Below are 57,671 nucleotides of genomic sequence, written 5' to 3'. Positions count from 1 at the left end.
CTTGCACTCTTCGGCGATTTCCGCCATCTCCGGATCGTCGCTGCCGGAGCGCAGCAGGTTCAACATATGCTGGGTGCCGGTCAGGTGCAGCGCTTCATCGCGGGCGATCAGGCGGATAATTTTGGCGTTACCTTCCATCAGCTTGCGCTCGGCGAAAGCGAAGGAGCAGGCGAAGCTAACGTAGAAGCGGATCGCTTCCAGCGCGTTGACGCTCATCAGGCACAGATAGAGTTTCTTTTTCAGCTCGCGCAGATTCACGGTCACGGTTTTGCCGTTGACGGTGTGGGTGCCTTCGCCCAGCAGGTGCCAGTAGCTGGTCATTTCGATCAGCGAATCGTAATAGTGAGAGATGCCTTCCGCACGTTTCTGGATCTGCTCGTTGGTCACGATATCGTCGAACACGGTCGCCGGATCGTTGACGATGTTGCGGATGATATGGGTGTAGGAGCGTGAGTGGATGGTCTCGGAGAAGGCCCAGGTTTCCACCCAGGTTTCCAGCTCCGGGATGGAGATCAGCGGCAGCAGCGCGACGTTCGGGCTGCGGCCCTGGATGGAGTCGAGCAGCGTCTGGTACTTCAGGTTGCTGATGAAAATATGTTTTTCATGTTCCGGCAGCGCCTGGTAGTCGATGCGATCGCGCGAAACGTCAACCTCTTCCGGACGCCAGAAGAAGGAGAGCTGCTTTTCAATCAGCTTTTCAAAGATGTCATATTTTTGCTGATCGTAGCGGGCCACGTTAACCGGCTGGCCAAAAAACATCGGTTCCAGCAGCTGATCGTTTTTCGTCTGTGAAAAAGTGGTGTATGCCATTGAAGTGAGTCCTGTTGAAATGTATTGCCCGGCGGTACTACGTTGGCCGGGCCTACACAATCGTAGGCCGGGTAAGCATCGCGCCACCCGGCAAAAATAACTTAGATCTTACAAGCGCCGCTTTCGCAGCCGTCGTCCTGGATGGACGGGGCCAGGTCATCCTGAGCGTCTTCTGCGCCATCACGGGTGTTGTGATAGTACAGCGTTTTGACACCGAATTTATAGGCGTTGAGCAGGTCTTTGAGCAACTGCTGCATCGGCACTTTTCCGGACGGGAAGCGCGTCGGATCGTAGTTGGTGTTGGCAGAGATCGACTGGTCGATAAACTTCTGCATGATACCCACCAGCTGCAGATAACCGTCGTTGTTCGGCATTTCCCACAGCAGCTCATAGGCGTTCTGCAGATTTTCGTAATCCGGCACCACCTGGCGCAGGATACCGTCCTTGGACGCTTTGATACTGACGTGGCCGCGCGGCGGCTCAATGCCGTTGGTGGCGTTGGAGATCTGCGACGAGGTCTCGGACGGCATCAGTGCGGAGAGCGTGGAGTTACGCAGACCGTGGGTTTTAATGGATTCGCGCAATGCTTCCCAGTCGAAGTGCAGAGATTCGCTGACGATGCCGTCCAGGTCTTTCTTATAGGTATCGATCGGCAGGATACCCTGCGCATAGGTGGTTTCATTGAACCACGGGCAGGCGCCCTGCTCGATAGCCAGCTCGTTGGAGGCCTTCAGCAGGTAGTACTGAATCGCTTCGAAGGTTTTGTGCGTCAGGTTGTTGGCGCTGCCGTCGGAGTAGCGTTTGCCATGCTTCGCCAGATAGTAAGCGAAGTTGATCACGCCGATGCCCAGCGTACGACGCCCCATTGCGCCGCGTTTGGCGGCCGGGATCGGGTAATCCTGATAGTCCAGCAGCGCATCCAGGGCACGCACCGCCAGCACCGCCAGCTCTTCCAGCTCGTCTAGGCTGTCAATCGCGCCGAGGTTGAAGGCCGACAGGGTGCACAGCGCGATTTCGCCGTTTTCGTCGTTGACGTCTTCCAGCGGTTTGGTCGGCAGGGCAATCTCCAGGCACAGGTTAGACTGACGCACCGGGGCGACTACCGGATCGAACGGGCTGTGGGTGTTGCAGTGGTCGACGTTCTGGATGTAGATGCGGCCGGTAGAGGCGCGTTCCTGCATCATCAGCGAGAACAGCTCAACGGCTTTAATACGCTGCTTGCGAATGCTGTCGTCCTGCTCGTACTGGGTGTACAGGCGCTCAAACTCGTCCTGATCGGCAAAGAAGGCGTCATACAGGCCCGGGACATCGGAAGGGCTGAACAGGGTAATGTCGCCGCCCTTCAGCAGACGGGTGTACATCAGCTTGTTGATCTGTACGCCGTAGTCCATATGACGAACGCGGTTGGCGTCGGTACCGCGGTTGTTTTTCAGCACCAGCAGGCTTTCCACTTCCAGATGCCACATTGGGTAGAAGAGGGTCGCCGCGCCGCCGCGAACGCCGCCCTGCGAGCAGGATTTCACCGCGGTCTGGAAATGTTTGTAGAACGGAATGCAACCGGTGTGGAAGGCTTCGCCGCCGCGGATCGGGCTGCCCAGCGCGCGAATGCGCCCGGCGTTGATGCCGATCCCGGCGCGCTGGGAAACGTATTTCACAATCGCGCTGGAGGTGGCGTTGATGGAATCCAGGCTGTCGCCGCACTCGATCAGCACGCAGGAGCTGAACTGACGGGTTGGGGTGCGCACGCCGGACATGATTGGCGTCGGCAGCGAGATTTTAAAGGTCGATACCGCGTCGTAGAAACGCTTAATGTAGTCCAGACGGGTTTCGCGCGGGTAGTTCGAGAACAGACACGCGGCGACCAGAATATAGAGGAACTGTGCGCTCTCATAAATTTCGCCGGTAACGCGGTTTTGTACCAGATACTTGCCTTCCAGCTGCTTAACGGCTGCGTAGGAGAAGTTCATGTCGCGCCAGTGGTCGAGGAAACCGTCCATCTGCTGGAACTCTTCTTCCGTGTAGTCTTCCAGCAGATGATGATCGTATTTACCCTTCTCGACCATCTTCACCACGTGATCGTAGAGCGCCGGCGGCTCAAACTGGCCGAAGGCTTTTTTACGCAAATGGAAAATCGCCAGACGCGCGGCGAGGTACTGGTAATCCGGCGCGTCGCGGGAGATCAGATCCGCAGCGGCTTTAATAATGGTTTCGTGGATGTCCGCGGTTTTGATGCCGTCATAGAACTGGATATGAGAGCGCAGCTCTACCTGGGAAATCGAAACGTTATTCAGTCCTTCTGCCGCCCAATCCAGTACGCGATGGATTTTGTCGAGATTGATGCGCTCGGTGGTCCCGTCGCGCTTTGTCACCAGCAGACTCTGATTCATGTGGATTTTACCTGTCCGTGAAAGAAAATATCCCCCGTTTATCCACAGAAGGCCGTTGTGACTAACTCTGTGGATAAATACTATATGTAGGGGGTTGTCGATAAAAGAAACGCTATATGGTGAGTATTTTAGTAAGGAATCTTTTGAGTACAAGGGTTGATTTTGACGTTAAATTGAGGTTGCGGAAGGGTAATAATCCGCAAGTCCACGTCGCATAAGGCCTGGAGAAGAAGTCAATAAAACAGAAAAAAAAATGAAAATTTGATCGAGTGCTGATTTCTTCATCGGAAGAAATAATCACGCGGCTTGATGCCGCGCAATCATCATAAGCGCAGGTGCTGACCTCAGTCCTGTTTGGCGGTGGTATGCAACATATAGTTAACATCAACCCCCGGCGCTAACTTGAAGGTGTTGGTCAGCGGATTGTAATGCAGACCGATGATATGCTGCTCTTTCAGAGTTGTCTGATCTACCCAGCTCAGCAGCTCGGCCGGTTTGATAAACTTCTTCACATCATGAGTGCCCTTAGGCACCATCTTCATGACATATTCCGCACCGACCACCGCCATCAGCCAGGCCTTGCCGTTGCGGTTGATGGTGGAGAAGAAGACCTGGCCGCCGGGCTTCACCAGCCGCGCGCAGGCATGCACCACCGACTGCGGGTCGGGCACGTGCTCCAGCATCTCCATACAGGTCACGACGTCATACTGCTGCGGATGCTTCGCGGCATGTTCCTCAACCGTTTCCTGAACATAGTCCACCTGAATACCGCTCTCCAGGGCGTGCAGCTTCGCGACCTGCAGCGGTTCGGCACCCATGTCCAGTCCGGTGACCGTCGCACCTTCGCGCGCCATGCTCTCGGCGAGAATGCCGCCGCCGCAGCCGACATCGAGGACTTTTTTACCGAACAGGCCGCCGGAGCGTTCGGCGATATAACCCAGCCGCAGCGGGTTGATGCGGTGGAGCGGTTTGAACTCGCCCTCCAGATCCCACCAGCGCGAGGCGACGGCTTCGAATTTGGCGATTTCAGCATGATCGACGTTAGGGGCTACCGACGTTTTTTCGGCATTCATGGGCGCTTTTACTCCTTTTCTGTTCAGACCTGCGAGTATATCAGCAGCGCGCCATGAATAAACCGTATTGCTTTACCTCTATTAGCGCGGCTGTGTTATAATTTGCGACCTTTGAATCCGGGATACAGTAGAGGGATAGCGGTTAGATGAGCGACCTTGCGAGAGAAATTACACCGGTCAACATTGAGGAAGAGCTTAAGAACTCTTATCTGGATTATGCGATGTCGGTCATTGTTGGCCGTGCGCTGCCGGATGTCCGAGATGGCCTGAAGCCGGTACACCGTCGCGTACTTTACGCCATGAACGTATTGGGCAATGACTGGAACAAAGCCTATAAAAAATCAGCCCGTGTCGTTGGTGACGTAATCGGTAAATACCACCCGCACGGCGACTCCGCGGTATACGACACCATCGTTCGTATGGCGCAGCCGTTCTCGCTGCGTTACATGCTGGTGGACGGCCAGGGTAACTTCGGTTCCATCGACGGCGACTCCGCCGCGGCGATGCGTTATACCGAAATTCGTCTGGCGAAAATCGCTCATGAGCTGATGGCCGATCTTGAAAAAGAGACGGTCGATTTCGTCGACAACTATGACGGTACGGAGCGTATTCCGGACGTCATGCCGACCAAAATTCCTAACCTGCTGGTGAACGGCGCCTCCGGGATCGCCGTAGGGATGGCGACCAATATACCGCCGCATAACCTGACGGAAGTGATCAACGGCTGTCTGGCGTATGTTGACGATGAAGACATCAGCATTGAAGGGCTGATGGCGCATATTCCAGGCCCTGATTTCCCGACCGCCGCCATTATCAATGGCCGTCGTGGCATTGAAGAGGCCTACCGCACTGGTCGCGGTAAAGTGTACATCCGCGCGCGCGCGGAAGTGGAAGTGGACGCGAAATCCGGCCGCGAAACCATCATCGTGCACGAAATTCCGTATCAGGTGAACAAAGCGCGCCTGATTGAGAAAATCGCCGAGCTGGTCAAAGAAAAACGCGTGGAAGGCATCAGCGCGCTGCGTGACGAGTCTGATAAAGACGGGATGCGCATCGTGATTGAAGTGAAGCGCGATGCGGTAGGGGAAGTGGTGCTCAACAACCTCTATTCCCAGACTCAGCTGCAGGTCTCCTTCGGCATCAACATGGTTGCTCTGCACCATGGTCAGCCGAAGATCATGAACCTGAAGGACATCATCGCCGCGTTTGTACGCCACCGCCGCGAAGTGGTGACCCGTCGTACGATTTTCGAACTGCGCAAAGCGCGCGACCGGGCGCATATCCTCGAAGCGCTGGCCGTTGCGCTGGCCAACATCGACCCGATTATCGAACTGATCCGTCGCGCGCCGACCCCGGCAGAAGCGAAAACGGCGCTGGTTGCCCAGGCGTGGGATCTCGGTAACGTTGCGGCGATGCTGGAGCGCGCCGGTGATGACGCCGCGCGTCCGGAATGGCTGGAGCCAGAGTTCGGCGTGCGCGACGGTAAATACTATCTGACCGAGCAGCAGGCTCAGGCGATTCTGGATCTGCGTCTGCAGAAACTGACCGGCCTTGAGCATGAAAAACTGCTCGACGAATATAAAGAGCTGCTGGAGCAGATCGCGGAACTGCTGCACATTCTCGGCAGCGCCGATCGTCTGATGGAAGTGATTCGCGAAGAGCTGGAACTGATCCGCGACCAGTTCGGCGACGAACGTCGTACCGAAATCACTGCCAACAGCGCTGATATTAACATCGAAGATCTGATCAACCAGGAAGACGTGGTGGTCACCCTGTCGCATCAGGGCTATGTGAAGTATCAGCCGCTGACCGACTACGAAGCACAGCGTCGTGGCGGTAAAGGCAAGTCAGCAGCGCGCATTAAAGAAGAAGACTTTATCGACCGCCTGCTGGTGGCTAACACCCATGACACCATCCTCTGCTTCTCGAGCCGTGGCCGTCTGTACTGGATGAAGGTCTATCAGCTGCCGGAAGCCAGTCGCGGCGCGCGCGGTCGTCCGATCGTCAACCTGCTGCCGCTGGAAGCCGATGAGCGTATCACCGCCATCCTGCCGGTCCGCGAGTACGAAGAGGGCGTCAACGTCTTTATGGCGACCGCCAGCGGTACCGTGAAGAAAACCGCGCTGACCGAGTTCAGCCGTCCGCGTTCCGCCGGTATCATCGCGGTCAATCTGAACGAAGGCGATGAGCTGATCGGCGTCGATCTGACCTCTGGTCAGGACGAAGTGATGCTGTTCTCCGCGGCCGGTAAGGTTGTGCGCTTCAAAGAAGACGCCGTTCGCGCCATGGGCCGTACCGCCACCGGCGTACGCGGCATCAAGCTGGCGGAAAACGACAGCGTCGTCTCGCTGATTATTCCGCGCGGCGAAGGCGCGATCCTGACGGTAACGCAAAACGGTTACGGTAAACGTACCGCAGCGGCGGAGTATCCGACCAAATCGCGTGCCACTCAGGGCGTTATCTCGATCAAAGTCACCGAGCGTAACGGCTCCGTCGTGGGCGCCGTGCAGGTGGATGACTGCGATCAGATCATGATGATCACCGACGCCGGGACGCTGGTTCGTACCCGCGTTTCCGAAGTGAGCATCGTGGGCCGTAACACCCAGGGCGTGATCCTCATCCGCACCGCGGAAGATGAAAACGTGGTGGGTCTGCAGCGCGTGGCAGAGCCGGTGGACGACGAAGAACTGGATGCCATCGACGGTAGCGTAGCGGAAGGCGATGACGATATCGCCCCGGAAGCGGATACCGATGACGACATCGCCGAAGACGAAGAGTAATCGTCCCAGGTAAATGTTCTGAAAGGGCCGGGTATTCTCCCGGCCCTTTTTGCATTAAGATTGCGGCAAAGCCGGTTTACCGCTACTTTAACCCCATTCTGTTGAGTCCCTGACGGCCGAGCATCGCCACATTGAAATATCTTGCCTCGTTTCATACAACCCTGAAGGTTTCACGTTATCTGTTCAGAGCGCTGGCGGTATTACTGTGGCTGCTGATTGCGTTTGTCTCTGTGTTCTATATCGTCAATGCCCTGCACGAGCGGGAAGCCGAGATCCATCAGGAGCTCAATCTCAACGCCGACCAGGCCCAGCGCTATATTCAGCGTACGGCGGACGTGATTAAAGAGCTGAAGTACGTCGCCGGTAACCGCTTGTCGGCAGGGGACGCGGTAGCGCAAGGGCAAAACGGCGATATCGCGGTGCCCAACTTTGAACCCCTGTACCCAGATTCCGACTGCAGCGCGATGAGCAGCACCTGGCGTAATTCGCTGCAATCACTGGCGTGGTTTATGCGCTACTGGCGGGATAATTTTACCGCTGCCTACGACCTTAACCGCATCTTTCTCATTGGCAGCGATAACCTCTGCATGGCCAACTTTGGCCTACGGGACGTGCCGATTGAGCGCGATCAGGCGCTGAAAGTCCTGCATCAGCGCATTGAGCAATATCGCAACGCGCCGCAAAACGAGCGCGGCAACAACCTGTTCTGGATAAGCCAGGGCATGCGCCCCGGCGTGGGCTACTTTTATGCCCTGACCCCGGTCTATATGGCCAACCGTCTGCAGGCGATGCTCGGCGTGGAGCAGACCATCCGTATGGAGAGCTTCTTCACGCCAGGCAGTTTGCCGATGAGCGTGACGATTTTTGACGATAACGGCCAGCCGCTGATCTCGTTGGCCGGCGCGGAAGGCAAAATCCAGAGCGAAGCGAAGTGGATGCAGGAGCGGATGTGGTTTGGCTACAGCGCAGGTTTTCGCGAGCTGGTGCTGAAAAAAAGCCTGGCGCCGTCCTCCTTAAGTATCGTCTATTCCGTTTCGGTGGACCAGGTGCTGGAGCGGATCCGCATGCTCATCATCAACGCCATCATTCTCAATATTCTGACCGGAGCAATGCTGTTTGCGCTGGCGCGAATGTATGAGCGGCGCATTTTTATCCCGGCGGAAAATGATGCGCAGCGACTGGAAGAGCATGAACAGTTCAACCGCAAAATCGTGGCCTCAGCCCCGGTGGGGATCTGTATTCTGCGCACCGTCGACGGGACCAATATTCTCAGTAACGAGCTGGCGCACAACTACCTGAATATGCTGACCCATGAGGATCGCCAGCGGCTGACGCAGATCATCTGCGGCCAGCAGGTCAACTTTGTCGATGTGCTGACCAGCAACCATACCAACCTGCAGATTAGCTTTGTCCATTCGCGTTATCGCAATGAAAACGTCGCCATTTGCGTGCTGGTGGACGTTTCCGCCCGCGTGAAAATGGAGGAGTCGCTGCAGGAGATGGCCCAGGCGGCTGAACAGGCCAGCCAGTCGAAATCGATGTTCCTTGCGACCGTCAGCCATGAGCTGCGTACCCCGCTATACGGCATCATCGGTAACCTCGATCTGCTGCAGACTAAGGCCCTGCCGAAGGGCGTTGATCGCCTGGTGACGGCGATGAACAACTCTTCCAGCCTGCTGCTGAAAATCATCAGCGATATTCTCGATTTCTCGAAAATCGAGTCTGAGCAGTTGAAGATCGAGCCGCGGGAGTTTTCCCCGCGCGAAGTGATGAACCATATCTCTGCTAACTATCTGCCGCTGGTGGTACGCAAGCAGCTGGGTCTGTACTGTTTTATCGAGCCGGATGTCCCGGAGCAGATGTCCGGCGACCCGATGCGCCTGCAGCAGGTGATCTCTAACCTGCTGAGCAATGCGATCAAGTTCACCGACACCGGCTGTATTATCCTGCACGTCCAGTGTGCGGGGGATTATCTGCAGATCAGCGTCCGCGATACCGGGGAGGGGATCCCGGCGAAAGAGGTGTTGCGCCTGTTCGATCCCTTCTTCCAGGTGGGGACCGGCGTGCAGCGAAACTTCCAGGGCACCGGCCTTGGCCTGGCGATCTGTGAAAAGCTGATCAGCATGATGGATGGCGATATCGCCGTGGAAACGGAGCCGGGGATGGGCAGCCGTTTTACCATCCGTATCCCGCTGTATGGCGTGCAGAACACACCGCAGGTGACGGCGGACGGTTTCGCAGGCAAGACCTGCTGGCTGGCAATTCATAATACCTCGCTGGCGATGTTCGTCACGTCGCTGCTCAGCTATCACGGCCTGACGGTACGCCGCCATGCCGGAGAAACGCCGGACGCCGACGATGTCTTGCTGACTGACGATGAAGCGCAGAGGGGCTGGCAGGGGAGTGCGATGGTCATCTTCTGCCGCCGCCATATCGGCATCCCGCAGGAGCGAGCGGCCGGAGAGTGGCTGCACAGCGTGACGACGCCGCATGAACTGCTGCCGCTGCTGGGGCGTATTTTCCACGTCGCCCTCGCCAGCGCGGAGAATAGCCGGGCGCTGATGGCGCCGGACGCGCAGATCGGTAATAACGACGACATGATGATCCTCGTGGTCGACGATCACCCGATTAACCGCCGTCTGCTGGCGGATCAGCTGGGATCGCTCGGCTACCAGTGCGTGACCGCTAACGACGGGGTCGACGCGCTCAACGTACTTAGCAAACAGCATATCGATATCGTGCTCAGCGACGTCAACATGCCCAATATGGATGGTTATCGTCTGACGCAGCGCATTCGTCAGCTTGGCCTGACGCTGCCGGTGATCGGCGTCACCGCCAATGCCCTGGCGGAAGAGAAGCAGCGCTGTCTTGAATCGGGGATGGACAGCTGCCTGTCCAAGCCGGTCACCCTCGACGTGCTGAAGCAAACGCTGACGGTGTATGCGGCGCGGGTACGTAACGGGCGGGAATAACGGGGAGCTCCGTCTCGCCGGGGCGAGACGGAGAAAACACAGGGATTACTCTTTATCCGTTGAACTCAGCGAGACGGAGGAGAGGTAGTTCAGCAGCGCAATGTCGTTTTCCACGCCCAGCTTCATCATTGCCGACTTCTTCTGGCTACTGATGGTTTTGATGCTGCGGTTGAGCTTTTTGGCGATCTCGGTCACCAGGAAGCCTTCAGCGAACAGACGCAGCACTTCGCTCTCTTTCGGCGACAGGCGTTTATCGCCATAGCCGCTGGCGCTGATTTTTTCCAGCAGACGAGAGACGCTTTCCGGTGTGAATTTCTTCCCTTTCTGCAGCGCGGCCAGCGCTTTTGGCAGGTCGGTCGGCGCTCCTTGCTTGAGAACGATCCCTTCGATATCCAAATCCAGCACCGCGCTGAGGATCGCCGGGTTGTTGTTCATGGTCAGAACAATGATCGACAGATCCGGGAAGTGGCGCTTGATGTATTTAATCAGCGTGATCCCGTCGCCGTATTTATCACCGGGCATGGACAGATCGGTGATCAGCACATGGGCGTCCAGCTTCGGAAGATTGTTGATAAGGGCCGTGGAGTCTTCAAACTCGCCAACGACGTTCACCCACTCAATTTGCTCAAGTGACTTACGAATACCGAACAGTACGATCGGATGGTCATCGGCAATAATTACGTTCATAGTGTTCATGTATAAGGCTACCTTCTACAGCAAGCTCTTGACGTAAGCGTCAATGTCGCTGATATATTTTTCTATGCCTTGCGCATCCTTTTCGCGAATCAGATGCTCAAGCGTTTCACATAACTGCTTGCCGGGTATCAGATTAAGCATAGCAAATGCCCCTTTGAGGCGGTGGGCGGTTTGCGCCAGAGCAGCAAAATCGCCCGCTTCGATTTCAGTATACAATCTCTGAACATCATCCGGTACCGTATCGGCAAACAGTGCGTAATAGCCGCTGGCATGGAGTTCGGCGTTACTCTCGTTTCCTGAGGTGGCGGGCTGAACCGCCTCCTCCGCCAGCTGCTGCTCAATAAGCTGCAGGATAGCCTCCTGCATCGCCGTGCTAATATTAAAGTTGACCCGCAGTTGTCCCGGGCCGATCTTGCGTATCCCGACCTCATCATCGCTTAAAAGCAAGCCCGAAGCAGTAAGATTAGACGGATTATCCGTTAAATACAGATCGAACGCTTGACTTGTCGCCCGATCGTCCGGCGTGATGCACGACGCCCCCCAGCTCTCCAGCTGGCGGGTGACAATCCGCCGCACTTCACTGGAAGTCACATCCAGCAGGACGATAACGTCATCCAGCAGATGTTCGCCCGCCTCTGGCGCCTCTTCGCTGGCCGGCATTTTCAGGTGCAGGGTATAACGCGTTCCCAGCGACTCCCGCGCTTTGATGGTCAACTGCCCACCCAGTTTGCGCGTCATGCGGTCGCACAGCCAGAAGGTGAGGGCGTTCGCCTTGCCGTACAGATCGCTCTGGGTCTCGTTGAGATACGGGAAGTGCAAATTGTCGATCTCGTTTGCCGAGACGCCGTTGCCAGTATCCAGAATGCGGAAGGTCAAACGATCGCTGGCCGACTCGTCCTGGCAAACGTCGAGGGTGATCTTGCCGATAGGCGTGGTGGTGATGGAATACTGGATTAACAGCACCAGTGTGCGTCGCAGGGCTTCACGGTCACCGTAGCGCTGCTCACCGGCAGGAAGTGCGTTATTGATCAGCAGCTGCAGACCTTTGCGCTTCATCGCCGGCAGAACTTCCGGTACAACGTCATCGATCAGTTCCTGAACCGAGAACAGCGCCTGGCTGGTTTTCCAGGTGTCGCTTTCCAGCAGATTGGCGAGCTGAATGTCATCGATCAGTTTGACCAGCTCATCGGCATGCTGCGCCAGCGTCCGGTTCTCTGCGCTGTCGAGCGCCGCCGCCTCTGCCGCCAGGTTCAGCGCGGGCTGCTTCAGGGCGCTGCCAATATGCTGCATAAAGGCCGCCCGCCCCTGCTGGTTTTTCTCATACAAGCGCTGGGCCTGCTTGAGCTTTTTATTGACCAGCACTTCGCGGTCCTGGTCTCGGATAATCAGGATCTGCGTGCGTGGTGCTACCTGGCTGCGATACTGGCGGATTTCATACTGCTCATTATTGACGGTTGCCTGAATCACCCCCTGATGCTGGTCCGCCATATTGGTGATGTTCTGCAGATTCAGGTGCGGAAGCAGATGGTCGGCAATAGGGTTGCTGATAAGGGTTCGGTTGGCTTCCTGATCGTGAACCAGTAGCCCCAGCGGCAGCAAAGAAACAATTTCTTCATTTATAGCGCGTAGCAGACGCAGTTCGCTGTTGGCGGCGGAAGGGAGCCCGGCGCCAGACGGACTGCTGCGTCCTTTAAAGTGACGAAAGGTGGTAAAACCAAACAGCGCCAGCGCCAGCAGGCCAATGTTGAGCAGCAGCGGCAGAAGAATATTCTGCAGGGCGGCCAGCAGCATGCTGCTCAGCGGTACCGTCCAGAGCAACTGCATACCGGTAGTGCTGATATCGGTGGCGATGTCGATCTGCATGCCGTTAAAGGTGATCCCGATATGGTCGGTCGTCTCTTTGTCAGGATTGGTGGCAAGGTTTTGCGACGGGTCTGGCTCGATACGGAAGCTGTCCAACGCCATGCCCGGCGGGATCAGATCGTTAATCGGCAGGTCGAAAGCGACCACCGTGGCCAGATGTCCAGGCTGGTTGAAGGTGGTGCGTAACGTAAAGTAGTGCGCGTTCTGCCAGGCGAGATGGCGCAGCGGCGAGAAGGTCTCGCGCTCATCAAGGGTATTGGCCTGCAGCAGCATCTCCGCGCGCCGGGATTCCACGACGCTACTGATCGTTGACTCTTTAAAGCTTGAGGAGAGGTCCTTCAACGGGAGGGTTGAGACCAGAATCAGGCTATTATCCAGACCATTGAGATAGTACATCGACCATGGGATGGTTTCCGCACCCCACAAAATATCGAGATAATCGGACATTTTCTGCGTCATCTCGAGGGTCGAGCTATCGTGGGAGCCAAAAATCAGCGCTTCGGTTTTACGCCGGGGCTTCTCAAGGTAGTAGACGTCCTGTTTTAAACGCGTCTCCTGCAAGCCACCGCTCGCAGCGTTAGCCGAGGTCGCGGCGATATTGTCGTAGATCTGCCAGGTGGCATAGCGCCAGGTGTCAATGCGCTGGTGCAAGGCGTGGGAGACATCAACCACCTGATAGCTCTTCTCTTTCAGCCAGGCATTGACGGCACTTTGAATCATCACCCCCATCGTCGCCAGCAGGACAATAACCATCAAAATGAAGAAGCGGCTGATGTTGCCGGGGATCAGGGAGAATTTTTTCGGGGTCATCTTGTGGCTGAACGACTCATCATTGTTTGTAAACAGGATGTAGCGCCAGAGTAACTGGCAACAAAGCAGATGCTGCAGGCAGTATAAAGGCTAATGGCGTAAATCCATACTACAGAATGGTGCCAGCGGCGCGATACTCTCCAGGAATTATCTTAGAATCGAAGCGGAAATGAAACCGCGCCAACAACGCTGACCAGTCGCGATATTGACAAAGTACAGGCGGAAGAATCGCACGAAATAACAAGACATTGGCTGAATAAGGGCAATTGACAGGCTAATTGATTGATTAATAGTCGTTAGGGAATTTTTTGCCGTAGCACAGATAAATTAAAGTTGTGTAAAGAAGGGTAAAAAAAACCGGATGCGAGGCATCCGGTTGAAATAGGGGTAAACAGACATTCAGAACTGAATGACGGTAATAAATAAAGTTAATGATGATAGCGACTGTTATTTTAGTCACCAATGATAGTTTTGTTTTACCATTCAGTGCTATAGAGTTATTTGTGTGTATGTGATTGATTGTGAACCAATAAATATTTTTTTTGATTATTAGTGCGTATTTCCCAGACCATTTTGTGGTGCAAAAAGTTCCGCCATTTTTACAAATTGAAACATCTTGTGGGCATTTTGAAACATCTTAGAAGTTTTAGTATCATATTCTTGTTGGATTATTCTGCATTTTGCAGCACAATGAAATAGCCGACTGATTAGAAGGGTAATCAGTAAGCAGTGGCATAATAAAAGGCATATAACAAACAGAGGGTTAATAACATGAAAGTTAAAGTACTGTCCCTCCTGGTACCGGCTCTGCTGGTAGCAGGCGCAGCAAATGCGGCTGAAATTTATAACAAAGATGGCAACAAATTAGACCTGTACGGTAAAATCGATGGTCTGCACTACTTCTCTGACGACAAGAGCGTAGACGGCGACCAGACCTACATGCGTGTAGGCGTTAAAGGCGAAACTCAGATCAACGACCAGCTGACCGGTTACGGCCAGTGGGAATACAACGTTCAGGCGAACAACACTGAAAGCTCCAGCGATCAGGCATGGACTCGTCTGGCATTCGCCGGTCTGAAATTTGGTGACGCGGGTTCTTTCGACTACGGTCGTAACTACGGCGTGGTATACGACGTAACGTCCTGGACCGACGTTCTGCCGGAATTCGGCGGCGACACCTACGGTTCTGACAACTTCCTGCAGTCCCGTGCTAACGGCGTTGCAACCTACCGTAACTCTGACTTCTTCGGTCTGGTTGACGGCCTGAACTTTGCTCTGCAGTACCAGGGTAAAAACGGCAGCGTCAGCGGCGAAGGCGCGACCAACAACGGTCGTGGCGCGCAGAAACAGAACGGCGACGGCTACGGTACTTCTGTAACTTATGACATCTTTGATGGCATCAGCGCTGGTTTCGCATACTCTCACTCTAAACGTACCGACGATCAGAACAACCTGGTTCTGGGTAACGGCGACAACGCTGAAACCTACACCGGTGGTCTGAAATACGACGCGAACAACATCTACCTGGCCACTCAGTACACCCAGACCTACAACGCGACCCGCGCCGGTTCCCTGGGCTTTGCTAACAAAGCACAGAACTTCGAAGTGGTTGCTCAGTACCAGTTCGACTTCGGTCTGCGTCCGTCCGTGGCTTACCTGCAGTCTAAAGGTAAGGATCTGGAAGGCTACGGCGACCAGGACCTCCTGAAATATGTTGATGTTGGCGCGACCTACTACTTCAACAAAAACATGTCCACCTATGTTGACTACAAAATCAACCTGCTGGACGACAACAGCTTCACCCGTAACGCCGGTGTTTCTACCGACGACGTGGTTGCACTGGGCCTGGTTTACCAGTTCTAAGTCGCAAGCTGCACAAGAAAAAGGCGCCTCTGGCGCCTTTTTTTATGTCTGGTTTAACCTCGCTGGTATACTCTTGTCGCCCTGGTAAGAGGAGCCTCGACTAATGGACATGACTTTCTTTCGCGCCGCACTGCTGGGCGCCTGCGTACTGCTCTCTGGCTGCGATTCAGCTACCACCCCTGCGATCCCTGCTTCGACGCCCACCGTGCTGGATGGCAAAACCATGGGCACCTTCTGGCGGGTCAGCGTCATTGGCGTGGATGAGGCAAAGGCCGAGGCGTTGCGCGCCAAGGTTCAGGCCCAGCTGGATGCCGACGATCGCCTGCTCTCGACCTGGAAAAACGACTCGGCGCTGATGCGTTTCAACCACGCGGCGGATACCCGGCCCTGGCCAGTGAGCGAAGCGATGGCGGACATCGTGACGCTGTCGTTGCGGATTGGCGCCAAAACGCACGGCGCGATGGATATTACCGTGGGGCCGCTGGTCAATCTGTGGGGCTTTGGCCCGGATAAACAGCCGGTCACCACCCCGGATGCCCAGGCGATAGCCGCGGCGAAGGCGCGCACCGGCCTGCAGCATCTGCAGGTTATCAATCAGAGCGGCAGGCAATTCCTGCAAAAAGATATCCCCGATCTGTTTGTCGATCTCTCCACGGTGGGGGAGGGCTATGCTGCCGATCACCTCGCGCGATTGATGGAGCAGGAGGGGATCTCCCGCTATCTGGTGTCGGTAGGCGGGGCGCTGGTGAGCCGCGGGATGAACGGCGAAGGCAAGCCCTGGCGGGTGGCGATCCAGAAACCGACTGACCGGGAAAACGCCGTCCAGGCGATTGTCGACATCAATGGTCACGGCATCAGCACCTCCGGCAGCTATCGCAACTACTATGAACTCGATGGCAAACGTATCTCGCACGTCATCGATCCGCAGACCGGGCAGCCGATAAGCCATAAGCTGGTCTCCGTGACCGTCATTGCGCCAACGGCGCTGGAGGCGGATGGCTGGGATACCGGACTGATGGTGCTCGGGCCGGAAAAAGCGCAGCAGGTGGTGCGCGAGCAGGGGCTGGCAGTCTATATGATCGTCAAAGAGGGCGAGGGGTTTAAAACCTGGATGTCGCCACAGTTCCGCACCTTCCTCGTCGGCGAGAAAAATTAAAAAGCAAGATTGCGGGTTTTTTGCTGCGGGCGTCGCCGCAGACTGAGGATACACTTACAGCAGGAGCCTCGTCATGAAACCGATAGTTGCCGATACCGATGACCGCCGCTGGCAGGCGGTCTGCGAACGTGATACCCGGGCCGATGGTCAGTTTGTCTTTGCGGTACTGACCACCGGCATCTGCTGCCGCCCTTCCTGCCGCTCGCGTCGTGCGCGGCGGGAAAACGTGCGCTTTTTTGCCGACGTCGCCGCTGCCGTGGCGGCGGGGTTCCGCCCCTGCAAACGCTGCCAGCCGGATAAAGACGATCCGCAGCAGCAAAGGGTCGACAAAGTGGCGCAGGCCTGCCGGTTGCTGGAGCAGGACGCGCCCCTGACCCTTGAGGCGCTGGCTCGTGAGCTGGCGGTCAGCCCGTTTCATTTCCACCGTTTGTTTAAATCCGTCACCGGTATGACCCCCAAAGCGTGGCAACAGGCGTGGCGCGCCCGACGTCTGCGGGAAGCGCTGGAGCAGGGGAACACGGTGACCCGCGCCGCGCTGGCGGCCGGTTTTCCCGACAGCAGCAGCTATTATCGTCAGGCCGATGCGGCATTAGGTATGACCGCCCGTCAGTTTCGCCGCGGCGGCGCCGCCACCGTGGTGACCTGGACCACGGGCGACTGCGCGCTGGGCCGCTGTCTGGTGGCGCAGAGTGAGCGTGGCGTTTGCGCCGTTCTGCCGGGCGATAACGATACGGCATTGCTCGACGACCTGCGCCAGCGCTTTCCCAACGCCGAGTTGCGCCAGGGCACCCCTGAGTTCCGTCGCCAAATGGCCGAGGTTTTCGCCCACCTCGACGACAGCCGGCGGCCGGTATCGCTGCCGCTGGATCTGCAGGGCACCGCCTTTCAGTTGCAGGTCTGGCAAGCGCTGCGGCAGATCCCGGCGGGCGAGACCCGCAGCTACCGCCAGGTGGCAGAGCATATTGGTCTGCCACGAGCAGCAAGAGCGGTGGCTGGCGCCTGCGCGGCGAATTCGCTGGCGGTGATCGTTCCCTGCCATCGGGTGGTACGGGAGGGCGGCGCGCTGTCCGGTTATCGCTGGGGAACGGCGCGGAAAGCGCAGCTGCTGGCACGCGAGGCCCAACACGAGGAGGAATAATGCTCGATCTGTTTAGCGATACGCCACCGTGGCAGGAGCCGCTGGCACCCGGTGCGGTGGTGCTCCGACGCTTCGCCCGCGAGCGCGCCCCGGCGCTGCTGCAGGCGATTGCCGATGTCGCTCGCCAGTCGCCATTTCGCCAGATGGTCACGCCGGGCGGATACACCATGTCAGTCGCCATGACCAACTGCGGTGCGCTGGGCTGGACCACCGATCGCTACGGCTACCTGTACGACCCGGTCGACCCGTTAACCGATCAAACCTGGCCGCCGATGCCTGCCGTATTCCGCGAACTGGCCCTGGCGGCAGCCGCCGCCGGCGGCTATCCGAACTTTTCCCCCGACGCCTGTCTGATTAACCGCTATCAGCCGGGCGCAAAACTGTCGTTGCATCAGGATAAAGATGAACAGGATCTGCGGGCGCCGATCGTCTCGGTCTCGCTGGGTCTGCCGGCCATCTTTCAGTTTGGCGGGTTGCAACGCAGCGACCCGCTACAGCGGCTGCTGCTGGAGCATGGCGATGTGGTGGTCTGGGGCGGCGAGTCGCGTCTGTTTTATCATGGTATTCAGCCGCTGAAAGCGGGTCATCACCCTGAAACGGGCGACTGTCGTTACAACCTCACTTTTCGGCAGGCGGGCAGTCGCCAGTATTAAAATAAGAATTATTCTTGATGTCATCGGCGAGCCGTTTAAACTGCTGGCTGTTTTGCTTTTCCGGATAGCCTGTTATGGAACTTCTCTCTCTCGTCTGGCGTCAGTATCGCTGGCCGTTTCTCGGCGTGATTGCCCTCAGTCTGCTCAGCGCCGCGCTGGGTATCGGCTTAATCGCCTTCATTAACCTGCGCCTGATTACCACTGTCGATACCTCGCTGCGGGTCCTGCCGGAGTTTCTTGGCCTGCTGGGGCTGCTGATGGCGGTGACGCTGGGCTCCCAGCTGGCGCTGACCACCCTCGGCCACCATTTTGTTTATCGCCTGCGGGGCGAATTTGTTAAACGTATCCTCGATACTCAGATTGAACAGGTGGAGAAGATCGGCAGCGCGTCGCTGCTTGCCGGGCTGACCAGCGATATCCGTAACATCACCATCGCCTTTGTGCGCCTGCCGGAGCTGGTGCAGGGGATCATTCTGACCTTCGGCTCTGCCGGCTATCTGGCCTGGCTGTCAGGCAAAATGATGCTGGTGACGGCGCTGTGGATGGCGCTCACCATCTGGGGCGGTTTTGTGCTGGTGTCGCGGGTGTACAAACATATGGCCAGCCTGCGCGAAACGGAAGATAAACTGTATCACGACTACCAGACGGTGCTGGAGGGGCGCAAAGAGCTGACCCTCAATCGCGAGCGCGCGGAGTATGTGTTTAATCAGCTCTACCTCCCGGACGCCCGGGAGTATCGGCACCATATCGTTCGCGCCGATACCTTCCATCTCAGCGCGGTTAACTGGTCGAATATTATGATGCTTGGCGCCATCGGGCTGGTGTTCTGGATGGCCAACAGCCTCGGCTGGGCCGATACCGCCGTGGCGGCGACCTATTCCCTGACGCTGCTGTTTCTGCGCACGCCGCTGCTCTCCGCCGTCGGCGCGCTGCCCACCTTGCTCAGCGCCCAGGTGGCGTTTAACAAGCTGCGCCAGTTCTCTCTCGCCCCATATCAAGCCGAATTTCCCCGGCCGCAGGCGCATCCTGACTGGCAGACGCTGGAGTTGCGCGATGTCACTTTCCATTATCCGGACCAGCGCTTTGCGGTAGGGCCGCTTAACCTGACGCTGAAACGCGGCGAGCTGGTGTTTCTGATCGGCGGCAACGGCAGCGGCAAGTCAACCCTGGCGATGCTCCTGACCGGCCTGTATCAGCCGGTTTCCGGTCAGATCCTCGTGGACGGCCAGCCGCTGGCGGCGGATAAACCGGAGGAGTATCGCAAACTGTTCTCCGCGGTGTTTACCGACGTCTGGCTGTTTGACCGCCTGCTCGGGCCGCAGGGAGAGGAGGCCGATCCGGCGCTGGTGGCAACGTGGCTGGAGCGCCTGCAAATGGCCCACAAGCTGCAGCTGGAGAACGGGAAAATCGCCGACCTCCGGCTGTCGAAAGGGCAGAAGAAGCGCGTGGCGCTCCTGCTGGCGCTGGCCGAGTCCCGGGACATCATTCTGCTGGATGAATGGGCGGCGGATCAGGATCCGCATTTCCGCCGCGAGTTCTATCAGGTGCTGCTGCCGCTGATGCAGCAGATGGGGAAAACCGTGTTCGCCATCAGCCATGACGATCACTATTTCCAGCACGCCGATCGCCTGCTGGAGATGCGTGCCGGCCAGCTGTCCGAGCTCACCGGGGAGGAGCGGGCGCAGGCTTCCCGCGATGCGGTGGCCCGTACGGCCTGATGCTCGCCGCGAGCCCGGGGGAAAAGCCGGGTGCCGCGCCGCTGAAATTTTCAGCGACTACATTGCTGGCGGTTATTATTTCCCCCTCCTCGCGCTATGCTTAAGGCTTCCGGCCCGCAGGCCGGCTCACTATTCTCAAAAGGATTGCCCGATCGATGTCCGTTTTGCATAAAAAAAGCGCCCGCTTACGTGACGAAGAGCGCGCCCGTCTGATTTGGCTCTTGAGCACCGATAAAGCAGTGACCTCTGCGCTGCTGGGCAAACTGACGCTGGCCGAACGCTATGATGAAGGCACGCTGGCCGATGACCTGGCGGAAGTCGAGATCCTGGTCTCGCATCTGCCGCCGCCGGATCTCGCCGATGCGCTGGAAGCGCTCCCCTATGACGCCCGCACCGCGCTGTGGTGCCTGGTGCCTGACGATAAACGTGGCGAAGTGCTGCTGGAAGCCTCAGAAAACGTCTGGGGCGACCTGATCGACAAGATGAGCGACCCCGAGCTGCTGCAGGCGATGCAGCCGCTGGATATCGATGAACAGGTTTACCTGCTGCAGCATCTGCCGCGCAACCTGACCGGACGGCTGCTGGCGACCCTGCCTGCCGAGAAGCGTGCCCGTATTCGCCAGATTATGCGCTACGCCGACAACAGCGTCGGGTCGATCATGGAGTTTGAGGTCATTACGGTGCGACCGGAGGCCACGCTGGCAGCGGTGCAGCGCTATCTGCGGCGTCTGGGTAAAATGCCGGAAAACACCGATAAGCTGTTCGTCACCACCCGTAACAAGCTGCTGCTCGGCGAGCTGGAGCTGCAGACCATTCTGCTCAACGATGCGCAGAAGCGGGTAGGGGAGGTGATGGAGGGCGATCCGGTCACCTTTCAGCCGCACGAAGAGGCGGAGAAGGTGGCGCGCACCTTCGAACGTGATGACTTACTCAGCGCCGCCGTCATTGATGCCGACGGCAAGCTGATCGGGCGACTGACCATCGATGAGATCGTCGATGTGGTCTATGAAGAAACCGACAACGATCTGCGCCGGATGGGGGGCCTGAGCGATGAAGAGGATGTCTTCGCCCCGGTCAGCAAGGCGGTGAAAACGCGCTGGGCGTGGCTGGCGGTCAACCTGTGTACGGCGTTTATCGCTTCCAGGGTCATCGACGGCTTCGAACACACCATTTCACAGCTGGTGGCGCTGGCCTCGCTGATGCCGATCGTCGCCGGGATCGGCGGCAATACCGGCAACCAGACGATCACCATGATCGTCCGGGCGATGGCGCTACAGCAGATCCAGCCCGGCAGCTTTACCTTCCTGATCCTGCGTGAAATGGGGGTCGCCCTGATTAACGGCCTGGTATGGGGCGGGATTATGGGGGCCATTACCTGGTGGCTGTATGACGATCCGCAGCTCGGTGGGGTGATGACGCTGGCCATGATGCTCAACCTGCTGATGGCGGCGATGATGGGCGTGATAATCCCGATGGTTATGGTGAAGCTGGGGCGCGACCCGGCGGTCGGCTCCAGCGTGATGATCACCGCTATCACCGACACCGGCGGCTTCTTTATTTTCCTTGGTCTGGCGACGCTGTTTCTGATGTAGCCTGCGCCTTCGTGCGCAGGCGGCGGGGGATGAGCGCCATGGCGACGATCCCCGCCAGCACGCCGATCGCCAGATTGCTGGTTCCCACCGTTGCGGCGACGGTCACCAGCATCACCAGCGTTTCCGGCCACGGATTACGCGCCAGTTCGCCCGGGCGAATACTATGCCAGCTAAAGGTTTTCACCGCCACAATCACCATCACCCCTGCCAGCACCGCCATCGGGATCTGCGCCATCACCTGGCTGAGCGCTGTCACCAGCAGGAGCAGCACCAGACCGGCGATCACCGTTGAGAGACGGCTGCGGGCTCTGCCCATCTCCACGTTAACGATGGTCTGGCCGATCATCGCGCAGCCGGCGATACCGCCATAACAGCCGGCAAGGATATTAGCGATACCCAGCCCGGCGCTTTCCCGCGATTTGTTCGACGGGGTATGGGTGAGATCGTCCACCAGCTTAGCCGTCAGCAGGGACTCCATCAGACCGACAAAGGCGATACTGAGGGCGCACGGCCAGATAATCTGCAGTGTCGCCAGGTTCAGGGGGACGGTCAGGGCAGTGAATCCCGGCAGGCCGCCGCTCATCGAGCCTTCATCGCCGACGGTGGGCAACTGCTGGCCAGTGGTGACGGTATAGAGAGTGAGCGCGACAATGGCGATCAGTGGCGCCGGGACGGCCTTAATGAAGCGCGGCGCCCAGAGGACGATAAGCAGCGTCAGGACGAACAGGCCGACGATCAGCGGCTGGCGACTCCAGAAGTGCGGTACCTGAGCAAAGAAAATCAGGATCCCGAGGGCATTGACGAACCCGGTCATCACTGCCGGGGGAATAAAACGCATCAGGCGCGCCATGCCGCACAGACCAAACAAAATTTGAATCATACCCGCCAGAATGACCGCCGGCAGAATGTAGCCCACGCCGTACTGATGCACCATTGGGCCAATGACCAGCGCCACCGACCCGGCAGCAGCCGTCACCATTGCCGGGCGCCCGCCGAGGACCGACATCGCCAGGCAAAGCACCACCGAGGCAACCAGGCTGACCTGCGGGTCAACGCCGGCAATGACCGAAAACGAAATAACTTCAGGGATTAACGCCAGGGCGGTAAGCACGCCGGCCAGCACTTCGCGCGTCAGTAACGACGGGGAGCGGAGGATGGGGCGCAGATTGCCGGAAGCGGCGGGGTCAGAAACTGGGGGCATAAAAAAAGTTCGCAGCTTATAAAAAAGAGGGAGCGGTGGCAGGCCCTGCTTCCGTGCGGTCTGTCACAAAACCGAGGATGATAGCGCGGAATCCCCAAGGCTACCAGTACAAAAAGTGATTTGGTGTATACATTTATTAAACATTTTTATAACGGATCTCAAAACAGAACTTAAAATTTAAACAATATTTAAATTTTTGAGCTTCGGTGGTAACGTGAGTGGTGAGAATCGTATCACCTGCGCTAAATAAAAACAGCGAGTAAAGTAAGGCTCAAATCCGATGAATAAAAAGATGGCCGTACCACGCTCACAGGCGGTTGGTCCCAACAGCACTCGGACCAACACCCGCCATGAGCAAGAGACGGATGTATTGTTGATTGGCGGCGGCATTATGAGCGCCACACTGGGAACCTGGCTGCAGGAGCTTGAGCCAGACTGGTCTATTACCATGGTTGAGCAGATGTCCAGCGTGGCGGAAGAGAGCTCAAACGGGTGGAACAATGCGGGTACCGGCCACGCGGCGCTAATGGAGCTGAACTACACGCCGCAGACCGCCAACGGCATCAATATCGACAAAGCGGTCGACATCAACGAAGCCTTCCATATCTCGCGTCAGTTCTGGGCGCATCAGGTGACGCGCGGCGTCCTGAACAAACCAAAATCTTTCATTAACAGCGTGCCGCACATGAGCTTTGTGTGGGGCGAAGATAACGTCAACTTCCTGCGCGCGCGCTATGCGGCGCTGCAGCAGAGCGAACTGTTCCGCGGTATTCGCTATTCTGAAGACCATCAGCAGATCAAAGCCTGGGCGCCGCTGGTAATGGAAGGCCGCGATCCGCAGCAAAAGGTGGCCGCCACCCGTACTGAAGTGGGAACCGACGTCAACTATGGCGAAATTACCCGCCAGCTGATCGCCGGCCTGCAAAAGCATGATAATTTCTCCCTGCAGCTGGGTACCGTGGTGCGTCGCTTCAAGCGCAACGCCGACAAGAGCTGGACGGTCACTCTCGCGGATGCCGACAACCGTCGTCAGAAGCGGGTCATTAAAGCGAAATTCATCTTTATCGGCGCCGGCGGCGCGGCGTTGACGCTGCTGCAGGAAACCGGCATTCCACAGGCCAAAGAGTATGCGGGCTTCCCGGTCGGCGGCCAGTTCCTGGTCTGCGAAAATCCGGAGGTGGTGAACCACCATCTGGCGAAGGTTTACGGCCAGGCCGAAGTGGGCGCGCCGCCGATGTCGGTGCCGCACATTGATACCCGTATTATCGACGGTAAACGCGTGGTGCTGTTCGGGCCGTTCGCCACCTTCTCGACCCGCTTCCTGAAGAACGGTTCATTGTGGGATCTGCTGGCCTCGACGAATACCTCGAATATTCTGCCGATGCTCAACGTCGGTCTGGACAACTTCGATCTGGTGAAATACCTGATTAGCCAGGTGATGCAGAAAGATAAAGATCGCCTGGCGGCGCTGTGCGAGTACTATCCGGAAGCGCGGAAAGAGGACTGGCGGTTGTGGCAGGCCGGTCAGCGCGTGCAGATTATCAAGCGCGATGCGAAGAAGGGCGGGGTACTGCGCCTCGGTACTGAAGTGGTGAGCGATGACGAAGGCACTGTCGCGGCGCTGCTCGGCGCATCGCCAGGCGCCTCCACCGCGGCGCCTATCATGCTGCAGCTAATGGAAAAAGTGTTTAAAGACAAAGTCAATTCGCCGGAATGGCAGGCCAGGCTGAAGGCCATCATCCCGACCTACGGTATTCGCCTTGACGGCAACCCGGCGGAGATTGAGAAAGCGCTGGCGTGGACCAGTGAAGTGCTGGAGCTGAAATATGAGCCGGCCGCGGCGGCGGATGAAGCCCCGCAGGCGGAGCTGAAGCCGCTGAGCGGTGGTAAGCCGATGGCGGATATCGCGCTCTGACAAACGCTCTGACAAAAACGGCAGCCTGCGGGCTGCCGTTTTTTTGTCGGTTTGATGGGTCGACTTAGCGGACGACGGCGTTACCGATGGTTTCGTCGGCGCGCCAGATGCGATATTTCACATCGACATTGGTCGGCGCGTACACGACAATCGGCAGCTTGCTGTTGTAGCGCAGCATGGCATCATCGCCGAGACCGGCAGTGACAAATTTCTTCTCTTTCTTGCCATCCGGGCAGGCCATCATGGTAGAGACCGGGCCGCTCAGCTTATCAAAGACATAGTAGTCATAGCCCCAGCCTTCCAGGGTTTTGCTTTCCAGCTTCCCGCCTAAACGATGGTGGTTGCAGTCAACTTCCAGCGTCTGGCCGATTATCAACTCAACCTTCAGCGCCGATTCATCCTGCTGCTGCGGCAGTTGAATAACCTGACGCTTCATGCCTTTTTCCGCTTTCGGGAACGGCGCGACTTTTTCCAGCGGCTGGTCTGCGGCCAGGGCGCCAGCGGACATGCAGGCGGCGGTCAGCAGAGAAACGGCTAGCGTAGTGATTTTTTTCACGGTTGATCATCCTTTATTTTCGTTCCTGACTGATACAGCCTATCATTGCTTTGCTGAATGTTAAGTTTTATTTACTAATTTTTTCAAAATGAATGGTGTTATGTACTGGTGTGATGCCGTGTCGCACCTTGCGCCACGGCGGCCCATGAAGCTTATTCGTTGCGGCTATTTTTCGCTTCCTCAATGAATTCTTCATCTATTTCATCGGTATTACCGGCATGCTCTCGTCCCGACAGCAGGTTCCAGCAAGCGATAAACAAGGCGGCAATCAGCGGCCCGATAACGAATCCGTTGATACCGTAGATCTCCATGCCGCCCAGCGTGGCGATAAGGATCAGGTAGTCCGGCATTTTGGTATCCTTGCCCACCAGCAGCGGACGCAGAATGTTATCCACCAGGCCAATCACAATCACAAAGAAGCCGACGATAAAGGCGCCCTGCCACAGCTGCCCGGTGGCGAAGAGGTAAATCGCCGCCGGCACCCAGATAATGGCCGAGCCTACCGCCGGGATAAGCGACAGGAACGCCATCAGCGCACCCCACAGAATGCTGCCGTCCAGACCGGCAACCCAGAAGGCAAAGCCGCCCAGCGCCCCCTGCGCCAGCGCCACGGCCACGGTGCCTTTTACCGTGGCGCGGGCGACCGCGGCGAATTTAGCGAACAGGTGCTGCTTCACATAGCTCGATAACGGCAGAGATTCGAGAGTCAACAGCACCAGGTAAGGCCCATCCTTTAGCAGGAAGAACAGCAGGTACAGCATAATGCCGAAGCTGACGGTAAAGCCAAAGGTGCCTTTACCAATCAGAAACGCGCTGCCGGCCAGATACTGGCCGCTTTTCAGCGCAACATCGGAGAGCTGCTGCTGGATCTGCTGCGCGCTATCGAGGTTGTGCTCGGCAAGGAAACTTCTCGCCCAGCCGGGGAGGTGGGCAAACAGACTGGCGACCACCGTCGGGAACTGAGTGTCGTTATGCTGAAGTTTGCTATACACCACGTTCAGCTCGTAGGCCAGCGACGAGAGGATGATCGCCAGCGGCGTAAAAACGATAAGGCAGATAATGACGATGGTCAGCAGCGCCGCGAGGCCATTGCGCTCGCCGAGGCGGGTACGAATCTTGTTTTTGACCGGATTAAAAATCACCGCAAGGATCGCGGCCCAGAGGATGGCGGAATAATAGGGTGAGAGAACATCAAAAAAGGCCAGGGTTACAATAAAGACGATAAGGATGAAAAATCCTTTGGTAAGTCCATTAACTCTCATGTCATCCGCTCCTGCTTATGAGTCATACAGTCGAATGATAGATGCTACGACGTAATTTACCATCTGGATAGTCGTACTCTATAACAGAGGGGAAAAAGTGGATAAAAGCCCTGGCAGAAAACCCTGCGGACGCTATTGAGTAAAACAGACAACTTCTGCTTTCAATGCCTGTCCGGTACGCATGATGAAAGCAGTGTTATCTGCAAAATGTGCTGTCAGGAAGCAACGAGGTGTAGAAGCGTAGTATATCGATACGGCAAAAGCGGAGGTTATGGCGGATAATCCATGGTCAAACGGGCAGAAAAAAAGCGCGCAGCGGATATTTCCACGCGCGCCTTATGCAGTGTCTTACTGAAGATTGCCTGCGGTCAGGCTATCTTTATCAAAGGCATGGCTGACATCAATATGATTCTGATGCATCGATGTATCGATATTTGAACCCGCCTCCGGATGCGTCTGGCTCTTCTCTGCGGCCATCACGCCGGACGAAAGTGTAGCGGCCAACAGCAGTGCGGTGACTACGCCGATATTTTTCATATTCTGTTCCTTATTTCATCGTGTTGTCGCTGTCGCCTGTTTCTTCCGGCGGCCCGGCAATGTGGCGATTTTATTTCGTCAGCTCAGCGGTCATATGTACGCGGTTATTGAATTGAGCGCTGGTGATTTTGTAAGACGCGCCTTGCTCTGCGGCCTGCGCGGCAATTTTGGCTTCTGCGCGGTCCAGGGTGGAAGCGCTGGCGCTGATGCTCTGAGCAAAAGTACCGAAAGAGATCATAGAGAGTGCGGCAACTGCAACGAAAGTTTTGATGGATTTCATGGTCGTATTCCTTAAGTGTTTTGTCAGTGTTGGAGCGTTGTTGCCCCGATGTGATAAATGATAGGCTGACGGTTGGATGATTAAAATCGAAACAATTTGCTTTCATTGTTCAGTAAATTTGAATAATCATTGTCAAGTATTGCCATCCAGTTTTGTTAAGAAAGCTAAATTACAATTCAGCCTCATTGTCATAACAAATATATAAAAAGTTATTTTTTAACTTTCGATAGATGATTTTCTTGTTTGCTATCATCTGAACTGCAGCAATATAGTTTTTAGGCAGCAATAAGCGCCGGCGTGCGGCAAATAAAAATTATCCACGAATATTTAATTATGATAACTATTAATAAGATCAGTAAAAGCTTCTCCGGTGAAAGAGTGCTAAAAGAGGTCTCGCTCAGTATTCATTCCGGCGAGATTATTTGCATTATTGGCCCCAGCGGCTCAGGGAAAACCACGCTATTACGTACGCTTAATTTCCTGGAGCCTGCCGATAGCGGGCAAATAAGAATAGATGATGTGGCGCTGGATTGCGCAAAAGCGGGCAAAAAGGAGATTGAAAAGCTACGGGCGAAAACCGCCATGGTTTTTCAATCGTGGAATCTCTTTCATAATCTGACCGCACTGCAGAATATTACCGAAGGCCTGATTTACGCTCAAAAGCGCCCGCGTCAGGAGGCGCAGGATATTGCTGAACAACTCTTAAAGCAGGTGGGGTTATTGCATAAAAAAGACAGCTATCCGCACAGTCTCTCCGGCGGCCAAAAGCAGCGTATCGGGATTGCGCGGGCGCTGGCAATTAACCCCGCCGTTCTGCTGCTGGATGAGCCGACTTCCGCGCTGGATCCGGAAAAAGTTGGTGAAGTGCTGGAGCTTATTCAGACGATTGCCGCTGCGGGTCAGACGATGATTATCGTGACCCATGAAATGGCGTTCGCCCGCCAGGTCGCTTCCCGGGTGGTATTTATGGAAAACGGCGAAATCGTTGAGCAGGGCCCGGCGGAACAGATATTTGGCGCAGCACAGCAGGGGCGAACCCGGGCGTTTCTGGCGCAACTGCACTATCATGCCTGAGGCTAATGATGAACAATAACCCGCTCTTTAACTGGCAGGATATCGCCGGAATATTGCCGAAACTGCTGGAAAATTTACCCGTGACCCTCGGGATAACGCTGGCATCGCTGCTGCTTGGTTTGACGATCGCGCTGCTGATTGTGCTGCTGCAGTTTAGTCGCTTTAAGCCGCTCAGCGCGGTGGCAAACGGGTATACCGACATTCTGCGTGGCGCCCCCCTGGCGCTGCTGATCCTGCTGTTTTTCTTCGGCGGAAAATTAATTTTGACTGCGCTGGCGCTGCCGCCGCTATGGATTAGCGATACCACCTTTGCGGTGTTGTCTATTTCGGTCAGCATCAGTCCCTATTTTGCAGAAATGATGCGCTCCGCGTGGCGTGCGGTGGATACCGGCCAGAAAGAGGCCATCATCAGCCTCAATATTCCCTGGCATAAGGGAATGCTGCGGATTATTTTTCCACAGGGGCTCATTATTGCCATTCCCGTTTTTGGTAATCTTTTAATTAACCTCGTGAAGATGACCTCACTGGTCAATATTATTGGTATTGTAGATATTTTTGGCCGTGCACAAAAGATTTCGCAAAATAGCTATGGGTCTAAACAGGTTGCGGCGTTTATTAGTGTTATTATCGTTTACTGGGTGCTGAATAGTATTATTCTCTATTTTACCACTCGTATTGAAAAGAAGTATCAGTTCCTGCTGGAGTGATAGATTAACATGTTTAGCCTGGCGTTCATTCGGGACAATTTTACGTTTATTTTAAGCGCGCTGCCGGTTACCCTGGTGATAACGTTATTGTCCTTACTCTTTTCCACTCTGCTGGGCGCGGCGCTGGCGTGGGTGATTATTCGTCAGGTTCCCGGGGTTCAATGGGGGGCGAAGGTATTTCTCTCCTTTAGCCGTTCGGTCCCGGTACTGGTGATGCTGTATTTCTTTTTTTACGTCTGGCCATGGATAGCCGCCGGGCTGTTTGGCGGCCCGCAGGACAATATGTACCACTATAAACTCTCGCCACTGGTGGCGGCGGTCACCGCGCTATCGCTGATTTTCAGCGCGTATTTCGCCGAAACCTTTCGCGCAGGCTGGAACGCGGTTGATAAGGGGCAGCGCGAGGCCGCATGGTCAATTGGGCTAAGCGGGTTCACGCAGTTCCGACGCATTATTTTTCCGCAGGCGGCAGTATCCGCACTGCCGAACTTCACCAGCGTGCTGATCGATCTGATTAAAGACACCTCGCTGGTTTACACCATCACCGTTATTGATCTGATGGCGAAAGCCAATATCGCCGCCGCGCGCGGGTTTCATTTTGTCGAAGCCTATTGCGTCGTGCTGGTGATTTATATCGTGCTGTGCCTGGCAATTGCCAGAGCATTGCGCAGTGTAGAACGGTTTCTGAGCGCCCGCTGGCAAGGAAACGTAAAAAAGAGTGTTCCACGGTTATCATTTTGGGGAAGGTATTTTGAAAAATAAAATTTTACTGGTGAGTGCGCTGACGTTGGCAATGGGAATTAACGCCGCACAGGCGGTTGAAAAAAGTCCGCACGCGAAGACGATTGAGGTTGTCGTTAACGCTAACGGTTTTCCCTTTAGCTTTGTTGACGATAACAACAATATTACCGGCTACGATGGCGATCTGTTAAAGGTGCTGGACCAGCGGTTAACCGACTATACGTTTCATTTTAATGCGGTCTCGCGCGACGCGATGATCGTCGGCCTGTCGACCGGCGCGTATACCCTTGCGGCGGATCACTTTTATCTTACCAAAGAGCGGGCGGAAAAATACGACCACTCCGGCGAGCCGACCGGGATCAGCGATTTACGCCTGATTGTACGTAACGATGAGAACGATATTCATAACCTTGGCGATCTCGCCAGCGGTAAGAAAAAGCTGGTGCCGATTCATACCTCCGACGCCCGTTATACGGTGATTGAAAACTACAACAAAAAACATCCAGGCCAACAAATTAACCTGCAGCCCAACGGCGAGCAGTCCGCCGCCGATATCTTTAAAGCGGTCGCTTCCGGGGAATACGATGCGGCGATTTATCCCATTGGCGCACTGCTGGCGTTAAATAAGGCGCTAAATCTCAATCTGAAAGCTTCGGATTCCGTCGGCCTGTTTCCTAACGTCTATTTGTATAAAAAAAATACCGACCCGCAGTTGATCAAAGCGATTGATGCGCAGTTGGTTGCCCTGAAAAAGGACGGCACGCTCGCTGAGCTCTCACGGAAATGGTACGCCGAAGATGTGTATGCCCTGCCGGGCGCCAGCGACGTCAAAGTGAATACCGACTGGGAATAAACGCATGACGCAAATAAGCTCGGAACCGGCGCATAACGCCGCCACCTTAAACGATGAGGTGACCCTGGCGCTGCGCGCCATTACTGAAAAACGCGCGGCTACCATCGGTTACCTGTTGGACGAAAGCCGACAACGACATATCGCGGATGATTTTGCGCGTGAAGCCATACGCCACTATGGCCGCGATATCGGGCATAAGCTGCGTGAGCAAATGCGCGATCGCCAGGATTTGCAGGAGTTTGCCGGGCTGTTTACCCGCGGTCTGGAATCTCAGGTTTATGAGATGGAGCCCGTTAGCGCCAGCCGGGCCGAATTTATCGTCCTGTTTCATTACTGTCCTTACGTCAACTGCTGGCGGCAGCAGGGGCGGGGCGCCAGCGAAATTGAGACGCTATGCGATATCTGCATGGAAGGGGATCATGCGTTAACTGACGCGTTTCCGGGGCTGCGTTTAGAGGTGCAGACCGCGCTGGCTCGCGGTGATGCCGCCTGTCGGCTGCGTTTTTATCAGTCAGAGTCGCATGAGGCGGAATGGCAACCTTAAGTGGGGGCCACGCAACCAGTTTATTAATCAGCCAGAAGCGGCGATTCAGGCACTGAGCGGGCAAAAGCTCACCACGGTTGACGGCGACGTTGACGGACGGATTTATCCCACTGACGGAACGGGGATTCGCGTTGCCGACCCGGCGCGACAAGGCCGGCGCTTCGGTGTTGGTCACGACGAATAGCGTTTTGAATAAGGAGTAAAACTATGGCAAGGGTCCATTTTATTGGTGCCGGACAGATGACGGAGGCGATTATTCGCGCGTCATTAAGCAACGGTACGCTGCGGGCGGACGCGATCTCGCTGGAGGATATCGACAGCGCGCGAATCGAGGCTTTGCACTCCCGCTATCGGTTGTCGGGCGACGGTGGCTTAAGCGAGGCCTCTTTGCTGGTGCTGGGGATCCGTCCGCAGGACGATCTGGCGGCGGTGGCGAGCCGCGTGCGCGCCCAGCTAAACGGCTCGACGACGGTGGTTTCTCTGATCGCGGGAGTGACCCTGGAAAAGCTGGCCTCCCTGTTTGGTGAGACAACGCCGATTGCCAGGACGATCCCCAATACCCTGACCGATACCGGATTTGGCTATAGCGGCGTAACCTTAAACGCCCACGCCAGCGCGGCTGAGATCGAGCCGTTTCTGCGCGGTTTTGGCAAAGTGCTGTATTTGCCAGAGCGGTTGATCGATGTCTTTACCGGTTTTGGCGTCGCGGGGCCTAACTATATTTACTACTTTATTGAGTCGCTTACCGATGCCGGCGTACTGGCGGGGCTGTCGCGGCCTCAGGCGACGGAGGTGGTGCTGGAGAACCTCCTCGGCGCGGTCGAGATGCTGCGCCAAAGCCAGAAGCATCCGCGTCAGCTTCTGGATATCAATAATTCACCGGCGGGAGTCGGGATCCACGCTCTGTATGAGCTGAACAACAGTGACTTTGCCGCAGGCCTTCAGCGCAGCGTACTGGCGGCGGTCAGGCGTACCCGTGAACTGGGACAGCGCTAAACCCCTTCTTCCCGCCACTGGCCGTGCAGCACCCGGCGCTTTTCCGGCGATGCGCTTAAAGGCACGGCTTAAGGCTGCATGAGAACGGTCGCCCAGCCGGATCGCTAACGTCGTCTATTAATCCACGGGGAGCAGGACAAGTTCAGGCATTGGTCATTCGACATGCCAGGGGGAATATGCCTGAAGATCCCGTTTAAATTCGACGGAAAACAGGCAACAAAAAACCCGCAAACTCGGAGAGAGTGCGGGTTTCTGTAGGGTTACCGGTCGTTAACAAAACTTACCGGTGAATGATTTGGTCGGCACGAGAGGATTTGAACCTCCGACCCCCGACACCCCATGACGGTGCGCTACCAGGCTGCGCTACGTGCCGACGCGTGGGGAACAATATTACCCGTTCCCCGAGCGAATGCAAGCGGGTCGCGCGCGATTGATTCATAATTAATCAATCAGTTAGCGATAAAGCGTTTTTCGTCAGTCAGGACCTGCAGCAACAGGCTGAGCTGCGGTTTCTGATCTTTAATTTTCTCGCCGTCGCGGCTCCAGGTGGTATAGGTGCCGTTATGGTTGAGGACCACGGTGATGGTCGGGGTGGTAATGGCCAGCGTATCGCCGTTGGCCGCGGTGACCCAGTTCCGACGTCGTGCGGCGCTGAACAGATCTTCACCCTGCGAGTACTCATTGGCTGGCGTCGAAACGTGGAGCAGGCGCTGCATCAGCGTGGTCATTACATCTTTGTTATCGGTCAGCGTGGCAATTTCCTGCGCCGGCGTGCCCGGCCAGTGAATAACCAGCGGCACCTGCAACTGCTCGCGCGACCAGTCGAACGAGTCGTGTTTGACGTTAAGCGGCTTGCCGTGGCCGCCAGTGATAATCACCACCGTGTTGTCGAGCTTGCCGGCTGCGCGTAGCGCGGTCAGCACCCGATCAATCTGGGCGTCAACATCACCTGCCGCCTTGCTGTAACGGCGGACAAAGCCCTGTTGCTGCGTGTCGTCGAGGGTGGTGCCGTTGAGCGAGATCCACGAGAACCAGCGATTCTCATCCTGCGCGTAACGGTCCAGCCAGCCGATCCACTGATTGGCCGTCTGCTCGTCGCTCTGAGTCTTCGCGCTCGGTAGCGAGAAGTCGGAGAGCAGCGCCTGGCGATAGAGCGGGCTGCTAAACCCATCGGAGGAGAACAGGCCCAGCTGGTAGCCCTGCTGGTTGAGGGCGGTGATCAACGCGGCGGGAATACGCGCCGAGAGGACACCGTCCATATAGCCTGGTGAAATACCGTAGAACAGGCCAAACAGGCCGCTGTCGGCGGTATTACCCGAACTCATATGCTGGGTAAAATTGACGTTCTCTTTGGCGAACGCCGCCAGCGCCGGCATGGTCTTTTCAAACCGCGAATAGTTCAGGTTGTCGACGGTGATCAGCAGCACGTTGTAGCCCGCGCCGAGATCACGGTAGCGCAGGTTGCTGAGCGGATACTGGACCGATACCGCCTCCGGCGCCCCTTGCTCCACCAGACGACGCTGATAATCCTGGGCGTCGAGCAGGCCATGTTTCTCGAGGAAACGGCGGGCGGTCATCGGATAAGAGAGCGGCAGATTCGCCCGCTGCATCGTGATCGGGCGATAGAAGTTGGCATCCGCCCAGATATAGACCAGGTGGCTGCTGATAAACGACAGAAAGAAGAACCAGGCGACCGGGCGGGCGTAATGACGGCGGCGCGTCAGGCTGCGCAGTTTCTGCCAGCTCCAGGTGGCGAAGAGCATTTCAATCAAAAAGATGACCGGGACGCTGATAAACATCAGCTGCCAGTCGCGCGCCATCTCATTCTGGTCAGGGTTGATGACCAGCTCCCAGACGACCGGGTTTAAGTGAAGATGGAAGCGGGTGAAGACCTCGCTATCTATCAGCAGCAGCGTCATCCCGGCGGTGGCAAGGATCACCGACAGGAAGCGCATCAGGCGCTGCGAGACCACGATAAAGGTCAACGGGAAGAGGATCAGCACATAGCTGGTAAACACCAGGAAGCTGAAGTGTCCGACGAGACTGACGTACGAAAAAAGCCGTCCGGCAAGCGTCGTCGGCCAGTCGGCGACAAAAAGATAGCGGCTGCCGAGCACCATGGCCAACAACATGTTGAACAGGGCGAACCAGTGCCCCCAGCTGACCATCTGGGAGACTTTTTCTCGGTAGGGCTGACGTAGAGTCACCATATACTGTTGCTGTTATCCTTAATGCGCCGGATCGTCGTTAATGGAAGACTGCAAAGCCTGCGCGAAAGAACGGGCGATGGCCTGACGCTGCGCCGGCGCGACGCTACTGTTGATCAGGTTGGTCACCATATTGCCTAACACCATTAGTGAAAGGTCAACCGGGGCTTTGTGTGATTCCAGGACGTTCGTTAGCTCGCTGAGCAACTGTTCGACCTGTTGATCGCTATAGCGGGAAATTTGCGGCATAAACTCAAAATCTGTTTGTTCGTGAAAGGGCAACATATTACCGTAGCAGCAGCTTTTTTTCCGCATTTTTTCGCCGCGACGCAAAAGCGCACCGATCGTCGGTAACAACGTCGAAATGTGTGGCGCCAGTTGCGTCGGCAACCCGGCGGTGGTTGAATACCGCCCGGTCTAAAAGGAGAGTTTAACATGAGTCTGGATATCGACCAGATTGCCCTGCATCAGTTAATCAAACGTGATGAACAAAATCTGGAGCTGGTGCTGCGCGAGTCACTGCTGGAGCCGAATGCGACGGTCGTCGAGATGATGGCTGAACTGCACCGGGTCTATAGCGCCAAAAGCAAAGCCTATGGCCTGTTCAATGAAGAGAGCGAACTGGCGCAGGCGCTGCGTCTGCAGCGTCAGGGGGAAGAAGAGTTTCTGGCGTTCAGCCGCGCGGCGACTGGTCGTCTGCGCGATGAACTGGCGAAATACCCGTTCGCTGAAGGGGGGATCGTCCTCTTCTGCCAGTATCGTTACCTGGCGGTCGAGTATCTGCTGGTGGCGGTGCTCAATAACCTGAGCAGTATGCGCGTCAACGAAGAGCTGGATATCCGCTCGACCCATTACCTGGATATTAACCATGCTGATATCGTCGCGCGCATCGATTTAACCGAGTGGGAAACCAACCCGGAGTCGACCCGCTATCTGACCTTCCTGAAAGGGCGGGTAGGGCGCAAAGTGGCCGATTTCTTTATGGATTTCCTCGGCGCCAGCGAAGGGCTTAACGCCAAAGCGCAGAACCGCGGCCTGCTGCAGGCGGTGGACGACTTCGCCGCCGATGCTCAGCTTGATAAATCCGAGCGACAGAATGTGCGTCAGCAGGTCTACGCGTACTGTAACGAACAGCTGCAGGCCGGGGAAGAGATTGAACTGGAGTCGCTGTCCAAAGAGCTCGCCGGCGTCAGCGAAAAGACCTTCCAGGAATTCACTGCCGCGCAGGGCTATGAGCTGGAAGAGAGCTTCCCGGCGGATCGCAGCACCTTACGCCAGCTGACCAAGTTTGCCGGCAGCGGCGGCGGATTGACCATTAACTTCGACGCCATGCTGTTAGGTGAACGCGTATTCTGGGATCCCGCCACCGATACCCTGACCATTAAGGGCACCCCGCCGAACCTGCGCGACCAGCTGCAGCGCCGGACGTCCGGCGGCAATTAAACCCCATGCCCTGTCGGCGCTATCGCTGAACGGGGATGATCTCCACGCCGCACTGCACCAGCTGCTGGCGCAGCGCGGCGTCGGGTTCACCGTCGACGATAAGCGTACTGGCGAGGTTCAGTTCGCCGATGGCAAAGGCTGACGCGGCGTTGAGCTTCTCCCGGGACGCCATCACCACGGTTTCCGCCGCTCTGGCCGCCAGAGCGCGTTTGATGCCCGCTTCTTCATAATCACCGGTAGTGAAACCTGCCCGCGGGTGGATGCCGGTCACCCCCATAAAGAACAGATCGGCATTGATCCGCGCCATACCCGCCAGCGTCTCGGCGCCCACAGCGACGACCGAATGTTTAAACACTCTGCCCCCGAGCAGGATCACCTCGATTCGCGGGTGGTCCACCAGCGCCACGGCGATGCCAGGGCTGTGGGTGACCACCGTACAGTTCAGTTCCGCAGGTAAAAAGCCGATCATTGCCGCAGTAGTGGTGCCGCCATCGACAATCACCACCTGTCCAGGCTGGATCAGCGCGGCGGCGGCGCGGGCGACTGCCTGCTTGGAGGCGATCTGCACGCTTTTGCGCGTTTCAATAGGCGCAATAGCGGCAGAAACCGGCAGTGCGCCGCCGTGGACCCGCTGCAGTTTTCCTTCCGCCGCCAGCTCGCGCAGATCGCGGCGAATGGAGTCCTCGGAGACGTTGAACCGCTGGCTTAGCTCCCCGGACATCACCTGTTTTTCCTCGGTGAGGATCTGGAGGATCTGCTGTTTTCTCTGACTGGCGAGCATGATTTTTCCTTCACGAATGATCTTGTTTGTGCCTGATTATGCATGTTATGGTGCCAGCTGTCATCTCAAAGGGGATATAACATGCAAACTCACGCACCGCACGTCCGCCACGTTCGCGAGACGCTGCTCTCTGACAACTGGTACACCCTGAAAAAATATACTTTTGAACTGCTGCGCCGGGACGGTTGCTGGCAGGAGCAGAGCCGGGAAGCCTATGATCGCGGCAACGGCGCGGTCATTTTACTCTATAACCGTGAGAAGCGGACGGTGGTCCTGACGCGCCAGTTCCGATTTCCGGTATTTACCCACGGTCATGATGGGTATCTGATTGAGGCTGCCGCCGGGCTGCTGGATAACGCCTCGCCGGAGGCGCGGATCGTTGCCGAAGCGGAAGAGGAGACCGGCTTTCGCGTGACGCGGGTCGAACCCGTCTTCACTGTCTTTATGAGTCCAGGCTCCGTGACCGAGAAGCTCTACTTTTTTATCGCGGAATATCAGGCCGATGACCGTCGGGGCGACGGCGGCGGGTTGGCGGCAGAAGGTGAGGATATTGAAGTGCTGGAGTGGCCGCTGGCGCGGGCGCTGCAGGCTATTCGCGATGGCGAGATCATGGATGCGAAAACGATAATGCTGTTGCAGCATCTGGCGCTGAATGCCGATACGCTCCTCGCCAGCTAAGCGGCAAGGAGCAGGGGAGATTAGCGCAATTCGCGGGCAATGGCGCTGTACATCAGCGCCGCTTCCAGCGGCTGGGCGTTGAAGGACGGTTCCGCCTGCGGCCAGGTCGACCACTGGACGATCACCAGATGTTCCGCGCGGTTCACCATGATCACCTGGCCATAGATCCCCAGCGCCCACAGCGAGCCCTGCAGTCCTTCCTGCGGCGTCGGCTGTACGTGTTGCGCATTGGCCGGAATGGCGTTGTTCCACCACTGATAGCCGTAGATACCTTGCGGATGCGCTGCTGAAACCGAGTTCAGCGCTTTTGTCCAGCTTGCGGCCTGGTCGAACCAGCCAGCGGGCACCAGCTGTTTGCCGTTGCTTAACCGACCATCGCGGGCGACAAACTCGCCAAAGCGGCCCCAGTCTTCGAGGGTGGCGTTAAAGCCGTGGGCGCCAACATCATGCTTCCCTTGCTGATAAGCATGCCATACGCCATCGTGGGCCATACCCGCAGGCTGCCACAGCGACTGCTCAAGCCAGGCGGCCAGCGACATACCGGTCGCGCGTTCCAGCACATCGCCCAGCAACCAGGCGCCGCCGGAAGAGTAGGACCACTGCTCGCCTGCCGGGTGTTTACGCGACAGCGTCGACACAATTTTACGTACGCAATCATAGGCGCCGGGCTGCGCTTCACACTGGGTCAGGCGGGCAAAGTGCGACTGCGGATTGGTGTAATCTTCATTCCAGTCCACGCCGCTGGTATGTTGAATGAGTTGCCTGAGCGTTACACCGTCCCAGGCGGTGCCTTTTAGTTCGGGTTCATAAACGGTAATCAGGTCATCGAGGGAGTGGATTTTCCCCTGCTGAATGGCGATGCCCACCAGCGTCGAAACCACCGATTTCCCCACCGAGCGAGAGGTCCACAGCGTGGTATCGGTGTTGCCGTTGCCAAGGTATTTCCAGGCGACTTTGCCATCTTTCAGCACCAGCATGCCGCTGACGTTCTCGCGCTTCAGGTAATCCTGTAGCGTCCAGGTGTGGCCGTTGAGGGTATAGCTGGCGTGGGTCAGTGGCTTTTCAGCACGCTCCAGCGGGACCGCTGCGCCGTGGCGGAAGACGTCTCCGGCATAATTGCGATAGTCGTTACGAAAGCCAACGACGCGTGACGCCTGATCCCAGGTGAGCATGTCTTTGGCCGCGGGTAGCGTTTGGTCGTAAGGGGTGGGGCAGACATCCAGCGTCAGGTCGCCGCAGTTTTGCGCCATCGCCGCCGCCGGCAGCGCCGCCAAAATTAACGCCAGAGCCAGTGGTTTTTTTATCATTTTTATTTCCTCGTTTGCCATAGATTCGCTGCGCAGTATATAAATCGGCTCGCGAAGGCTAAAATCAGCATAGGGGGGATTTTCCCCCGCAAGGGAGAGAGGGATGAAAACCCTGCAGTATTCTTTCGCACAGATTGAGGCCTTCGCCACCATCGCCGAAACTGGCAGCCTGTCGCAGGCGGCCATTCGTTTAGCTAAAGACCGGACCACGCTTCGCGATCTGCTGGACTATCTGGAAGATGCGCTGGGCTACCGGCTGTTCAGCCGTGAAGGGCGTAGCCTGACGCTAACCGCCGAAGGCGAGCAGCTTTTTCGCCAGGCACACCTGCTGTTGCGTCAGGCGCAGGCTTTCGAGTCTTTTGCGCAAACGCTGCCGCAAACGGCCTGGCAGGCGTTACGTCTGGTGTACGATCCCTTCGTGCCGCGTGAATTTCTCTGTTTGCTGGCTGATACGCTTGCCCGGCGGCAGATCCGTTTAAGCTGCTGGAGCGCCTCGCGGCGCGAAGCCGAGCAGGCGCTGAGCGAGGGCATCGCGGATATGGCCATTTGCCAGGCTAATAATCGTACGCTGGGCAGCGAAATGGAGTGGCGGGCGCTGGGCACCGTTGATTTACGTTTTTACGCCGCGCAAGGATTGTTTACTGACGCCGCACGGCCGCTGACATTGCTGAATTTATCGCTAACGCCACAGCTGGTGATGCACCGGCGCAGTGACGATCAGATCGCCCGCCGGCTACAGATATCCGGCCATACGCTGTATATGAATGAAATCGCGCTGCTGCGCCATGCGATGGAGCAGGGGATGGGCTGGGGGTTTTTACCGGAACATTTACGGCCAGGCGAGTGGCAGGGGGTTGCTGAAATAGCTACCGAGGTCGGCAGTCAGGGACTGAACGTGACCATGGTGATGCTCTGGCTGCCCGGCATGAATAAGCACCGGATGCTGAGCGACCTCGTGGACGAGGCGCCGGAACTTTGGCGGCGCCGATAACAAAACGCCCCGGGTCAGAAGACACCAGGGCGTTTGCCATACAACTTGCTATCGGCGATTACGCGCGAACGAAGTCGATGTGGGTCAGTTTCGGCTTGAACGCGTGACGCTGAACAGCCTGAACTTTAACTTTCTCTTCTTTGCCATCGATAACGAGGGTCACAACTTCGCCGTAAAATTCAGCTTTATCCTGCATGTTCCACAGTTTGTCGTGATCCAGTTCGATAGCAACCGGAGCAGCTTCGCCACCGTAGATGATTGCCGGGAACTTGTTAGCTGCGCGCAGGCGGCGGCTCGCACCCTTACCCTGCTCTTTACGTACTTCTGCGTTGATAGTAAACATTGATGTCTCTCTATATATAAAGCCTGCAACAGGCGACCCAGCTGCAGGCAGATTATCTGCTTTGCGAATGCAAAAGCGGGCGGCATTATAGCCGCCAATCGGCACAGCGGCAATCAAAACCTCAGTTTTTGGCGGATTAACGCAGCTCATTGGCGCGACGGAAACGGCCCTGATAATCGAATACTTTTTCCCGCACCTGCCAGTATTGCCCCTTCATTCGGGCGACGACAAAGTCAGGATGGCGCAGCAGCGCCTGCTGGGCAATGATATCCGCCGGGGTTATCCAGCGTAACGGCACGCCCGGCGTACGGGTATGCGGGCGGATAAACAACTGCTCAAAGGCGGTACGCTGGGCGGGCGTTTGCAGACGGAAGCGCTCACTCACGTCGGCGCCGTCCTCATCATAGTAGGTGATTTTCAGCCACGGGCCTTTCTCGTCGCTACCGTGCTGCATAGCCATGCCGCTGCAGCGCAGCACCAGCGCGTCCTTTAGCTTCAGCGCCGCCTTCAGCATATCGTCCGGGTCGACCAAAATCGTGTCGCACTCGCGGCAGCGGCGGGCGGCGATATCGTTTTCCGCGTTGCACTGCGGGCAGTTTTTGAAGCGAAAGCGGAAGTCGCACTGTTCGCGGTGGCCGTCATCATCTTCAAACCAGCCCTGGCAGCGGCGGCCAAAATGCTCAATCAAGGTGCCGTCGGCGGTGGTTTTGCCCCAGAAGGTGTTGGCGAAACCGCAGGCCGGGCAGAAGACCTGCACCGGTACGTTGTCGCTTTTCCCCTTCGGCGTCCCCACTTCCGGGGCGTACAGGTCATGCGGGTTGCCGGCGTAGTCGAGGATCAGGCAGTCGGTTTTGCCCGGCGCCAGGCGCAGGCCGCGGCCAACGATCTGTTGGTAAAGACTCACCGACTCGGTGGGGCGGAGGATGGCGATCAGGTCAACGTGCGGGGCGTCGAAGCCGGTGGTCAACACCGCGACGTTCACCAGATAGCGATACTCCTGCGCTTTAAACGCCTCGATAATGCGATCCCGCTCTGGTCCAGGCGTTTCCCCGGTGATCAGCGCGGCTTGCGCCGCCGGCAGCAGACCGGTCACTTCCCGGGCGTGTTCCACGGTGGCGGCGAAGATCATCACCCCTTTACGGCTTTCGGCGAACTCCACGATCTGGCTGACGATATGCGGTGTTATGCGCTGCTGTTTTTTCAGTTCGTGGTTAAGATCGGCTTCGCTGAACAGGCCGTTGCTTTGCGCCTGCAGACGGCTGAAATCGTACTGCACCACCGGCATATCAAGGCGTTCCGGTGGCGTCAGGTAGCCGTGCTTAATCATATAGCGCAGCGGCAGCTCATAGATGCAGTCGCGAAACAGTGCTTTCTCATCGCCACGTACCATGCCGTGGTAGTGAAACTGATAGATCCAACCCTTGCCGAGGCGGAACGGGGTAGCCGTCAGGCCGAGCAGCCGGAGCTGAGGATTCACCTGCCGCAGGTGGCTTATGATCTGTTGATACTGGCTGTCGTCGTCATCGCTGATACGGTGGCATTCATCGACGATGAGCAGCGAAAATTCACTGTGAAACTGATCGAGGTTGCGCGCCACCGACTGCACGCTGCCGAACACCACTTTGCCGTGGCTCTCTTTACGCTGCAGACCAGCGGCAAAGATATCCGCCTCGAGGCCAAGGGCGCAGTATTTCGCATGGTTCTGCGCCACCAGCTCTTTGACGTGGGCCAGCACCAGCACGCGGCCGCGGGCCAGCCGGGCAAGCTCGGCAATCACCAGGCTTTTGCCCGCGCCGGTGGGCAGGACAATCGCCGCTGGCTCGGTATGGCGACGAAACCAGGCGAGGGTGGCATCGACGGCTTCTTGTTGATAGGGGCGTAATGTAAAAGTCATGAATTCACGGGGCTAATTAACTCGCGAATAGTATGCCATGAATCTTTTCCCTTGAGTGGTGTTAAGAGCCCGTTATACTAGCCAGTGAAATTCTTCTTTTTCGGGCGAGTTGCCCGCTCCAGCACTATTACAGGCTAAAAAAATTCATGCGACTTGATAAGTTTATCGCTCAGCAGCTTGGCGTCAGCCGGGCTATTGCCGGGCGTGAAATCCGCGGCAGCCGTGTTACCGTGGACGGCGACATTGTGAAAGATGCCTCTTTTAAGCTCCAGCCAGAGCACGAGGTGGAATATGATGGCAATACGCTGACCCAGCAGAACGGCCCCCGTTATTTTATGCTGAACAAGCCGCAGGGTTACGTCTGTTCCACCGACGATCCCGATCATCCTACTATCCTTTATTTTCTCGATGAGCCGGTGGCGCACAAGCTGCACGCCGCCGGGCGCCTGGATATCGACACCACCGGGCTGGTGCTGATGACCGACGACGGCCAGTGGTCGCACCGCATTACCTCGCCGCGCCACCATTGTGAAAAAACCTATCTGGTGGAGCTGGAAAGCCCGCTGGCGGAAGGGACCGCAGAGCTGTTTGCCAAAGGCGTCCAGTTGCACAATGAAAAAGATCTCACTAAGCCGGCAGTGCTGGAAGTGATCACCCCGACCGAAGTGCGCCTGACCATCAGCGAAGGGCGCTACCATCAGGTGAAACGCATGTTCGCCGCCGTGGGCAACCATGTGGTTGGCCTGCACCGGGAGCGCATCGGCGACATCCTGCTGGATGACGCGCTGGCGCCGGGTGAATATCGTCCGCTGACGGAAACGGAAATCGCCAGCGTAGGCGCCCCGCAGGCACGGAGTAAAACGTGACAGTGAAGCAGAATTCTTCTCTGGGAATTGTGTTTATCCTCGGCCTGCTGGCCATGCTGATGCCGCTGTCGATCGATATGTATCTTCCGGCGCTGCCGGTGATCGCCGCCCAGTACAACGTCCCGGACGGCAGCGCGCAGATGACGCTCAGCACCTATATCCTGGGCTTTGCGCTGGGTCAGCTGCTGTACGGGCCGATGGCAGACAGCCTTGGTCGCAAGCCGGTGATCCTCGGCGGGACGCTGGTGTTCGCCGCGGCGGCGGTGGCCTGCGCCCTTTCGCAGACCATCGATATGCTCATTGTCATGCGTTTCTTCCACGGTCTGGCGGCCGCGGCCGCCAGCGTGGTGATCAACGCCCTGATGCGCGATATCTATCCGAAAGATGAGTTTTCACGGATGATGTCGTTTGTCATGCTGGTGACGACCATTGCGCCGCTGGTGGCGCCGATGGTTGGCGGGGCGGTGCTGGTCTGGTTTAGCTGGCATGCCATCTTCTGGATCCTCGCGCTGGTGGCCCTGCTGGCCTCGCTGATGATCGGCCTGTTTATCCGCGAAACGCTGCCAGCTGACAGGCGTCAGCCGTTCCATCTGCGCACCACGCTGGGTAATTTTGCCACTCTGTTCCGTCACAAGCGGGTTCTGAGCTATATGCTGGCGAGCGGTTTTAGCTTCGCGGGGATGTTCTCGTTTCTCAGCGCCGGGCCTTTTGTTTACATCAATATTAACCACGTCGCGCCTCAGCACTTTGGCTACTATTTTGCGCTGAACATTGTTTTCCTGTTCCTGATGACCATGTTCAACAGCCGGTTTGTGCGGCGGGTGGGGGCGTTGCGCATGTTCCGCGCCGGGCTGTGGATCCAGTTTGCCATGGCGGTATGGATGGTGGTTTGCGCGCTGCTGGACGTCGGCTTCTGGTCGCTGGTGATCGGCGTGGCGGCCTTTGTCGGCTGCGTATCGATGGTGTCGTCTAACGCCATGGCGGTGATCCTCGATGAGTTTCCGCATATGGCCGGCACCGCTTCGTCACTGGCCGGAACGTTTCGTTTTGGTATCGGGGCGATCATTGGTGCGCTGCTGTCGATGGCGACGTTTACCACCGCCTGGCCAATGCTGATCTCTATTGCCTTCTGCGCAACCTGTTCTATTTTCTTCTCGCTTTACGCTTCCCGTCGGCGAAAAATCGCACACTAGGTCACATTTTCAGGGGCGAAATCGCCCCTTTCTTGATACATGTCAACCAGAATGAGCTTCAGGGTTCTGCGATTTGTTTCCTTTATGTAAAATCAATTAGTGTAAAAAGTCGCATTGTTGCGATAAAAAAGTTGTTTTGGATCACAGAAACGGGTACATATAGCGCCAATCGGCTCGCCGGGTATAAAAATAACGCGCTGGTTTATAAGTGCTTAGCCCTGGCCCGCCGCGGCTGTAAACGTTTTCTGCGTCAAGGCAGGACTATTTGTCAACAGTGTGTTAATATTGATGTAAATTTATTGTGAAGCCTTTTGCTTCCGGGGAAACCACGTGAATACACAACAACTCTCTATCGTACACCGTCTGCCGCAGAGCTATCGCTGGCTGGCCGGTTTTGCGGGTTCCAGAGTTGAACCGATTCCGCAAAACGGCGCGCAGAACGAGAACAGTCTCGTTGCCCTGAAGTTGCTGAGTCCGGACGGTGAGAAAGCCTGGCCGGTTATGCATAAGCTCAGCCAGGCGTTAAGCGACATCGAAGTCGACTGTTCAGTCCTTGAGTGCGAAGGCGAACCGTGCCTGTTCGTTAACCTGCAGGATGAATTCGCCGCCACCTGTCGTCTGAAAAATTTTGGAGTGGCCATCGCCGAGCCCTTCTCCGGCAACAACCCCTTCTGACCGTCAGCTCAGCGCCAGCAGCTGGCGGGTATATTCGTGCCGGGGTGCGCTGAAGACGGACTGGCACTCGCCCTGTTCAACCACCTCTCCCTGACGCAGCACCATCACCTGATGACACAGCGCCCGCACTACGCGTAAATCATGACTGATAAAAATATAGGCCAGCTGATGCTTTTGCTGTAACGCTTTCAGCAGGTGCAGGATCTGCGCCTGAACGGTTTTATCCAGTGATGAGGTCGGCTCGTCGAGGACGATCAGCTGCGGCTTGACGATCAACGCTCTGGCGATGGCGATACGCTGCCGCTGGCCACCGGAGAAGGCTGCCGGGTAGCGCTGGCGGCTGGCCGGGTCGAGCCCAACCTCCTGCATGGCGAGGATCACTGCCTGTTCGCGTTCGGCTGCCGTCAGCGTCGGCTGGTGGACGCGCAAGCCTTCCTCAATGATCTGCTGCGCCGTCAGGCGCGGATTGAGCGACGAGTTCGGATCCTGAAAAACCACCTGCATTTGTCGGCGCAGCGGTAGCAGCTGTCGGCGGTTACGCCCCTGAATCGGCTGGCCGGCAAAAGTTATCCTTCCCTCGGATGAGATCAGGCGCAGCAGCGCCAGACCGGTGGTGCTTTTTCCCGATCCCGATTCGCCCACCAGGCCCAGCGTCTCGCCGGCGCGTAGCTGAAAACTGAGGCTGTTGACCACCCGATGGTGATCGACCACCCGGCGCAGGATCCCTTTGCGAACAGGAAATGCCACGTTTAAATCGTCCGCCTGCAGCAGCACCGGGGCATCAACGGCCAGCGGCACCGGCTCACCGTCTGGTTCGCTATCCAGCAGGCGTTGGGTGTAGGGATGTGCCGGCGCGCTGAACAGCGCCCGACAGTCATTTTGTTCCACACAGCGGCCGTTCTGCATCACCGCTACCCGGTCAGCCAGCTGACGGACAATGCTCAGGTTATGGGTGATAAACAGCAACCCCATGTTCAGCTCCCGCTTTAGCTCGCGCAGCAGCTGCAGGATCTGCGCCTGCACTGACACGTCGAGAGCGGTGGTCGGTTCGTCGGCGATCAGCAACTCCGGGCGCGTCAGCAGCGCCATGGCGATCATCACCCGCTGGCGCTCGCCGCCGGAGAGCTGATGCGGATAGTCCGCCAGACGCCGCGGCGCCTGACGGATCCCGACGCGCTCCAGGCAGTCGAGGATCTCCCCGCGCGCCGCCTCTTTGCGCATTCCCCGGTGTAACGACAGCACCTCATAGAGCTGTTTTTCCAGGGTATGCAGGGGGTTGAGCGACACCATTGGCTCCTGAAAGATCATCGCGATCCGGTTGCCGCGCACGCCGCGCAGGGTCGACTCCTCAGCATGCAGCAGCGACTGGCCATGAAAGCGGATATCGCCGCTGGGGTAGCTGGCCGGCGGGGTGGGGAGCAGTCGCAGCACCGACAGCGCGGAGATGCTTTTTCCTGAGCCGGATTCGCCCACCAGCGCCAGCGTCTCACCAACTGCCACCTCGAGCGACAGATTGTGCACCACGGTCTGCGTCTCGCCCTGCTGGCGAAAGGCAATAGAGAGATTGTCGATAGCTAACAGCGGGTGGGTCATATTACACCGCCTTACTCGGGTCAAAGGCGTCGCGAACCGCTTCACCGATAAAAATCAGTAGCGTCAGCAGTACGGCGACGGAGAGAAACGCGGCAATGCCCAGCCAGGGCGCCTGCAGGTTGTTTTTTCCCTGCAGCAGCAGCTCCCCGAGAGAGGGGGAGCCGAGCGGCAGACCGAAGCCGAGAAAATCCAGCGACGTCAGGGTGGTAATGGAGCTGCACAGGATAAAAGGCAGGAAGGTGAGGGTCGCCACCATTGCGTTAGGCAACATATGCCGCAGGATGATCTGCCGGTCGCTGACCCCTAGCGCCTGCGCCGCCCGGATGTAGTCGTAGTTGCGGGTGCGAAGAAATTCAGCGCGCACCACGCCCACCAGCGTCATCCAGCCAAAAAGGACGGTGATCGCCAGCAACCACCAGAAGCCCGGCTGCACGACGCTGGAGAGCAGGATGATCAGAAACAGGGTCGGCATCCCGGACCAGACTTCAATAAAGCGCTGGCCCCAGAGGTCGATTTTGCCGCCATAGTACCCCTGTATCGCCCCGGCCAGCACCCCCAGCACACTGGAGAACAGCGTCAGCAGCAGACCGAAGAGCACCGAGATGCGCGTACCATAGAGGATCCGCGCCAGCACATCGCCGCCGTTGGCGTCGGTGCCAAGCCAGTTGCTGGCCGAGGGCGGTGACGGAAAGGGGACGGTGCTGGCAAAATTAATCGTCGTGGCGCCGAAGCGCACCGGCGGCCATAGCGCCCAGCCGTGGGTGGCTAGCTGGTGCTGCAGCCAGGGATCCTGATAGTCGGCGGCGGTAGCGAACGCGCCGCCAAAGGTTTGCTCGGTGTAGTTTTTTAACACCGGAACGTACAGCTGGCCCCGGTACTGCACCAGCAGCGGGCGATCGTTGGCCAGCAGCTCGGCGCCGAGGCTGCAGAAGAAGAGAATTAAAAACAGCCACAGCGACCAGTAGCCGCGACGGTTGTGACGAAAGCGCGCCCAGCGGGCCTGATTAACGGGACTGAAGAAAGACATTAGCGGCCCTCAAAATCAATGCGCGGGTCGACCAGCGTATAGCTGATATCGCTGACGATATTCAGCAGCAGGCCAATCAGAGTGAAAATATAGAGCGTGCCGAACATCACCGGATAGTCGCGGGAGACCGTCGCTTCATAGCCCAGCAGACCCAGGCCGTTCAGCGAGAACATCACTTCGATCAGCAGCGAACCGGTAAAGAACATACTAATAAAGGTGGCCGGGAAGCCGGCGATCACCAGCAGCATGGCGTTGCGGAACACATGTCCCCAGAGGATCTGTTTCTCACCGACGCCTTTGGCGCGGGCGGTGACCACATACTGTTTGCGGATCTCGTCGAGGAAGCTGTTTTTGGTCAGCATGGTCAGGGCGGCAAAGCCGCCGATCACCGTCGCCAGCACCGGCAGGGTGATGTGCCACAGGTAGTCGAGGATTTTCTGATACCAGGGAAGGGTGTCGAAGTTCGGTGAGACCAAACCGCGCAGCGGGAAGAGGTCGAAATAGCTGCCGCCGGCAAAAATCACGATCAGCAGGATGGCGAACAGAAAGGCGGGGATCGCATAGCCAATAATAATCAGCGTACTGCTCCAGATATCAAAGCGGCTGCCGTTGCTGACCGCTTTGCGAATACCCAGCGGAATGGAAACCAGGTAGATAATCAGCGTACTCCACAGTCCGAGGCTCACCGAGACCGGCAGGCTGTCTTTAATCAGCTGCAGTACTGAGGCGCTGCGAAACAGGCTGTCGCCAAAATCAAAGCGCAGATAATCGCCCAGCATCTTCAGGTAACGCTCGTGCAGCGGCTTGTCAAAGCCGTAGCGGTGGGTGATCTCGGCGATGACTTCCGGATCAAGGCCCCGCCCACCGCGATAGTGCCCCTCGCTGATGTTCCCTGCGCCGGTTCGGGCATGGCTGGCGCCCATCCCGCCGTCGCCGGCACCCGGCATCCCGCCGTGCTGACCAAATTCGATGGCGGCGATGGCCTGATCGACCGGGCCGCCGGGTGCGATTTGCACAATAAAAAAGTTAATGGTGATGATGGCCCACAGGGTGGGGATCACTAACAGCAAACGGCGGATCAGGTAGCTGCCCATGGGATGTCCTTAACGTCTGTCCGCGGGGAGGGTGGCCGCTTTGTTCACGTCGTACCACCAGGTATCGAGCCCGGAGGAATAAATGGGGCGGGTCTCGGGGAAAGAGAACTTATTCCACCACGCGGTGCGGTCCTGCGCCATATACCACATCGGCAGCATGTAGTTATTCCAGGTGAGCACGCGGTCCAGCGCCCGACCGAGGGGGATCAGTTTCTGCTTATTGCCCTGCCACTGCAGGATCTGCGCAATCAGCTTATCCACTACCGGGCTTTGTACCCCCGGTGCGTTATAGCTGGAGTGAATATAGTCTGAGGCCCAGGAGATTTGCAGGTCGGTGCCGGGCCAGGGCATGGCACGCCACAGGCTCGGCATCATGTCGTAATCACGGCTGCGGCGACGGTTGCTGTACTGCGAGTTATCAACCTGACGAATATCCATGACGATCCCCAGGCGCTGCAGGTTGTGCTGAAACGGCAGCACCCAGCGGTCATTGCCACCGGCTGGCATCAGCAGTTCAAAGCGCAGCGGCTTGCCGGTGGCGGCGTTGACCCGGCGCTGGTTTTTTACCGTCCAACCCGCCGCATTGAGCAGGGCGTCGGCTTTGAGTAAGTTGTCGCGGTCGAAGCCATCGCCGCGGGAGACCGGCGGCTGGTAAACCTGGCTGAAGACCTCCGGGGGCAGTTCGTTTTTCATCGGCGTCAGCAGGGCCAGCTCGGCGGCGTCGGGCAGGCTGCGGGCGGCATATTCGGTGTTCTGGAAATAGCTGTTGGCGCGCTGATAGGCGCTGTAAAACAGTGCCTTGTTCATCCATTCAAAATCGAACGCCAGGGTAATGGCCTCCCGCACCCGGCGATCGGCAAAAACCGGGCGCTGAATATTGAACGCCAGCCACTGGGTATCCTGCGCCGAGGTATTTGTATGCTCATCTTTAATAATGTAGCCGCGGCTGAAGTTGCGACCGACGTAGCGGGTAGCCCAGTTTTTGGCGACGGTCTCTTCCCGGCGATCGACGGCGCCCGCTTTAAAGGCTTCGAAAGCAACATTGTCGTCGAGATAATAGTCATAGCGCAGCGTATCGAAATTCCAGCGACCCCGGTTGACCGGCAGGTCGGCCGCCCAGTAGTCGGCGACGCGTGAATAGGTAATGTATTGCCCCATTCGCCAGGCGCTGATGCGGTATGGCCCGCTGGCCAGCGGCGGCTTCGACAGCGGGTCGCTGAGTTTGTGCTGGCGCCAGAACGACTCAGGCATCACCGGCAGGCTCAGCAGACTCAGCATGTTCTCTTTGCCGGGCTGGCCGAGGTCGATTCGTACGGTCAATGGGGCGATGGCCTTAACGGTGGTGCCTTTATAAAACAAGCGGAACTGTGGCACCCCTTCGGTCATAAACTTGTTGAAGGTAAATGCAACGTCCCGGGCGGTGATTGGCGTGCCGTCATGGAAGCGGGCGTGCGGGTTGAGAGCGATCTCCATCCAGGAATAGTCCTCGGCATAGCGCGCCCGCTCGGCAATCAGCGGGTAGTAGCTGCCGGGCTCATCATCCGAGGTGGTGAACAGGGTATCGTAGAGCGCCTCAGTGCGCACGGCGGGATTGCCGCGCAGTGCGTAGCGGTTGAAGTTATCAAAGGTGCCGATCGCCGCCAGGGTGAGGGTGCCGCCTTTCGGCGCCTCAGGATTGACATAATCAAAATGGCTGAAGCTGGCTGCGTATTTGGGTTCACCGATAATCGCAAAGGCGACGCTTTCTTTTATTGTTTGCGCCTTAGCGCTAAGGCTAAACAGAGCAAGCAGAATTAAAAAGAGGCGCGCATACATAGGCGGCAGAATACCTTGTCACGGTCGGCCCCCATAGCCGACCTCTGTTCCCGCATCATATGTGAGACTTAGCGCGTTGTGAAATAATTCGCAGGTTCATCATGCGCGGCGACCAGCGCCTCCAGCGATAGCGGACGGCTTATCCAGTACCCTTGCAGGAAATTGACGCCCTGGGCACGAAGCCACTCCGCCTGTTCCTGGGTCTCCACTCCTTCAGCGACGGTCATTAATTTCAGCCGGCGGCTGAGGGTCAGTACCGCATCCAGCACCGGCGAGGTCACGGTTTCGGTGCCAATCGCCTGCACAAAGCCGCGATCGATCTTCAGATAATCGAAGTTATAGCGTTCGAGATAAATCAGCGCGCTATGCCCGGTACCAAAATCATCTATTGCGATTTCAAAACCCTGCTGGTGGAGCCAGGCGAAGTTAGCGATCGATTTTTCTTTATCAATCATGGCCCGCTCGGTCACCTCCAGCACCACGTGAAAATGGTCGGCGGGCAGCGCGGCGGCAAAGCGCAGCATATCGTCGCGGAAGCTGTCAGCCTGCAGATGGGCAGGGGAAATATTCAGCCCCAGCTTGACGCCGCGCGGCAGGATCCGTTTAAGCACTTGACCATCGCTGGCGATCAGCGCCAGCAGGTGATGGGTCAGCGGCACGATCATCTGCTGGGTTTCCGCCAGATTAATAAAGACGTCGGGCGGGATTTCACCCACCACCGGATGGCGCCAGCGCATAAGCACCTCCACGCCGCTGATACGCAGGGTCTGGGCATTCACGACCGGCTGATAGACGACGTAGAACTGGTTATTTTTGATCCCCAGCAGTATCGATTTTCGCGGATCGGATTTGATCGTCAGCACGTAATAACAGAGCAACCCCGCCAGCAGGCCGCACACTACCCCGAGCAACAGGGCAAACTGTGTATTTTCCGCCAGCCAGCTGTTGGCATACAGGTAGACCTTCAGCGGTAAACCGTCGATCTGTACCTGGCGGATCGGTTCGTTATGCAGGGTTTGCGGATCCACCAGCCGATTACTGAAGGTGGAGATGGCGGTGTGACCGATGGCCAGCGCAATACCGCTGAAATCATTTTGTCGTGCGGAATAGAGGATGTACGGCGTGAGATTGGCGTTGATCGATACGAAAATGCCGCTGTTTGCATCATCGGGTTTGCTGACCCATAACGCCAGCGCTGCGCTTTTCGGCATCATCGGCGTACCCGGCAAAATCGCCATATCAACGGGTTTGCGAATATCGATCGCCGGGATAAGCTGAGTAAGGGGCGTATTCATGGCCCCTGTCGCCGAGGAGCAAAAGACGACGCCGTTTTTAACCAGCAGAAACGCGCGAACGTTGGGGCTGAAAGCGGCATGGGAGGTGAGTCCGGAGTCGATATTCTCGCAGGGCTGATCCACCAGCGGCTGCAGGCCATCAATGGTCTCACGGAGATCGTGAAAATAGCTTTTCAGGTAAGTGTCAACGTTGTTGATAATGGCGTCGAAACGCTCTGCCCGGTTATGGTAAATCACCATAAACTGAATGCAGCCGGCCAGCAGCGCGACGATAATCCCCACGCACAGGCTGGTTAACCAGATTTTACGCTGGGGTGAAAAGTAGCGAGTAAGCATAGCTATAGTCTTTCCGTGTTATTGAATCCCATCAACGGTTTGTCGGTCGTCGTTTTTCTCATTCCCACTTAAAAGACATAGCTTATTTTGCGGCGTTCAGAATCAGGTGGCAAAAAAAAACACTGCCGGGGCAGTGTTTTTTTATCCCGCCTCCAGCCAAGGGATAACCGGCGGCGGTAGAGGACAGTTTACGAGCGGCTCAGAACTCGACGCGCTTCGTTGTAGCGCTTTTTCCAGTACGGTTCATCCATGCTGGAGATGGTCACCCCGCTGCTGGTGGAGGCGTGAACGAACTGGTTGTTGCCGAGATAGATCCCGACGTGGCGGCCGGTAGAGCCGGCGCGGAACAGAACCAGATCGCCAGTACGCAGCTGGGTACGGGAAATCGATTTTCCGGTTTCCTGCTGTTCAGAGGTTGAACGCGGCAGTTCCAGACCAAATTGTTCGCGGAAGGTGCGCTGCACAAACGCTGAGCAGTCGATACCTTTACGGGTGCTGCCGCCGAGGCGGTAACGCACGCCTTTCCAGCTGGCATACTGATCCATTAAACGGGACTTCACGTCCAGGTTACGGACCATCGTTTCAAATTCATCCTGAGAGGCTTGCAGTGATGATAAATCGCCACTACCCACAGCATGCGTCTCAGAATGCATATTCCTGGCGGTACTTGTTGAACTACACGCGGAAAGCAGAACCGCTACTGCAATCGCGGGGGCTACCCGCAAGATGTATCTCAAAATCGGCTGAGATTTGACCATGCTGTTTATTTTCCCTTGTTGTCCTTAACGACAATGTCGTTATAAAAAATGCCAAACGTGTTAGAGCCTAAATACCCATCCGCAATGAGACAATTCCTTAAGCTTAAATTTGTGCAGTCACGCACAAATTTATTCATGCTCTGAATTAATGTTGCGGAAAAGGCAAAACGAGAACGAGATTACCCTATCAAACGCCGCATGGCGAGCGGTTTTGCGCGATTTCTTATAAGTATTTTGGTGACAAAAAGTGAATCATCGGGAAAGGACAAAATAGCGCCAGTATCGGGTAAAAAACAGACAATTCCTTCATTTGTCACGGGATTAATGTGACAAGAAGATGAACATCATGTTGAAAAAAAGCGCAATTGAAAAAGGGGACCCAAAAGGTCCCCTTATAGATAATGACGCCAGACGGCGACCACGACATTATTTGGCCGATATTCCGCCGGGCAGAGAGCGATCGAAAAGGGCGATCAATTTATCGCTCAGCGGTGTCATCAATACCCACGGCGCGCCAATCAGCACGGCGGTCAGGGAGCCGACGGCAATATCGCTGAACCAGTGAGCGCCAATCATGACGCGCGGGAAAGCAAAGACCACAAATATCACCAGCGCCACGGTTAGCGCGCGGCGGCCGAAATAGCGCCACATAAAGCTCGCGAAGATCAGCAGCATCATCCCATGATCGCCGGGGAAGCTGTCCTTGGAGGCGTCTTTGGTGGGGAAATTGACGACATCGCTGACGCGGGTGACATCGTGGAAAAACAGCGACGGGCTGGCGCGCTGTACCGGCATCAGGTGCTGCGCCAGCTGGTTAATGATCACCGCGGCCAGCAGCATCACCAGGCCCATGATGGCAATCTGGCGACGGCCTGCTGGCGGCGCTTTAAGCCAGTAGCGGAGCATCAGGCAGCCCATCGCCATCAGCGAACAGGCGTCGAAGGCGCGATTGTTGATGATCGCCAGCAGCCAGGCATAGGCGTGGCTGAGGCTGACGCCATGGTTAAAGAAATGGAAGATCGCGGAGTCGACCGGCGACCAGGCGCCGTGGTTGACCGGCAGATACCAGGAGCAAAATAGCGCCACACCCGCGATGTTAAGCAGCAGAATTAAAGGAATTCGGTTTTTCATCATAGCCATTGCGATTTTGTGACAGTCGGCGGCAACCTTAGCCGCCTCAACTTAAACGAAGCCTCAACAGTGAGGTCTGGAGCGCGTTCCAGTCGGCTTCGTTCGCCGAGATAAGCTCGATTCGGCTATCGGGTGGGGGGACGCTCAGAGTCTCGATATGCCAATCCTCGCCCTGGCGGTTGATCCTCACCGCCCCTTCGGCAATGCGCATCACGCCTTTGACGCGCGCCACGGGCGCCAGCCGTGCCCATTCGAGCAGGCCGATGGTCTCAAAGACCGTTTCCGCGTCGAAAATCCAGCCGCAGGCCTGATAGCCCTGGCCGCTGTTGAGGTGGCGGCGCCAGCGCTGGTGCTCGGGCAGGCTGAGTGCGGCGAGACCGCTGGTCGGGCGAGAGTGGTGAACATGCTCCGCGCTCGCCGGCAACGGGGCGGTGTTGCGGCGCGGCTCATCGAGCAGGGCGAGGTCGATATTACCCTGGGTTGTCGACACCTTGCGACGATCGCCGCCCCAGCGCTGCCACCAGTCGGCCAACGCCTGGGCGCTTTCGGGCGTTTCCCGATCGTTTTTATTGGCCACAATGATGTCCGCCGCGGCCAGCTGATCGCGGAAATTGTCGTTATTGACGACTTTTTCATCCAGCAGCTGACGGGGATCGAGGATGCACACCGTAGCGCGTAGATCGATCCAGGGTTCATACACCGCTGCGGTGAGGATATCGAGGATCTGCTTCGGATGGCCAAGGCCGGTGGGTTCGATCAGCAGGCGATCGGGTTTACCCTGGCGCAGCAGGATATTCAGCCCAACCTGCATCGGCAGGCCGTTAACGCAGCACATGCAGCCGCCGGGGATCTCTTTGAGCAGGGCGCCGCTGTCGGCCAGCAGCGCGCCGTCTATCCCGACTTCGCCAAACTCATTCACCAGTACGGCCCATTTTTCATCCGCAGGCTTCTGCGCCAGCAGATGAAGAATTGAGGTCGTCTTACCGCTGCCGAGAAAGCCGGTGATCAAATTGGTTCTGGTCACTCTTTTCTCCAGGATAAATGTAATGTTGTAACAGTTACGCCTATCCTGACGAAAAAAGGGGGAAAAGAGAAGTCCTGAGGCGGACAGAAGAAGATTCTGTCCGCATAAGCGCAAATATTGTTAAGAATTTAGCGCGCGGGCCACGGCCTCGCGGGCACCGTGCGTCGCCAGTTGCTGCCAGGCGGCGCGGATCCCGGCGACAAACTGCGCGTTGTGCGGCAGGTCGCGGCCAAATATTTCCTCCAGACCCAATAGCGCATCGACGCGCTGCTGCTCATCGCTCTGCGCCACCCGCTGCTGGATCTTGTCGACCAGCGGATCGCGCACGTCGATCGTCTGACCCGCGTCGTCCGTACCACTGACGTAGCGCATCCAGCCGGCAACGCCGAGGGCCAGCAGCGGCCAGCGGCTGCCGCGCTCAAGATGTACGCGGATGCCGTCGAGCATGCGCTGGGGCAGTTTCTGGCTGCCGTCCATGGCGATTTGCCAGGTGCGGTGTTTGAGCGCCGGATTACTGAAGCGGTCGATGAGGCTGTCGGCATAGGCCTCGAGATCGACGCCGGTAATGGTCAGCGTCGGAGCCTGTTCGTCAAGCATCAGCTGGCGAGCGGCGCGGCGGAAAACGTTATCCTGCATGCAGTCGCTGACGTGCGCATGACCTGCCAGATAGCCAAGCCAGGCGAGAAAAGAGTGGCTGCCGTTGAGCATCCGCAGCTTCATTTGCTCCCAGGGCAGCACGTCGTCGGTCATCTGCACGCCGGCCGTCTCCCAGGCCGGTCGTCCGGCGACGAAGTGGTCTTCGACCACCCACTGAATGAAGGGTTCGCAGCTGATGGCGCAGGGATCGTCGACCCCCAGCACGGCGGCGATTTCCGCCAGCGACTCGGCGGTGGCCGCAGGAACAATGCGATCCACCATGGTGCCCGGGAAGCTGACGTTATTGGCGATCCAGTTCGCCAGCGCCGGGCTGCGTTTTTCCGCCATACCGAGGACGGCATTTTTCACCACGTGGCCGTTGTCGGGAATGTTATCGCAGGAGAGCACGGTAAAGGGCGGCAGGCCCCGGTCCCGGCGGCGGGCCAGCGCTTCCACTAAAATACCGGGAGCCGACTGCGGCAGCGTCGGATTCTCCAGATCGTGAACGATGCGCGGATGCGTCGGATCCAGTTTGCCGGTCGCCGGATCGATGCAATAGCCTTTTTCGGTGATGGTCAGCGAGACAATCGCCACCTGCGGCTCGCAAAATTTTTCGATAATTGCCGCCAGCGAATCGAGCCTGGCGTTCAGGCATTCGTGCACCGCGCCGATCACGATGGGCTGGTTACCGTCGGCGCCTTTTTCCAGCACGGTAAACAGGTGGTCCTGTTCGCGAAGCTGGCTCATCAGCGTATCGCCGCTGAACAGACTGATTTCGCAGATCCCCCAGTCGCCGCCGACGTTATTCAGCACGCGATCGGTCAGCAGCGCCTGGTGCGCGCGATGAAACGCGCCAAAGCCGAAATGGACAATACGCGAGCGGAGCTGGCTGCGATCGTACTGAGGACGTTGCACGTTTTCCGGTAGCGTAGCGGTTGCAATTGTTGTCATTCTTTACACACCTGTTTAACTGCTTATTAACAATGCCAGTCTAAAGTTATATGACAGGAAATTAAATTGGTAAGCCGAAATTATCCGCTGACTGTGAGCTGGATCAATCAATGCGGCGGCACTGTTTGCAGCCTGAGGAGAAACATGTATGGTAGTCGTCATGAGTGTCGCCATTATTGGTATAACAACTTTTGTGAGGGCATAGCGATGGAACAAACCTGGCGGTGGTATGGGCCGAACGATCCGGTATCGCTTGATGATGTACGGCAGGCAGGGGCGACCGGCGTCGTGACTGCGCTGCACCATATTGCAAACGGTCAGGTCTGGCCGGTAGAGGAGATTAAAGCGCGTCAGGCGCTGTTAGCGGCAAAAGGGCTGACCTGGTCGGTCGTCGAAAGCATTCCGGTGCATGAGGATATTAAAACCCACAGCGGGGAGTATGCGACCTGGATTGCCAACTATCAGCAGAGCATCCGCAACCTCGCGGCCTGCGGCATCGATACCGTATGCTACAACTTTATGCCGATCCTCGACTGGACGCGCACCGATCTGGAATATGAGCTGCCGGACGGTTCCCGGGCGCTGCGTTTCGATCAGATCGCCTTCGCCGCCTTTGAACTGCATATCCTCAAACGCCCGGGCGCGGAAGGAGATTACAGCGAAGAAGAGCAGCGTCAGGCTGAGGTTTATTTCAAGGCGATGAGCGAAGCGGACATCGAGAAACTGACCCGCAATATCATCGCCGGCCTGCCGGGAGCGGAAGAGGGTTACACTCTTGACCAGTTCCGCGCGCGCCTGGCGGAATATGACCACATTGATAAAGCGCAGCTGCGCGAGAATATGGCCTACTTCCTGCGGGCTATCGTGCCGGTGTGCGAAGAGGTAGGCATCCGCCTGGCGGTGCATCCGGACGATCCGCCGCGGCCGATCCTTGGCCTGCCGCGTATCGTGTCGACCATCGAAGATATGCAGTGGCTGAAAGAGACAGTGGACAGCATCAATAATGGCTTCACCATGTGTACGGGATCGTATGGCGTCCGCGCCGATAACGATCTGGTGAAGATGGTGGAGACCTTTGGCGATCGCATCCATTTCACCCATCTGCGATCTACCTGTCGTGAAGCGAACCCGAAAACCTTCCACGAGGCGGCGCACCTTAGCGGCGACGTCAATATGGTGGCGGTGGTGGATGCGATTCTGCGTGAAGAGCAGCGGCGTAAGCAGGCTGGCGATCTGCGTCCGATCCCGTTCCGTCCGGATCATGGTCATCAGATGCTCGACGATCTGCGCAAGAAAACCAACCCAGGCTATTCGGCGATTGGCCGTCTCAAGGGGATGGCGGAAGTGCGTGGCGTCGAGCTGGCGCTGAAAATGACCAAATACCCTGAACTGCTGTAATCGCGGTAACAGGGATAATAAAAGGGACAGCCAGCGGCTGTCCCTTTTTACTGTCGGG

At 57.2% G+C, this 57,671-nt stretch carries 47 protein-coding genes, 1 tRNA gene and 1 pseudogene (1 of these 49 running past the window's edge); 22 read left to right on the top strand and 27 right to left on the bottom strand.

The features are described 5' to 3' along the window. The 3 genes from nrdB to ubiG form a co-directional block, all read right to left on the bottom strand. Positions 1-810, bottom strand: partial view of a class Ia ribonucleoside-diphosphate reductase subunit beta gene (gene nrdB, locus HMPREF3142_RS24580; protein ID WP_004140835.1) — the 5' portion only. Its footprint begins 321 nt before the window's first position; the window shows 810 of its 1,131 coding nt (coding positions 1-810); the start codon lies at positions 808-810; the stop codon falls past the left edge of the window. Between the two features lie 101 nt (positions 811-911). Beyond that, the gene (gene nrdA, locus HMPREF3142_RS24575; protein WP_008803972.1) at positions 912-3,197 is read right to left on the bottom strand and encodes a class 1a ribonucleoside-diphosphate reductase subunit alpha; all 2,286 of its coding nucleotides are present in this window, start codon (positions 3,195-3,197) and stop codon (positions 912-914) included. 344 nt (positions 3,198-3,541) lie between these two features. Further along, positions 3,542-4,270 carry a bifunctional 2-polyprenyl-6-hydroxyphenol methylase/3-demethylubiquinol 3-O-methyltransferase UbiG gene (ubiG, locus tag HMPREF3142_RS24570; protein ID WP_008803973.1) on the bottom strand — a complete coding sequence of 243 codons (729 nt, stop codon included), beginning with the start codon at positions 4,268-4,270 and terminating at the stop codon, positions 3,542-3,544. 146 nt (positions 4,271-4,416) lie between these two features. Here ubiG and gyrA point away from each other — a divergent pair, with 146 nt between their 5' ends. Together gyrA and rcsC are read left to right on the top strand one after the other, a co-directional pair. Then, positions 4,417-7,050 (top strand): DNA topoisomerase (ATP-hydrolyzing) subunit A, encoded by a 2,634-nt coding sequence (gyrA, locus tag HMPREF3142_RS24565; RefSeq protein WP_008803974.1) that lies wholly within the window; start codon positions 4,417-4,419, stop codon positions 7,048-7,050. A gap of 131 nt (positions 7,051-7,181) precedes the next feature. After that, positions 7,182-10,022, top strand: coding sequence for a two-component system sensor histidine kinase RcsC (gene rcsC, locus HMPREF3142_RS24560; protein ID WP_032755032.1), 2,841 nt, complete (start codon positions 7,182-7,184; stop codon positions 10,020-10,022). A 45-nt stretch (positions 10,023-10,067) separates the two neighbouring features. Here the strand turns inward: rcsC and rcsB are convergent, their stop codons facing one another. Further along, the gene (rcsB, locus tag HMPREF3142_RS24555) at positions 10,068-10,718 is read right to left on the bottom strand and encodes a response regulator transcription factor RcsB (RefSeq protein WP_004201684.1); all 651 of its coding nucleotides are present in this window, start codon (positions 10,716-10,718) and stop codon (positions 10,068-10,070) included. Positions 10,719-10,733: 15 nt separating this feature from the next. Continuing rightward, complete coding sequence (gene rcsD, locus HMPREF3142_RS24550; RefSeq protein WP_048268643.1) at positions 10,734-13,391, bottom strand: phosphotransferase RcsD; 2,658 nt, start codon at positions 13,389-13,391, stop codon at positions 10,734-10,736. 771 nt (positions 13,392-14,162) lie between these two features. On the opposite strand from rcsD, the gene HMPREF3142_RS24545 reads away from it, so the two are divergent. The 6 genes from HMPREF3142_RS24545 to mgtE all read left to right on the top strand — a co-directional run bounded on the left by HMPREF3142_RS24545 (position 14,163) and on the right by mgtE (position 21,511). After that, positions 14,163-15,254 (top strand): porin OmpC, encoded by a 1,092-nt coding sequence (locus HMPREF3142_RS24545; RefSeq protein ID WP_008803977.1) that lies wholly within the window; start codon positions 14,163-14,165, stop codon positions 15,252-15,254. 103 nt (positions 15,255-15,357) lie between these two features. Continuing rightward, complete coding sequence (apbE, locus tag HMPREF3142_RS24540; RefSeq protein WP_070612816.1) at positions 15,358-16,410, top strand: FAD:protein FMN transferase ApbE; 1,053 nt, start codon at positions 15,358-15,360, stop codon at positions 16,408-16,410. A gap of 73 nt (positions 16,411-16,483) precedes the next feature. Next, a complete protein-coding gene (gene ada / locus HMPREF3142_RS24535; RefSeq protein ID WP_023340559.1) occupies positions 16,484-17,548 on the top strand; it encodes a bifunctional DNA-binding transcriptional regulator/O6-methylguanine-DNA methyltransferase Ada in 1,065 nt (354 codons plus the stop codon). Further along, positions 17,548-18,201 (top strand): DNA oxidative demethylase AlkB, encoded by a 654-nt coding sequence (alkB, locus tag HMPREF3142_RS24530; RefSeq protein ID WP_016161572.1) that lies wholly within the window; start codon positions 17,548-17,550, stop codon positions 18,199-18,201. The genes ada and alkB overlap by 1 nt, the downstream gene beginning before the upstream one ends. Positions 18,202-18,275: 74 nt before the next feature. Beyond that, a complete protein-coding gene (locus tag HMPREF3142_RS24525; RefSeq protein WP_070612814.1) occupies positions 18,276-19,919 on the top strand; it encodes a multidrug ABC transporter permease/ATP-binding protein in 1,644 nt (547 codons plus the stop codon). A 155-nt stretch (positions 19,920-20,074) separates the two neighbouring features. Further along, positions 20,075-21,511 carry a magnesium transporter gene (gene mgtE, locus HMPREF3142_RS24520; protein WP_012541001.1) on the top strand — a complete coding sequence of 479 codons (1,437 nt, stop codon included), beginning with the start codon at positions 20,075-20,077 and terminating at the stop codon, positions 21,509-21,511. Here the strand turns inward: mgtE and HMPREF3142_RS24515 are convergent. Continuing rightward, positions 21,474-22,634, bottom strand: a complete 1,161-nt coding sequence (locus HMPREF3142_RS24515; protein WP_074188486.1) for a SulP family inorganic anion transporter — start codon at positions 22,632-22,634, stop codon at positions 21,474-21,476. The two genes, mgtE and HMPREF3142_RS24515, sit on opposite strands and share 38 nt — an antisense overlap. A gap of 358 nt (positions 22,635-22,992) precedes the next feature. Here HMPREF3142_RS24515 and mqo point away from each other — a divergent pair, with 358 nt between their 5' ends. Next, entirely contained in the window at positions 22,993-24,627 is a 1,635-nt protein-coding gene (gene mqo, locus HMPREF3142_RS24510) for a malate dehydrogenase (quinone) (protein ID WP_032733376.1), read from the top strand. Positions 24,628-24,691: 64 nt separating this feature from the next. Here mqo and eco read toward each other — a convergent pair whose 3' ends face one another. From eco to HMPREF3142_RS24490, 4 genes are all read right to left on the bottom strand, one after another. Further along, positions 24,692-25,183 (bottom strand): serine protease inhibitor ecotin, encoded by a 492-nt coding sequence (gene eco / locus HMPREF3142_RS24505; protein ID WP_032733375.1) that lies wholly within the window; start codon positions 25,181-25,183, stop codon positions 24,692-24,694. A 152-nt stretch (positions 25,184-25,335) separates the two neighbouring features. Then, on the bottom strand, positions 25,336-26,445 hold the full coding sequence (locus HMPREF3142_RS24500; RefSeq protein WP_032736040.1) for an AI-2E family transporter: 1,110 nt from the start codon (positions 26,443-26,445) through the stop codon (positions 25,336-25,338). 348 nt (positions 26,446-26,793) lie between these two features. Beyond that, on the bottom strand, positions 26,794-26,982 hold the full coding sequence (locus HMPREF3142_RS24495) for a hypothetical protein (protein ID WP_070612813.1): 189 nt from the start codon (positions 26,980-26,982) through the stop codon (positions 26,794-26,796). Between the two features lie 70 nt (positions 26,983-27,052). Further along, positions 27,053-27,262, bottom strand: coding sequence for a YdgH/BhsA/McbA-like domain containing protein (locus tag HMPREF3142_RS24490; RefSeq protein WP_004102265.1), 210 nt, complete (start codon positions 27,260-27,262; stop codon positions 27,053-27,055). A gap of 333 nt (positions 27,263-27,595) precedes the next feature. Between HMPREF3142_RS24490 and HMPREF3142_RS24485 the strand changes: the two genes are divergently transcribed. The 6 genes from HMPREF3142_RS24485 to HMPREF3142_RS24460 all read left to right on the top strand — a co-directional run bounded on the left by HMPREF3142_RS24485 (position 27,596) and on the right by HMPREF3142_RS24460 (position 32,177). Then, positions 27,596-28,336: an amino acid ABC transporter ATP-binding protein gene (locus HMPREF3142_RS24485; protein ID WP_008803988.1), complete on the top strand. Its 741-nt coding sequence runs from the start codon at positions 27,596-27,598 to the stop codon at positions 28,334-28,336. Between the two features lie 8 nt (positions 28,337-28,344). Beyond that, a complete protein-coding gene (locus tag HMPREF3142_RS24480; RefSeq protein ID WP_012967536.1) occupies positions 28,345-29,043 on the top strand; it encodes an amino acid ABC transporter permease in 699 nt (232 codons plus the stop codon). Between the two features lie 9 nt (positions 29,044-29,052). Next, complete coding sequence (locus HMPREF3142_RS24475) at positions 29,053-29,805, top strand: amino acid ABC transporter permease (RefSeq protein ID WP_046881765.1); 753 nt, start codon at positions 29,053-29,055, stop codon at positions 29,803-29,805. Continuing rightward, entirely contained in the window at positions 29,795-30,637 is an 843-nt protein-coding gene (locus tag HMPREF3142_RS24470; RefSeq protein ID WP_022065447.1) for a transporter substrate-binding domain-containing protein, read from the top strand. Before HMPREF3142_RS24475 ends, HMPREF3142_RS24470 begins: the two co-directional genes overlap by 11 nt. 4 nt (positions 30,638-30,641) lie before the next feature. Further along, positions 30,642-31,181, top strand: a complete 540-nt coding sequence (locus tag HMPREF3142_RS24465) for an L-2-amino-thiazoline-4-carboxylic acid hydrolase (RefSeq protein ID WP_070612811.1) — start codon at positions 30,642-30,644, stop codon at positions 31,179-31,181. Positions 31,182-31,388: 207 nt separating this feature from the next. Then, positions 31,389-32,177: a pyrroline-5-carboxylate reductase family protein gene (locus HMPREF3142_RS24460; RefSeq protein WP_070612809.1), complete on the top strand. Its 789-nt coding sequence runs from the start codon at positions 31,389-31,391 to the stop codon at positions 32,175-32,177. Positions 32,178-32,189: 12 nt separating this feature from the next. On the opposite strand, the pseudogene HMPREF3142_RS30260 reads toward HMPREF3142_RS24460, so the two are convergent. The 4 genes and pseudogenes from HMPREF3142_RS30260 to HMPREF3142_RS24445 all read right to left on the bottom strand — a co-directional run. Continuing rightward, a pseudogene (locus tag HMPREF3142_RS30260) lies at positions 32,190-32,285 on the bottom strand (AraC family transcriptional regulator); the annotation flags it as partial. Between the two features lie 188 nt (positions 32,286-32,473). After that, positions 32,474-32,550 (bottom strand) — tRNA-Pro (locus HMPREF3142_RS24455). Positions 32,551-32,626: 76 nt separating this feature from the next. Then, on the bottom strand, positions 32,627-34,387 hold the full coding sequence (gene yejM, locus HMPREF3142_RS24450) for an LPS biosynthesis-modulating metalloenzyme YejM (protein ID WP_008803994.1): 1,761 nt from the start codon (positions 34,385-34,387) through the stop codon (positions 32,627-32,629). A gap of 18 nt (positions 34,388-34,405) precedes the next feature. Then, positions 34,406-34,633, bottom strand: a complete 228-nt coding sequence (locus HMPREF3142_RS24445; protein WP_004195346.1) for a YejL family protein — start codon at positions 34,631-34,633, stop codon at positions 34,406-34,408. Between the two features lie 186 nt (positions 34,634-34,819). Between HMPREF3142_RS24445 and yejK the strand changes: the two genes are divergently transcribed. After that, positions 34,820-35,827, top strand: coding sequence for a nucleoid-associated protein YejK (yejK, locus tag HMPREF3142_RS24440; protein WP_070612807.1), 1,008 nt, complete (start codon positions 34,820-34,822; stop codon positions 35,825-35,827). A gap of 19 nt (positions 35,828-35,846) precedes the next feature. Here yejK and HMPREF3142_RS24435 read toward each other — a convergent pair whose 3' ends face one another. After that, positions 35,847-36,608: a DeoR/GlpR family DNA-binding transcription regulator gene (locus HMPREF3142_RS24435; protein ID WP_070612805.1), complete on the bottom strand. Its 762-nt coding sequence runs from the start codon at positions 36,606-36,608 to the stop codon at positions 35,847-35,849. 81 nt (positions 36,609-36,689) lie between these two features. Between HMPREF3142_RS24435 and HMPREF3142_RS24430 the strand changes: the two genes are divergently transcribed. Beyond that, positions 36,690-37,286 carry an NUDIX domain-containing protein gene (locus HMPREF3142_RS24430; protein WP_016161564.1) on the top strand — a complete coding sequence of 199 codons (597 nt, stop codon included), beginning with the start codon at positions 36,690-36,692 and terminating at the stop codon, positions 37,284-37,286. 20 nt (positions 37,287-37,306) lie between these two features. On the opposite strand, the gene HMPREF3142_RS24425 is transcribed toward HMPREF3142_RS24430, so the two are convergent. Next, positions 37,307-38,593 (bottom strand): serine hydrolase domain-containing protein, encoded by a 1,287-nt coding sequence (locus HMPREF3142_RS24425; RefSeq protein WP_012541013.1) that lies wholly within the window; start codon positions 38,591-38,593, stop codon positions 37,307-37,309. A gap of 103 nt (positions 38,594-38,696) precedes the next feature. Here HMPREF3142_RS24425 and HMPREF3142_RS24420 point away from each other — a divergent pair, with 103 nt between their 5' ends. Next, complete coding sequence (locus HMPREF3142_RS24420; protein WP_008803999.1) at positions 38,697-39,584, top strand: LysR family transcriptional regulator; 888 nt, start codon at positions 38,697-38,699, stop codon at positions 39,582-39,584. A 58-nt stretch (positions 39,585-39,642) separates the two neighbouring features. On the opposite strand, the gene rplY is transcribed toward HMPREF3142_RS24420, so the two are convergent. Both rplY and HMPREF3142_RS24410 read right to left on the bottom strand, forming a co-directional pair. Beyond that, a complete protein-coding gene (rplY, locus tag HMPREF3142_RS24415; protein ID WP_008804000.1) occupies positions 39,643-39,927 on the bottom strand; it encodes a 50S ribosomal protein L25 in 285 nt (94 codons plus the stop codon). A 136-nt stretch (positions 39,928-40,063) separates the two neighbouring features. After that, positions 40,064-41,821 carry a DEAD/DEAH box helicase gene (locus HMPREF3142_RS24410; RefSeq protein WP_016161561.1) on the bottom strand — a complete coding sequence of 586 codons (1,758 nt, stop codon included), beginning with the start codon at positions 41,819-41,821 and terminating at the stop codon, positions 40,064-40,066. Between the two features lie 146 nt (positions 41,822-41,967). Here HMPREF3142_RS24410 and rsuA point away from each other — a divergent pair, with 146 nt between their 5' ends. The 3 genes from rsuA (at position 41,968) to HMPREF3142_RS24395 (ending at position 44,555) form a co-directional block, all read left to right on the top strand. Next, positions 41,968-42,687 (top strand): 16S rRNA pseudouridine(516) synthase RsuA, encoded by a 720-nt coding sequence (gene rsuA / locus HMPREF3142_RS24405; protein ID WP_008804002.1) that lies wholly within the window; start codon positions 41,968-41,970, stop codon positions 42,685-42,687. After that, positions 42,684-43,880: a Bcr/CflA family multidrug efflux MFS transporter gene (locus HMPREF3142_RS24400; protein WP_008804003.1), complete on the top strand. Its 1,197-nt coding sequence runs from the start codon at positions 42,684-42,686 to the stop codon at positions 43,878-43,880. The genes rsuA and HMPREF3142_RS24400 overlap by 4 nt, the downstream gene beginning before the upstream one ends. A 330-nt stretch (positions 43,881-44,210) precedes the next feature. Next, the gene (locus HMPREF3142_RS24395; RefSeq protein WP_002912974.1) at positions 44,211-44,555 is read left to right on the top strand and encodes a YejG family protein; all 345 of its coding nucleotides are present in this window, start codon (positions 44,211-44,213) and stop codon (positions 44,553-44,555) included. A 3-nt stretch (positions 44,556-44,558) separates the two neighbouring features. On the opposite strand, the gene yejF is transcribed toward HMPREF3142_RS24395, so the two are convergent. From yejF to HMPREF3142_RS24350, 9 genes are all read right to left on the bottom strand, one after another. Then, complete coding sequence (gene yejF / locus HMPREF3142_RS24390; RefSeq protein WP_070612803.1) at positions 44,559-46,148, bottom strand: microcin C ABC transporter ATP-binding protein YejF; 1,590 nt, start codon at positions 46,146-46,148, stop codon at positions 44,559-44,561. Position 46,149: 1 nt separating this feature from the next. Next, a complete protein-coding gene (locus HMPREF3142_RS24385) occupies positions 46,150-47,175 on the bottom strand; it encodes a microcin C ABC transporter permease (RefSeq protein ID WP_012541016.1) in 1,026 nt (341 codons plus the stop codon). Further along, positions 47,175-48,269 (bottom strand): microcin C ABC transporter permease YejB, encoded by a 1,095-nt coding sequence (locus HMPREF3142_RS24380; RefSeq protein WP_008804006.1) that lies wholly within the window; start codon positions 48,267-48,269, stop codon positions 47,175-47,177. The genes HMPREF3142_RS24385 and HMPREF3142_RS24380 overlap by 1 nt, the downstream gene beginning before the upstream one ends. 9 nt (positions 48,270-48,278) lie before the next feature. Next, positions 48,279-50,084, bottom strand: a complete 1,806-nt coding sequence (locus HMPREF3142_RS24375; RefSeq protein ID WP_023298003.1) for an extracellular solute-binding protein — start codon at positions 50,082-50,084, stop codon at positions 48,279-48,281. Positions 50,085-50,152: 68 nt separating this feature from the next. Then, positions 50,153-51,715 carry a cyclic di-GMP phosphodiesterase gene (locus HMPREF3142_RS24370; RefSeq protein WP_008804008.1) on the bottom strand — a complete coding sequence of 521 codons (1,563 nt, stop codon included), beginning with the start codon at positions 51,713-51,715 and terminating at the stop codon, positions 50,153-50,155. A 188-nt stretch (positions 51,716-51,903) separates the two neighbouring features. Next, entirely contained in the window at positions 51,904-52,473 is a 570-nt protein-coding gene (gene mepS / locus HMPREF3142_RS24365) for a bifunctional murein DD-endopeptidase/murein LD-carboxypeptidase (protein WP_004201653.1), read from the bottom strand. Positions 52,474-52,899: 426 nt separating this feature from the next. Next, entirely contained in the window at positions 52,900-53,613 is a 714-nt protein-coding gene (locus HMPREF3142_RS24360; RefSeq protein ID WP_163595848.1) for a phosphatase PAP2 family protein, read from the bottom strand. A gap of 37 nt (positions 53,614-53,650) precedes the next feature. Further along, positions 53,651-54,628 carry a CobW family GTP-binding protein gene (locus HMPREF3142_RS24355; protein WP_070612801.1) on the bottom strand — a complete coding sequence of 326 codons (978 nt, stop codon included), beginning with the start codon at positions 54,626-54,628 and terminating at the stop codon, positions 53,651-53,653. A gap of 120 nt (positions 54,629-54,748) precedes the next feature. Then, positions 54,749-56,215, bottom strand: coding sequence for a mannitol dehydrogenase family protein (locus HMPREF3142_RS24350; protein WP_064170376.1), 1,467 nt, complete (start codon positions 56,213-56,215; stop codon positions 54,749-54,751). Between the two features lie 207 nt (positions 56,216-56,422). Between HMPREF3142_RS24350 and uxuA the strand changes: the two genes are divergently transcribed. Next, positions 56,423-57,613, top strand: coding sequence for a mannonate dehydratase (gene uxuA / locus HMPREF3142_RS24345; RefSeq protein ID WP_008804012.1), 1,191 nt, complete (start codon positions 56,423-56,425; stop codon positions 57,611-57,613). Positions 57,614-57,671: the final 58 nt, after the last annotated feature.

This window comes from Klebsiella sp. HMSC16C06, assembly GCF_001808325.1.
Classification (GTDB): Bacteria; Pseudomonadota; Gammaproteobacteria; order Enterobacterales; family Enterobacteriaceae; genus Klebsiella; species Klebsiella variicola.
The sequence above is the reverse complement of the archived record's forward strand: the minus strand, read 5'-3'. Positions and strand labels throughout refer to the sequence as shown.

Bases quoted from the DNA above. Each gene is read 5' to 3' on its own strand.
- nrdA (WP_008803972.1), bottom strand. From the start codon at position 3,197: ATGAATCAGAGTCTGCTGGTGACAAAGCGCGACGGGACCACCGAGCGC.
- ubiG (WP_008803973.1), bottom strand. From the start codon at position 4,270: ATGAATGCCGAAAAAACGTCGGTAGCCCCTAACGTCGATCATGCTGAA.
- gyrA (WP_008803974.1), top strand. From the start codon at position 4,417: ATGAGCGACCTTGCGAGAGAAATTACACCGGTCAACATTGAGGAAGAG.
- rcsB (WP_004201684.1), bottom strand. From the start codon at position 10,718: ATGAACACTATGAACGTAATTATTGCCGATGACCATCCGATCGTACTG.
- rcsD (WP_048268643.1), bottom strand. From the start codon at position 13,391: ATGACCCCGAAAAAATTCTCCCTGATCCCCGGCAACATCAGCCGCTTC.
- HMPREF3142_RS24545 (WP_008803977.1), top strand. From the start codon at position 14,163: ATGAAAGTTAAAGTACTGTCCCTCCTGGTACCGGCTCTGCTGGTAGCA.
- apbE (WP_070612816.1), top strand. From the start codon at position 15,358: ATGGACATGACTTTCTTTCGCGCCGCACTGCTGGGCGCCTGCGTACTG.
- ada (WP_023340559.1), top strand. From the start codon at position 16,484: ATGAAACCGATAGTTGCCGATACCGATGACCGCCGCTGGCAGGCGGTC.
- alkB (WP_016161572.1), top strand. From the start codon at position 17,548: ATGCTCGATCTGTTTAGCGATACGCCACCGTGGCAGGAGCCGCTGGCA.
- HMPREF3142_RS24525 (WP_070612814.1), top strand. From the start codon at position 18,276: ATGGAACTTCTCTCTCTCGTCTGGCGTCAGTATCGCTGGCCGTTTCTC.
- mgtE (WP_012541001.1), top strand. From the start codon at position 20,075: ATGTCCGTTTTGCATAAAAAAAGCGCCCGCTTACGTGACGAAGAGCGC.
- mqo (WP_032733376.1), top strand. From the start codon at position 22,993: ATGAATAAAAAGATGGCCGTACCACGCTCACAGGCGGTTGGTCCCAAC.
- HMPREF3142_RS24500 (WP_032736040.1), bottom strand. From the start codon at position 26,445: ATGAGAGTTAATGGACTTACCAAAGGATTTTTCATCCTTATCGTCTTT.
- HMPREF3142_RS24495 (WP_070612813.1), bottom strand. From the start codon at position 26,982: ATGAAAAATATCGGCGTAGTCACCGCACTGCTGTTGGCCGCTACACTT.
- HMPREF3142_RS24490 (WP_004102265.1), bottom strand. From the start codon at position 27,262: ATGAAATCCATCAAAACTTTCGTTGCAGTTGCCGCACTCTCTATGATC.
- HMPREF3142_RS24485 (WP_008803988.1), top strand. From the start codon at position 27,596: ATGATAACTATTAATAAGATCAGTAAAAGCTTCTCCGGTGAAAGAGTG.
- HMPREF3142_RS24480 (WP_012967536.1), top strand. From the start codon at position 28,345: ATGAACAATAACCCGCTCTTTAACTGGCAGGATATCGCCGGAATATTG.
- HMPREF3142_RS24475 (WP_046881765.1), top strand. From the start codon at position 29,053: ATGTTTAGCCTGGCGTTCATTCGGGACAATTTTACGTTTATTTTAAGC.
- HMPREF3142_RS24465 (WP_070612811.1), top strand. From the start codon at position 30,642: ATGACGCAAATAAGCTCGGAACCGGCGCATAACGCCGCCACCTTAAAC.
- HMPREF3142_RS24460 (WP_070612809.1), top strand. From the start codon at position 31,389: ATGGCAAGGGTCCATTTTATTGGTGCCGGACAGATGACGGAGGCGATT.
- yejM (WP_008803994.1), bottom strand. From the start codon at position 34,387: ATGGTGACTCTACGTCAGCCCTACCGAGAAAAAGTCTCCCAGATGGTC.
- HMPREF3142_RS24445 (WP_004195346.1), bottom strand. From the start codon at position 34,633: ATGCCGCAAATTTCCCGCTATAGCGATCAACAGGTCGAACAGTTGCTC.
- yejK (WP_070612807.1), top strand. From the start codon at position 34,820: ATGAGTCTGGATATCGACCAGATTGCCCTGCATCAGTTAATCAAACGT.
- HMPREF3142_RS24435 (WP_070612805.1), bottom strand. From the start codon at position 36,608: ATGCTCGCCAGTCAGAGAAAACAGCAGATCCTCCAGATCCTCACCGAG.
- HMPREF3142_RS24430 (WP_016161564.1), top strand. From the start codon at position 36,690: ATGCAAACTCACGCACCGCACGTCCGCCACGTTCGCGAGACGCTGCTC.
- HMPREF3142_RS24425 (WP_012541013.1), bottom strand. From the start codon at position 38,593: ATGATAAAAAAACCACTGGCTCTGGCGTTAATTTTGGCGGCGCTGCCG.
- HMPREF3142_RS24420 (WP_008803999.1), top strand. From the start codon at position 38,697: ATGAAAACCCTGCAGTATTCTTTCGCACAGATTGAGGCCTTCGCCACC.
- rplY (WP_008804000.1), bottom strand. From the start codon at position 39,927: ATGTTTACTATCAACGCAGAAGTACGTAAAGAGCAGGGTAAGGGTGCG.
- HMPREF3142_RS24410 (WP_016161561.1), bottom strand. From the start codon at position 41,821: ATGACTTTTACATTACGCCCCTATCAACAAGAAGCCGTCGATGCCACC.
- rsuA (WP_008804002.1), top strand. From the start codon at position 41,968: ATGCGACTTGATAAGTTTATCGCTCAGCAGCTTGGCGTCAGCCGGGCT.
- yejF (WP_070612803.1), bottom strand. From the start codon at position 46,148: ATGACCCACCCGCTGTTAGCTATCGACAATCTCTCTATTGCCTTTCGC.
- HMPREF3142_RS24385 (WP_012541016.1), bottom strand. From the start codon at position 47,175: ATGTCTTTCTTCAGTCCCGTTAATCAGGCCCGCTGGGCGCGCTTTCGT.
- HMPREF3142_RS24380 (WP_008804006.1), bottom strand. From the start codon at position 48,269: ATGGGCAGCTACCTGATCCGCCGTTTGCTGTTAGTGATCCCCACCCTG.
- HMPREF3142_RS24375 (WP_023298003.1), bottom strand. From the start codon at position 50,084: ATGTATGCGCGCCTCTTTTTAATTCTGCTTGCTCTGTTTAGCCTTAGC.
- HMPREF3142_RS24370 (WP_008804008.1), bottom strand. From the start codon at position 51,715: ATGCTTACTCGCTACTTTTCACCCCAGCGTAAAATCTGGTTAACCAGC.
- mepS (WP_004201653.1), bottom strand. From the start codon at position 52,473: ATGGTCAAATCTCAGCCGATTTTGAGATACATCTTGCGGGTAGCCCCC.
- HMPREF3142_RS24360 (WP_163595848.1), bottom strand. From the start codon at position 53,613: ATGGCTATGATGAAAAACCGAATTCCTTTAATTCTGCTGCTTAACATC.
- HMPREF3142_RS24350 (WP_064170376.1), bottom strand. From the start codon at position 56,215: ATGACAACAATTGCAACCGCTACGCTACCGGAAAACGTGCAACGTCCT.
- uxuA (WP_008804012.1), top strand. From the start codon at position 56,423: ATGGAACAAACCTGGCGGTGGTATGGGCCGAACGATCCGGTATCGCTT.